At 69.6% G+C, this 57,671-nt stretch carries 51 protein-coding genes (1 of these 51 running past the window's edge); 23 read left to right on the forward strand and 28 right to left on the reverse strand.

All coding sequences use genetic code 11. The features are described 5' to 3' along the window. Window positions 1–406 (forward strand): GFA family protein (locus R3F55_24395; protein ID MEZ5670516.1); only part of this gene is annotated, 406 nt, incomplete at its 5' end. Window positions 407–413: 7 nt separating this feature from the next. Here R3F55_24395 and R3F55_24400 read toward each other — a convergent pair. From R3F55_24400 to R3F55_24410, 3 genes are all read right to left on the reverse strand, one after another. After that, complete coding sequence (locus R3F55_24400) at window positions 414–914, reverse strand: TspO/MBR family protein (protein MEZ5670517.1); 501 nt, start codon at window positions 912–914, stop codon at window positions 414–416. Window positions 915–1,089: 175 nt separating this feature from the next. Beyond that, window positions 1,090–2,772: a calcium-binding protein gene (locus R3F55_24405; GenBank protein MEZ5670518.1), complete on the reverse strand. Its 1,683-nt coding sequence runs from the start codon at window positions 2,770–2,772 to the stop codon at window positions 1,090–1,092. 196 nt (window positions 2,773–2,968) lie between these two features. Then, entirely contained in the window at window positions 2,969–3,988 is a 1,020-nt protein-coding gene (locus tag R3F55_24410; protein MEZ5670519.1) for a succinylglutamate desuccinylase/aspartoacylase family protein, read from the reverse strand. A 231-nt stretch (window positions 3,989–4,219) separates the two neighbouring features. On the opposite strand from R3F55_24410, the gene R3F55_24415 reads away from it, so the two are divergent. Further along, a complete protein-coding gene (locus tag R3F55_24415) occupies window positions 4,220–4,639 on the forward strand; it encodes a hypothetical protein (GenBank protein ID MEZ5670520.1) in 420 nt (139 codons plus the stop codon). A gap of 222 nt (window positions 4,640–4,861) precedes the next feature. Next, a complete protein-coding gene (locus R3F55_24420) occupies window positions 4,862–5,179 on the forward strand; it encodes a hypothetical protein (GenBank protein ID MEZ5670521.1) in 318 nt (105 codons plus the stop codon). Between the two features lie 14 nt (window positions 5,180–5,193). Here the strand turns inward: R3F55_24420 and R3F55_24425 are convergent, their stop codons facing one another. From R3F55_24425 to R3F55_24450, 6 genes are all read right to left on the reverse strand, one after another. After that, window positions 5,194–6,063 (reverse strand): carbohydrate ABC transporter permease, encoded by an 870-nt coding sequence (locus R3F55_24425; GenBank protein ID MEZ5670522.1) that lies wholly within the window; start codon window positions 6,061–6,063, stop codon window positions 5,194–5,196. A gap of 223 nt (window positions 6,064–6,286) precedes the next feature. Next, the gene (locus R3F55_24430; GenBank protein MEZ5670523.1) at window positions 6,287–7,402 is read right to left on the reverse strand and encodes a sugar ABC transporter permease; all 1,116 of its coding nucleotides are present in this window, start codon (window positions 7,400–7,402) and stop codon (window positions 6,287–6,289) included. Window positions 7,403–7,508: 106 nt separating this feature from the next. After that, the gene (locus tag R3F55_24435) at window positions 7,509–9,176 is read right to left on the reverse strand and encodes a sugar ABC transporter substrate-binding protein (protein ID MEZ5670524.1); all 1,668 of its coding nucleotides are present in this window, start codon (window positions 9,174–9,176) and stop codon (window positions 7,509–7,511) included. 244 nt (window positions 9,177–9,420) lie between these two features. After that, a complete protein-coding gene (locus R3F55_24440) occupies window positions 9,421–11,190 on the reverse strand; it encodes a hypothetical protein (protein MEZ5670525.1) in 1,770 nt (589 codons plus the stop codon). Between the two features lie 289 nt (window positions 11,191–11,479). Continuing rightward, window positions 11,480–12,931: a DASS family sodium-coupled anion symporter gene (locus R3F55_24445; protein ID MEZ5670526.1), complete on the reverse strand. Its 1,452-nt coding sequence runs from the start codon at window positions 12,929–12,931 to the stop codon at window positions 11,480–11,482. Window positions 12,932–12,951: 20 nt separating this feature from the next. Continuing rightward, on the reverse strand, window positions 12,952–13,305 hold the full coding sequence (locus R3F55_24450) for a DMT family protein (protein MEZ5670527.1): 354 nt from the start codon (window positions 13,303–13,305) through the stop codon (window positions 12,952–12,954). Between the two features lie 164 nt (window positions 13,306–13,469). Between R3F55_24450 and R3F55_24455 the strand changes: the two genes are divergently transcribed. From R3F55_24455 to R3F55_24465, 3 genes are all read left to right on the forward strand, one after another. Further along, complete coding sequence (locus R3F55_24455; GenBank protein ID MEZ5670528.1) at window positions 13,470–14,402, forward strand: aldo/keto reductase; 933 nt, start codon at window positions 13,470–13,472, stop codon at window positions 14,400–14,402. Window positions 14,403–14,552: 150 nt separating this feature from the next. Further along, a complete protein-coding gene (locus tag R3F55_24460) occupies window positions 14,553–14,891 on the forward strand; it encodes a hypothetical protein (GenBank protein ID MEZ5670529.1) in 339 nt (112 codons plus the stop codon). Window positions 14,892–15,047: 156 nt separating this feature from the next. Next, window positions 15,048–15,449 carry a hypothetical protein gene (locus tag R3F55_24465; GenBank protein ID MEZ5670530.1) on the forward strand — a complete coding sequence of 134 codons (402 nt, stop codon included), beginning with the start codon at window positions 15,048–15,050 and terminating at the stop codon, window positions 15,447–15,449. Between the two features lie 3 nt (window positions 15,450–15,452). Here R3F55_24465 and R3F55_24470 read toward each other — a convergent pair whose 3' ends face one another. From R3F55_24470 to R3F55_24480, 3 genes are read right to left on the reverse strand one after another with little or no spacing between them, the layout of a single operon-like run. After that, window positions 15,453–15,836: a VOC family protein gene (locus R3F55_24470; GenBank protein ID MEZ5670531.1), complete on the reverse strand. Its 384-nt coding sequence runs from the start codon at window positions 15,834–15,836 to the stop codon at window positions 15,453–15,455. A gap of 13 nt (window positions 15,837–15,849) precedes the next feature. Further along, window positions 15,850–16,920: a Gfo/Idh/MocA family oxidoreductase gene (locus R3F55_24475; GenBank protein MEZ5670532.1), complete on the reverse strand. Its 1,071-nt coding sequence runs from the start codon at window positions 16,918–16,920 to the stop codon at window positions 15,850–15,852. Next, window positions 16,917–17,702 carry a ThuA domain-containing protein gene (locus R3F55_24480; GenBank protein ID MEZ5670533.1) on the reverse strand — a complete coding sequence of 262 codons (786 nt, stop codon included), beginning with the start codon at window positions 17,700–17,702 and terminating at the stop codon, window positions 16,917–16,919. The genes R3F55_24475 and R3F55_24480 overlap by 4 nt, the downstream gene beginning before the upstream one ends. Before the next feature lie 198 nt (window positions 17,703–17,900). Here R3F55_24480 and R3F55_24485 point away from each other — a divergent pair, with 198 nt between their 5' ends. Beyond that, window positions 17,901–19,265, forward strand: coding sequence for a hypothetical protein (locus tag R3F55_24485; GenBank protein ID MEZ5670534.1), 1,365 nt, complete (start codon window positions 17,901–17,903; stop codon window positions 19,263–19,265). Between the two features lie 161 nt (window positions 19,266–19,426). On the opposite strand, the gene R3F55_24490 is transcribed toward R3F55_24485, so the two are convergent. The 5 genes from R3F55_24490 to R3F55_24510 all read right to left on the reverse strand — a co-directional run bounded on the left by R3F55_24490 (window position 19,427) and on the right by R3F55_24510 (window position 27,453). Then, window positions 19,427–19,690: a hypothetical protein gene (locus R3F55_24490; protein MEZ5670535.1), complete on the reverse strand. Its 264-nt coding sequence runs from the start codon at window positions 19,688–19,690 to the stop codon at window positions 19,427–19,429. Window positions 19,691–19,975: 285 nt separating this feature from the next. Next, window positions 19,976–20,449, reverse strand: coding sequence for a Gfo/Idh/MocA family oxidoreductase (locus R3F55_24495; GenBank protein ID MEZ5670536.1), 474 nt, complete (start codon window positions 20,447–20,449; stop codon window positions 19,976–19,978). Continuing rightward, window positions 20,446–21,690, reverse strand: coding sequence for an MFS transporter (locus R3F55_24500; GenBank protein MEZ5670537.1), 1,245 nt, complete (start codon window positions 21,688–21,690; stop codon window positions 20,446–20,448). Before R3F55_24500 ends, R3F55_24495 begins: the two co-directional genes overlap by 4 nt. A 282-nt stretch (window positions 21,691–21,972) precedes the next feature. Continuing rightward, the gene (locus R3F55_24505) at window positions 21,973–23,649 is read right to left on the reverse strand and encodes a methyl-accepting chemotaxis protein (GenBank protein ID MEZ5670538.1); all 1,677 of its coding nucleotides are present in this window, start codon (window positions 23,647–23,649) and stop codon (window positions 21,973–21,975) included. A gap of 315 nt (window positions 23,650–23,964) precedes the next feature. After that, entirely contained in the window at window positions 23,965–27,453 is a 3,489-nt protein-coding gene (locus R3F55_24510; protein MEZ5670539.1) for a hypothetical protein, read from the reverse strand. A gap of 350 nt (window positions 27,454–27,803) precedes the next feature. Between R3F55_24510 and R3F55_24515 the strand changes: the two genes are divergently transcribed. The 4 genes from R3F55_24515 to R3F55_24530 all read left to right on the forward strand — a co-directional run bounded on the left by R3F55_24515 (window position 27,804) and on the right by R3F55_24530 (window position 30,125). Continuing rightward, on the forward strand, window positions 27,804–28,082 hold the full coding sequence (locus R3F55_24515; protein MEZ5670540.1) for an aminotransferase class I/II-fold pyridoxal phosphate-dependent enzyme: 279 nt from the start codon (window positions 27,804–27,806) through the stop codon (window positions 28,080–28,082). Between the two features lie 109 nt (window positions 28,083–28,191). Beyond that, on the forward strand, window positions 28,192–28,605 hold the full coding sequence (locus R3F55_24520; protein MEZ5670541.1) for a DegT/DnrJ/EryC1/StrS family aminotransferase: 414 nt from the start codon (window positions 28,192–28,194) through the stop codon (window positions 28,603–28,605). Between the two features lie 277 nt (window positions 28,606–28,882). Then, window positions 28,883–29,044: a hypothetical protein gene (locus tag R3F55_24525; protein ID MEZ5670542.1), complete on the forward strand. Its 162-nt coding sequence runs from the start codon at window positions 28,883–28,885 to the stop codon at window positions 29,042–29,044. Between the two features lie 844 nt (window positions 29,045–29,888). After that, the gene (locus R3F55_24530) at window positions 29,889–30,125 is read left to right on the forward strand and encodes a hypothetical protein (GenBank protein MEZ5670543.1); all 237 of its coding nucleotides are present in this window, start codon (window positions 29,889–29,891) and stop codon (window positions 30,123–30,125) included. A gap of 19 nt (window positions 30,126–30,144) precedes the next feature. On the opposite strand, the gene msrA is transcribed toward R3F55_24530, so the two are convergent. Together msrA and R3F55_24540 are read right to left on the reverse strand one after the other, a co-directional pair. Next, on the reverse strand, window positions 30,145–30,663 hold the full coding sequence (msrA, locus tag R3F55_24535; GenBank protein ID MEZ5670544.1) for a peptide-methionine (S)-S-oxide reductase MsrA: 519 nt from the start codon (window positions 30,661–30,663) through the stop codon (window positions 30,145–30,147). A gap of 161 nt (window positions 30,664–30,824) precedes the next feature. After that, a complete protein-coding gene (locus R3F55_24540) occupies window positions 30,825–31,592 on the reverse strand; it encodes a DUF1223 domain-containing protein (protein MEZ5670545.1) in 768 nt (255 codons plus the stop codon). Between the two features lie 180 nt (window positions 31,593–31,772). Between R3F55_24540 and R3F55_24545 the strand changes: the two genes are divergently transcribed. After that, window positions 31,773–33,053 carry a putative glycoside hydrolase gene (locus tag R3F55_24545; GenBank protein ID MEZ5670546.1) on the forward strand — a complete coding sequence of 427 codons (1,281 nt, stop codon included), beginning with the start codon at window positions 31,773–31,775 and terminating at the stop codon, window positions 33,051–33,053. Window positions 33,054–33,060: 7 nt separating this feature from the next. On the opposite strand, the gene R3F55_24550 is transcribed toward R3F55_24545, so the two are convergent. From R3F55_24550 to R3F55_24575, 6 genes are all read right to left on the reverse strand, one after another. Beyond that, window positions 33,061–33,951, reverse strand: coding sequence for a branched-chain amino acid ABC transporter permease (locus R3F55_24550; GenBank protein ID MEZ5670547.1), 891 nt, complete (start codon window positions 33,949–33,951; stop codon window positions 33,061–33,063). A gap of 9 nt (window positions 33,952–33,960) precedes the next feature. Next, window positions 33,961–34,689 carry an ABC transporter ATP-binding protein gene (locus R3F55_24555; GenBank protein MEZ5670548.1) on the reverse strand — a complete coding sequence of 243 codons (729 nt, stop codon included), beginning with the start codon at window positions 34,687–34,689 and terminating at the stop codon, window positions 33,961–33,963. Continuing rightward, on the reverse strand, window positions 34,686–35,558 hold the full coding sequence (locus tag R3F55_24560) for an ABC transporter ATP-binding protein (GenBank protein ID MEZ5670549.1): 873 nt from the start codon (window positions 35,556–35,558) through the stop codon (window positions 34,686–34,688). Before R3F55_24560 ends, R3F55_24555 begins: the two co-directional genes overlap by 4 nt. A 13-nt stretch (window positions 35,559–35,571) precedes the next feature. Continuing rightward, window positions 35,572–36,090: a polymorphic toxin-type HINT domain-containing protein gene (locus R3F55_24565; protein ID MEZ5670550.1), complete on the reverse strand. Its 519-nt coding sequence runs from the start codon at window positions 36,088–36,090 to the stop codon at window positions 35,572–35,574. Between the two features lie 181 nt (window positions 36,091–36,271). After that, window positions 36,272–38,272 (reverse strand): peptidoglycan-binding domain-containing protein, encoded by a 2,001-nt coding sequence (locus R3F55_24570; GenBank protein ID MEZ5670551.1) that lies wholly within the window; start codon window positions 38,270–38,272, stop codon window positions 36,272–36,274. Window positions 38,273–38,441: 169 nt separating this feature from the next. Further along, window positions 38,442–40,496 (reverse strand): peptidoglycan-binding domain-containing protein, encoded by a 2,055-nt coding sequence (locus R3F55_24575; GenBank protein ID MEZ5670552.1) that lies wholly within the window; start codon window positions 40,494–40,496, stop codon window positions 38,442–38,444. A 390-nt stretch (window positions 40,497–40,886) separates the two neighbouring features. On the opposite strand from R3F55_24575, the gene R3F55_24580 reads away from it, so the two are divergent. Beyond that, entirely contained in the window at window positions 40,887–41,618 is a 732-nt protein-coding gene (locus R3F55_24580) for a hypothetical protein (GenBank protein ID MEZ5670553.1), read from the forward strand. 31 nt (window positions 41,619–41,649) lie between these two features. Next, entirely contained in the window at window positions 41,650–43,287 is a 1,638-nt protein-coding gene (locus R3F55_24585) for an ATP-binding protein (protein MEZ5670554.1), read from the forward strand. A gap of 46 nt (window positions 43,288–43,333) precedes the next feature. Here the strand turns inward: R3F55_24585 and R3F55_24590 are convergent, their stop codons facing one another. Together R3F55_24590 and ggt are read right to left on the reverse strand one after the other, a co-directional pair. After that, entirely contained in the window at window positions 43,334–43,765 is a 432-nt protein-coding gene (locus R3F55_24590; GenBank protein MEZ5670555.1) for a hypothetical protein, read from the reverse strand. Window positions 43,766–43,823: 58 nt separating this feature from the next. Further along, the gene (ggt, locus tag R3F55_24595) at window positions 43,824–45,560 is read right to left on the reverse strand and encodes a gamma-glutamyltransferase (protein ID MEZ5670556.1); all 1,737 of its coding nucleotides are present in this window, start codon (window positions 45,558–45,560) and stop codon (window positions 43,824–43,826) included. A gap of 129 nt (window positions 45,561–45,689) precedes the next feature. Here ggt and R3F55_24600 point away from each other — a divergent pair, with 129 nt between their 5' ends. The 7 genes from R3F55_24600 (at window position 45,690) to R3F55_24630 (ending at window position 56,203) form a co-directional block, all read left to right on the forward strand. After that, window positions 45,690–50,906, forward strand: coding sequence for an alpha-2-macroglobulin (locus tag R3F55_24600; protein ID MEZ5670557.1), 5,217 nt, complete (start codon window positions 45,690–45,692; stop codon window positions 50,904–50,906). A 3-nt stretch (window positions 50,907–50,909) separates the two neighbouring features. Beyond that, window positions 50,910–53,033: a penicillin-binding protein 1C gene (gene pbpC / locus R3F55_24605; protein ID MEZ5670558.1), complete on the forward strand. Its 2,124-nt coding sequence runs from the start codon at window positions 50,910–50,912 to the stop codon at window positions 53,031–53,033. Next, window positions 53,011–54,003: a M23 family metallopeptidase gene (locus tag R3F55_24610; protein ID MEZ5670559.1), complete on the forward strand. Its 993-nt coding sequence runs from the start codon at window positions 53,011–53,013 to the stop codon at window positions 54,001–54,003. The genes pbpC and R3F55_24610 overlap by 23 nt, the downstream gene beginning before the upstream one ends. A 211-nt stretch (window positions 54,004–54,214) precedes the next feature. Then, window positions 54,215–54,595, forward strand: a complete 381-nt coding sequence (locus R3F55_24615; protein MEZ5670560.1) for a filamentous hemagglutinin N-terminal domain-containing protein — start codon at window positions 54,215–54,217, stop codon at window positions 54,593–54,595. A 268-nt stretch (window positions 54,596–54,863) separates the two neighbouring features. Further along, window positions 54,864–55,031, forward strand: coding sequence for a hypothetical protein (locus R3F55_24620; protein MEZ5670561.1), 168 nt, complete (start codon window positions 54,864–54,866; stop codon window positions 55,029–55,031). Further along, complete coding sequence (locus R3F55_24625) at window positions 55,028–55,681, forward strand: hypothetical protein (GenBank protein ID MEZ5670562.1); 654 nt, start codon at window positions 55,028–55,030, stop codon at window positions 55,679–55,681. Before R3F55_24620 ends, R3F55_24625 begins: the two co-directional genes overlap by 4 nt. A gap of 45 nt (window positions 55,682–55,726) precedes the next feature. Next, window positions 55,727–56,203, forward strand: a complete 477-nt coding sequence (locus R3F55_24630) for a hypothetical protein (GenBank protein ID MEZ5670563.1) — start codon at window positions 55,727–55,729, stop codon at window positions 56,201–56,203. Here R3F55_24630 and R3F55_24635 read toward each other — a convergent pair. Beyond that, window positions 56,174–56,674 (reverse strand): hypothetical protein, encoded by a 501-nt coding sequence (locus R3F55_24635; GenBank protein ID MEZ5670564.1) that lies wholly within the window; start codon window positions 56,672–56,674, stop codon window positions 56,174–56,176. The two genes, R3F55_24630 and R3F55_24635, sit on opposite strands and share 30 nt — an antisense overlap. A 329-nt stretch (window positions 56,675–57,003) precedes the next feature. On the opposite strand from R3F55_24635, the gene R3F55_24640 reads away from it, so the two are divergent. Both R3F55_24640 and R3F55_24645 read left to right on the forward strand, forming a co-directional pair. Continuing rightward, window positions 57,004–57,405 carry a hypothetical protein gene (locus tag R3F55_24640; GenBank protein MEZ5670565.1) on the forward strand — a complete coding sequence of 134 codons (402 nt, stop codon included), beginning with the start codon at window positions 57,004–57,006 and terminating at the stop codon, window positions 57,403–57,405. Beyond that, on the forward strand, window positions 57,311–57,671 hold part of the coding region annotated (locus R3F55_24645) for a hypothetical protein (GenBank protein MEZ5670566.1) (this coding region is incomplete at its 3' end). 4,281 nt of the annotated region lie beyond the right edge of the window; 361 of 4,642 annotated nt are visible. The genes R3F55_24640 and R3F55_24645, both read left to right, overlap by 95 nt.

Genomic DNA, 57,671 nt, shown 5'->3' on the forward strand with positions numbered 1-57,671 from the left:
GCCGATGTTCGTGCACTGCTGCCATTGCCACGAGTGCCAGCGCCACACCGGCAGCGCCTTCGTCATCAATGCGCTGACCGAAGCCGACCGGCTGACGCTGCGGTCAGGCGCGACGGAGGCGGTGCCGGTGCCGACCACCAGCGGGCGTCCGCACGACATCCACCGCTGCCCCGCGTGCCGCACCGCGCTGTGGAGCGACTACGGCCGGCGAAAGGTGCTGCTGTTCCTGCGCGTCGGCACGCTCGACGATCCGGCGGCGCTGCCGCCGGACGTCCACATCTACACCGCATCGAAGCTGCCGTGGGTCGCGCTGCCGCCGGGTGTCCCGGCCTTCGACGCCTACTACGACGTTGCGGCGCTGTGGCCGGCGGCGAGCCTGGAACGGCGCGCGCGGCTGAAGGTCTGACCGCGGCTCAGTTGAGCCAGACGATGGCCGCGTTCAGCACGCCGGCGAAGGCGACCCAGGCGGCGTAGGGGGCAAGCAGCAGCGCCGCGACGCGGTCGTGCCGGAAGAAGGCCAGGGCGGTGACGGCAATGGCCGCGAACAGGACGACCAGCTCGGCCAGTGCCCAGGCCGGCCGCTGCGCGCCGAAGAACAGCAGGGTCCAGCCCAGGTTGAGCGCGAGCTGCGCCCCGTAGAGGCCGAGTGCGGCGCGGCCGTTGCGCCAGCCGGCGCGGCGCCAGACGCGCCAGGCGGCCACCGCCATCATCACATACAACAGGGTCCAGACCGGACCGAACAGCCAGTCCGGCGGGTTGAATGCCGGCTTCTCGAGCGTTCGGTACCATCCCTCGACACTGTCGGCCGTGACCAGTCCGCCGACCACCGAGACGACCAGCACCAGCGCCAGCGAAACGCCGAGCCCCACCCAGTCCCTGCGTGTGCGTGGTGCGGCGCCGTCGGCGCTGTCCATCCCATCCTCCCCGTCGCTGCCGGCAGCCATGCAAACGCGCCGCCGCGCAGGGATCTAGCGCGGCGGCGCGGGACGGCCAGCCGGGGCGTATGGCAGAAGGGCTGCGGGAGCCGGCCAGGGCACCGGCCCCCGCGCTGCCGGCCGCCCCCCAGAAGCGGCCGGCGCATCGCCACGGTCAGGGAATCAGGGTGTAGTCGGCGGCGTCGATCAGGCCGGCCGCGTTGTTCAGCACGACGGTGTCGAGGATGCTGCCAGCGGCGTCGTACATCGTGATCTGCGCATTGGCGCCGACATCGTTGACCAGCACCGAATCCACGCCGAAGAACTGCAGCAGGTCGATCCCGTCCTCGAAATCGTCGACCACATCGTCGCCGAAGCCGTCGCCGGTGTCGGAGAAGACGAAGGTGTCGGCACCGGTCCCGCCGATCAGCGTATCCAGGCCCGAGCCGCCGATCAGCGTATCCGCGCCGTCCATGCCGACCAGGATGTCGCCGCCGGCGCGCCCCTCCAGCACGTTGTCGCCATTGTCGCCGGTCAGGTTGTCGTCGGCACTGCCGCCGACGACCGCCTCGACAGCGGATATCGTATGGAACCGGTCGACGCCATCGGTGGCGATGCCGGTGAACAGGTTGACGTCGAGATGCACTGCCGCAGCGGAATAGTCGACGGTGTCGAAGCCGCTGCCGCCACGCAGCGTGTCGTTGCCGGTGCCGGCGTCAAGAATGTCGTTGCCCGACCCGCCGAACAGCGTATCGTCGCCAAGCCCGCCGAACAGCGTGTCGGCACCGGCGTTGCCGTACAGCAGGTCGTCGCCGTCGCGGCCGTCGAGCGTGTCGAACCCGCCGCCGCCTTCGAGGCGATTGCCATTGGCATCACCGGAAATCAGGTCGGCGCCGGCACCGCCGATCACGTTCTCGATGCCGATCAGCGTGTCGACTCCGGTGCTGCCGCCGGCGGTCGCCTGCGGGCCTGCCCGCTCGAGGTCGATGTCGAGCAGGTCGCGGGTGTTGCCGTAGTCGGCGGTATCAATGCCCTCGCCGCCATCGAGGATGTCGTCGCCGTTGCCGCCGCGCAGCGTGTCGTCGCCGGCTTCGCCCGACAGGGTGTCGTCGCCGTTGCGGCCGAACAGCGTGTCGCCGCCGTCCGATCCGAAGAACGCGTCGGCGTCGGAGGAACCGAGCATGGTGGCGCTGTCGGTCTGCGCATAATAGCGCTCGAAGTTGGCGACGCTTCCCTGGTGGACGCCGCCGATGTCGAACTGGCTGCCGGCTGCGTTGAGGTCGAGCACCAGCGCACCGGTGCCGGCGAAATGCACCTCGTCGACGCCGGTGCCGCCGTCGAGCGCATGCACGCCAGGCCCGGTCAGCGACCCGCCGACATAGGCGACGTCGTCGCCGCCACCGGCGGAAAAGGTGACGTTGCCCGATGCGGTCAGGAAGAAGAACAAGGCGTCGGCCTCCTCGCTGCCGATGACGATATCGTTGCCGCCCATGAATGTGACGTTGAGGCCGTTGCCGCTGGCGCCGGACGCGTCGACCACGTCGTCGCCGCCGCTGGTGCGGACGTTGAGACGACCGTCGTCGGCCGCGATCCCGCCCTGGGCGATCAGCGCGCTGTCGATGAACAGGGTCGAGGCCCCGTCGAGCCAGATGGTGTCGATGCCGCTGACGCCGCCGAAGTCCGCGGCCAGGTAGGTCCCGGCGCCGAGATGCATTACGTCGCCCATTGTGCCGGTGTTGGCGCCGCCGACGACGATGTCGGTACCAGCGAGCGTGGTCGGATCGAAGTAGAAAATGTCCTGGACGAAGTCGGTGCCGACGAAAGAGTCGACGCCGGCGGTGCCGGTGAAGGTGGCCATGGCTGAACACTCCAAGCGCCGCTTGGCCGGGCGCACCCGGTCTGGGGCAAGCGGCATCGGTTGACGGCGCTGCACAAGGCAGCGCCCGTGCTACCGAAGGCCGGGTCGGATTCCTGCGATCGTGGCGGCGATTTCCCCGAAAACGCCGCAGTGTGTCGGGCCTGCGGCGGAATTCGCCGGCGGGTGCGTACCGCCGCTAGCCGTTCCAGTCGGCCGCGACGATGGCGACCGGATCGCCGGGCTCCGTCCGGCCGGCGCCGCGGGTGCACCACAGCATGCCGCTGGCGCCGTAGCTGACCACATGCGGTTCCGCCGTCGGCGCCTCGATCAGGTGGATCGCGCCGGCCGGCATCCCCTTCTCCACCGCGGTGCCGAGCGCATGATAGGGCTCGAAAATGCCGGCACAGGGCGCGAAGGTGAAGGCGCCCAGGTCCGGCGTCTCGACCAGACGGGTCGGTGCCGGCGGCGCGATCGGGTCGGCCTGCAGCACGCCGAGATGGACCAGGAAGTTGTGCACCGCGCGCTCGGCCGCCTGCAGCGCCGGCAGCTGCACGATGCCGCCGCCGCCGAACTCCGACGAGATCGACAGGATGCCGCGCCGTTCCGCCGCCGACGGCAGCGTGCGGTTCTCGTCGACACTCTTCAGGAACATGTGGGTCGGCGCGCCGCAGGCCCGCGCCAGCGCCTCCAGCCGCGCCATCATGGCCGGGTCGGCGCTGTGGTGGGCGCAGGTCGACGGGGCGATGTTCAGGCCGCGTCCGCCGGAATGCACGTCGAACAGCGCGTCGACGCGCGGCACGATCACATGCGCGACATAGTGGGCCAGCACCTGGGCAAAGCTGCCATAGGGGTCGCCGGGGAAGCAGCGGTTGATGTCGCGGCCGTCGATCGGCGACATCCGGCTGCCGGCCATCGCGGCCGGAAAGTGCAGCGCCGGAATAACGACGACGCGGCCGCGGATCGAAGCCGGCTCCAGCGTGCGCAACAGCTTCACCAGGGTGATCTGGCCCTCGTACTCGTCGCCGTGCACGCCGCCGGTCAGCAGCACGGTCGGCCCGTCGCCGTTGGCCACGACCCCGATCGGCACGCCGACGGTGCCCCAGCCGCTGAGGTTGTTGGAATTGGGCACGCGCAGCACCGAGACCTGCCGGCCCTGCCGGTCATAGTCGATATCGGTGAACACCTTGGTTTCGACCGGCTCCGGCGTGTTCGGCATCGCTCCCCTCCCCCGATTCCGCGCCGGGCCATGATAGACTGAGGCCGGCATTGGGGTTAGCGGGACCGCAACACAGAGCCGGCGATTTGCGCCGCATCAATTGCCAGGCGCCCCATCGGCTGCAAACCTTTCGGTGCGTCACCCGGCCGAAGTCAGCCGGGGCATCGTTGCGCCGTGCCATGGTCGTTTGGCCGGCGCAGTCGAGAGAGCAACCAAGAGTGGAGGTCCCCGATGAGTATCCACATCACCGCCCCTCTGGGCATGATCATGGCCCTGGCACTGGTCGCCTGCCAGTCGGGCGCGCCGCAACAGGGCTCGGCGCCAGCGGCGACGGCCGAGACCGACGCGCTGGTTGCGGGAACCAACTATCACGCGACCGGCGACATCGAATGCACCATCGGTGCAGATGCGGCGACCGGCATGTGTCCGTTCGGCGTCATTCGCGAGGGCAACGGTTCGGGCAGCGTGATAGTGACGAAACCCGACGGCCGCACCCGGGCCATCTTTTTCGCGGACGGCGCCGCCACGGGCTATGACGTGAGTGAGGCCGACCCCGGCGAATTCTCCGCGACCCGGGACGGCGACGACACCATCGTATTCATCGGCGCCGAGCGCTACGTGGTCCCCGACGCGGTCATCTTCGGCGGCTGAGCCGCAACCCGAAGCGCATTCGGCGCCGGCCGGACCGCAAGAAGTCGGACTCGACCGTGCCCGGCGCCGCTGAGCGCTGTTGCTGTGCGCGCGATCACATCACGCGTTGAACGCCGGACCGCGACCGATGCGTCCTACGGAGCTCAGCCGGAGCATTCCGCTCCGTGCGCGATCCGGAGCGACAGCATGACCATTCGGATTGTACTAGGATGTGCCGCCATCATGACCATCGCCGGCATGGCACCGGCAACGGCGCTGGACAATGGCGGTGCCGATGCCACCAGCTGCAGCTGCCTGTGTGATCTCGGCGCAAATGGTGGGGCAATCGTGCCGAACCTGATCTACAACGCGGGCGGCTTCGGCTGCGCCGCCCTGGAAGGGCGAACCTGCAACGTCGAAGACCCGCGACAACCGGGACTGATCCGTTCCGGCCGTGTCCAGCTCTGCCAACCGATGATCGAGCTCAGCCAGACGGTCGCCACCCCGGTCCACCCGCTAGACGGCACGGAGCTGTTCGAAGGCGTGCTGCAGCCGCAGTAGGATCGCGACCGGCGTCACTTCACGGCGCCGGTCGACAACCCCTTGATGATGTAGCGCTCGAGGATGATGCCGACGATGGCCAGAGGAGCGATCGCAGCCGTCGACAGCGCGGCCATCGACCACCAGTTGATCCCCTGGCTGCCGGTCTGGCTGGCCACCATAACCGGCAGCGTCTTGGCATCGGTGCTGGTCAGCAGGGCGGCGAAGAAATACTCGTTCCAGCACAGCACCAGGCTGAGGATGAAGGCGGCGACCATGCCGGGCAGCGAGATCGGCAGGACGATGCGGAAGAAGGCGCCCCAGGGGCCCAGCCCGTCGACCAGTGCCGCTTCCTCCAGCTCGGCCGGAATGGTCTGGAACTGGTCGCGCATGATCCAGACCACGATCGGCAGAACCATCAGCGCATAGAGCAGGATCAGCCCGACGGAGGTGTCGAGCATCGCCACCTCCTTGTAGAGCACGAGGAACGGCAGGGCGAGCACCACCGGCGGCAGGATCAGCTGCGACAGGAAGAAGAACGAGATGTCCTTGTTGCGGAACGGGCCGAACTTGTACTGGAACCGGCACAGGCCATAGGCGGCGAGCGCGCCGATCACGATGGCCAGCAGCGACGCGCCGACCGAGGCGATGATCGAATTGACGAACCGGGCGAGGAACTCCTCGCGCACGGTCGAGGTCTCGAAGATGGTGTCGGGCGACAGGCCCAGCGACTTCCAGCCGATCCAGGCCGGTTCGTAGTCCAGGAACGGCACCAGCGCGCCGCGCTGCACATCGCGCGCCGTCTTGAACGACGTGGTCAGGGTCCAATAGATCGGGAACAGGCTGACGAAGGCCCACAGGCACAGCGCGCCGTAGATGCAGGTGCGCGAGACGATGCGCAGCACACGGGTGGAGTCGTGGTGCGCGCCACGGGTGCGCGCGGCGGGCTGGGCTATCGTTGCCACTGGCACGCCTCCCGGAAACGGAACACGTCGTCCCCGGGCTCGATCCGGGGACGTTCAGCGGAAAGGGCTCCGACACCCGTCGCCGCCAGCGCACGCGCGGCATGAGCTGCCCGGGTCGACCCCGGGGATGATGCGTTGGTCTTGCCAGCGCTGGTCATAGCGCTCATCCCAGCCGCCGCATCCAGCGGCCGACGAATTTCAGCAGCGAAAGCATGAAGATGATGATCAGCACCAGATAGAACTCGGCCAGCATGGTGCCGTAGCCGACGTTGGAGCGGTCGCGGTATTCGCGGAAGATGAAACTGGTGACGCTGTCGGTCGCCCCGCCGGGCCCGCCCGAGGTGACGTTGATGATGATGTCGGCCAGCTTCAGCTTGAAGATGATCCGCAGCACGATGGCGGTGACGCTGACCGGCAGCATCAACGGAAACACGATGCGCCAGAACGATTGCCAGGGGCTGGCGCCGTCGACCTTGGCCGCCTCGGTCACGTCCTTGGGCAGGGCCTGCAGGCCGGCCAGCAGCAGGATCATCATGAACGGGATGAACATCCAGGCATCCATCAGCATGATCGACAGCTTGGCGACGATGGGGTCGGAGAAGAAGGCGGGGCTGTCCCAGCCGAGGAACCGCGCGAAGTTGGCCAGCGGCCCGAAGCGGATCTCCATCATCGACTTGCCGATCATCCAGCTGACCGCGACCGGGCTGAGCATGAACGGCAGCAGGAACACCACGCGGAAGAACTTGCGGGCGCGGATCTGGGCGTTGAGCAGCAGGGCGAGGCCGAAGGCGATGCAGTATTCAACCAGCACCGACAGCACGTACCAGACCATGTTCAGCAGCGCATTGCCGTAGAACGGGTCGGCGAACAGGGCATCGAGGTTGTCGAGGCCGTTGAACTGACGCCCCTCGAACGAGCTGAGGTTCCAGTCGGTGAAGGCGATGTAGAGGCCGAAGAAAGTCGGGAAGATCACCATCGAGATGGTGAACAGCACCGCCGGCAGCACGAACAGGGCCTTCCAGCCCATGTCGCCGCGGATCATCACCTGGCCGACGCCGACCGCCACCGCCCAGACCAGATAGGCATAGAGCAGCGGCCGCCAGCTCTCGAAGCCAAGGTCGACGGTCCCGTTGGCGTTCAGAATCTGGACGACCAGCATGGCGACCAGCAGCAGCGAGGCGAACACGATCAGCGCCCTGCCGGCGGCCTTGCGGCCCGGCGGGACGATGTCGTAGCCGCCCGCGCCGGGGCGGTTGGCGGTCGATATGGCCTGGCTCATCGGCTGCGTTCGGTATCCAGCGGCGCCCCGTCCTGGGCGGCCGGCAAAAGCGGTGGCCGGCGGCGCTGTGCACCGCCGGCCACGACGTTCACTCCGTCAGGCGCCGCTACAGGCCGAGCGAGGCCTTGTACAGCGCGATCTGCCGGTCACGGCCGATCTGGTCGGTGATCTTCTCCCAGGCCTCGGCGATGGCGTCGGCGCCGGTCTGGGCGTCCATCTGGCCGGCGTAGATCTTGGCCAGCTCGTCCTCGGCCACGCTGTAGTACTGGAAGATGCCCGGGATGCGGGGTTCGATCGCCGCATTCGGATGGTTGTAGCTGTCGGCCTCGGAGGCGAGGTAGTCGCTGATGAAGCCCTCCTCGTAGCCCGCCTCGGTCCACTCCGGAATGATGAAGTGGGAGTTGCGGTACGGCTGGAAGCCGGACGGATAGGCCGCGCACCACAGCGAGATGTCCTTGCCGCCGATATGCGCCGCCGCGCTCCAGGCCGCCTTCTGCTTCTTGGAGTCGCTGTCGACCCGCGCCATCACGTACACGCCCCAGCCGATATAGGCCATGTTCGGCGCGAAGTTCGGGCCGCCCGCCAGGGTGTCCCACTGGCCGGTCGCCGCATTGTAGACGTCGTCCGAGCCGGGCAGGATCGAGAAGCCGACCACGTCGCCGACCACCGAGCTGTCGGAGGTCTGCGCGTTCGAGCCGATGTCGCCCCACCACGACAGCATCGAGCCGGTGCCGGCCAGGAACTGCTGGAAGCCGGTGGTGCCGGGGTCGGCATTGATCTGGTCCGGCGGCTGGGCGTCCATCACGTCGAGCACGTCCTGGATCGCGCGCACCCAGGCCGGGTTGTTGATCCGCGGCTTCATGGTGTCGACGTCGAACAGCCAGGCCGGGTCGTCGGGATGCTTGGCATAGGCGGTAGCGCGGCTGCCGAGGAAGTAGAAGCCGAAGCCGCCCCAGCCCTTCAACGGGTCGAGATAGCCGTAAGCCTCCAGCCCGAACGGATCGGTCTTGCCCTTCAGGAAGCTGGTGACCTCCTGCACCTTCTGCCAGGTGGTCGGCACTTCCCACGCGCCCTGGTGACCCTCGGCCTCCCAGGCGGCGGCGAGCTCGTCGTTGTCGAAATAGTCGGTGCGGTAGTTGAAGGTGTGGCAGTCGCCGTCGATCGAGATGCGATAGGTCTTGCCGTCCCAGGTGCCGACCGGCGCCTGCAGGTAGCCGACGTAATCGTCCATGTCGATCAGGCCCTTGACCCAATCCGGCATCTCCGAGGCCAGGCCCTTGCCGCAGACGTCGCCCTCGACCGGCGCGCCCATCTCGATGATGTCGAAATCGACGGTGCCGGTGGCGATGGCCTGTTGCAGGCGCGGGTTGTAGTCGGCCTGGGCCAGGTCGATCCAGGTGATCTTGGCGCCGGTGTAGTCCTCCCACGGCCGCAGGAAGCCGCGGAACAGCAGGTTGTGCAGGTTCTGGTTGTTGAGGCCCATGAAGGTCAGCTCGACCCCGGCGAACTCGCCTTCCTGCACCACCTCCTTGGTCGGGCCGAGGCACAGCTCGCCGACCTTCTGCCAGTCCGCGTCCGTCGGCGAGCCCATGCCGACGCCCGGGATCTTCAGGATCTCGGCGCGCAGGTCGGACTGGGCAAAGGCCGGCTTCGACGCCGTGCGCAGCGCCGCGACGCCGCCGACGGCCAGCGCGCCCGCGCCCGCCGCACCCTTCAGCACCCGGCGCCGGCTGGACTGCATCGCCATCAACCGGTTGTAGACTTCGACTTTCACCTGCTTTCCCTCCCCATGATTCGCAGTGCCGTACCGCACGGCGGTGCGCCGGCGGCGGATTTCACGCGAGCCGTATCGCGCCGCCCGCCCCGTCGCAGGAACCGCAACGCAGCGGCAGGTGGCGTGCACGGTCGATTGGCTGCCGCTCGGCAACGGTATGGACCGCCCTCGACGGGTGTCAATAGCTTGCGGGCAGCGCGAAGGGCGGCGCGGGCCGCCCCGCGCCGCCGCCGGCCCGTGCCGGTCACGGTCCGGGCGGCACCAGATCCGGCGCCGCCTCGACGCAGATCTCGCGGATCCACGTCTCCGCCCCGCCGGTCAGCGTCCACTCGGTGATGCCGGCAAAGATCGCGACGATCTCGAAGTCGCCGCGGCGCATGCCGGCCGCCGTGTTACCCACCGGCGTGATGCCGGCGGCATGCGTCACCGTCGCCAGTTCGGCCTGCGACATGGTGTCGTGGCGGGTGTAGCGGACCACCAGCCGGCTGGCCGGCTTGCCGGGCGGCATCCGGAACCGCAGCGTGGCGTGGCGCAGTTGCAGGATGTCGCCGAAGATCTGCGGCCCCTGGTAGATGCCCGGCTGCAACACCGTCACCGGGATGACCCCGGCCAGGTGGCTCGGCGCGATCGGCGCCGCCTGCGCGTTGAAAAAACGCAGGCAGTGCATCACCGGGCACTGGCAGTCGACCGGCACGGCGATCGAGGTGAACGGGAACGCGACGGTCGCGAACGAGACCGCGCCGCTGCCGTGCTGGGTGCAGTGCACGTCGAACACCGCCGGCGTGACCGCCTGCGCCGGCAGCACCAGCGGATTGCCGCCGCCGGTCACCGGCACGATCGCCACGCCCTGCCGCTCGTTGCCGCAGGCGTCGAAGGCGCGGATCGTCACCTGCTGCGGCACGTTGCAGTTTCCGGCCACTGCGGCAGGCGTCGCCGTCAGGGTCTGTCCCGCGACGTGATCGACGGCGACCGCGTCGGTCGGGCTGTGGCCGACCTGGATCGGCGCGCCGATCACCGCCGGCGGGTTCGGGGCTGGATCGATCTCGACCAGGTCGTTCTGGTCGCCGCGCGGCACGAAAACGCGGGTGCCGTCCGGCGTCGGCGCCGGCTGGCCCAGCCAGGTGCCCTGCACGTCGACGATGCGCGGCGTCAACGAGCCGCTGGGCAGATCGACGACAAAGACCTGCCCGGGAACGGGATTCGGGTTCGGATTCGGGTTGGCGACCGTATGCGGCCGCTGGGCCGAGGTGGCGATGATGCGGTCCTGCGCGTCGACAGCGAGGTAGATCGCCGAGTTCGACAGACCCTGCGGCAGGCTGACCGTTCCGCCGAACGCCACCTGCGGGCCGGCGATGTCGAGCGCGGTGATGGTGCCGGACAGCCGTTGGCCGACATAGAGGATGAACCCGCTGCGGCTGAGCGCGAGCCCGGTCGGCTGGTTGGGAATCGGCGTTTCCTCGCGGATCGTGCCCGCAAGCGGATCGATCGAGAACAGGATGTTGGCGCCGCGATGGGTGGTGTAGAGCCGGGCGCGCTGGGCCGACCAGACCAGATGCAGGGTCCCGTACGGGTTCGGCCCGGCGGCCGGCTCGACCAGGAACGCGCCGGGCAGCAGTGTCGGGTCGGCCGGGTTGGCGATGTTGACCGCGACGATCCGGTTGGAGCCGCCATAGGGCCCGGTGTCCGAGGCGATCGTGCCCGACGCCTGTGAAATCGCCACATAGGCGCGGGTGCCGCCGACTGCACCGGGCACCGCGGCCTGGCCGCCGTAGCCCGGGCCGAGATCCAGTTCCTTGGTCACCGCGCCCGCGCAGGTGTCAAAGGCGGCGAACCAGGCATGCTGTTCCTTGCCGACCAGCTTGGTGCCGGTGACATAGACGAAGCGCTGGTCGGGCATCACCACCAGCCGCGAGCAGCTGAAACCCAGCGGCTGGATCGTGGCCAGCGCGCCGGTGGCGGGATCGCCGTAACGAAGGTCCTGCGTCGCGGCGTTGACGGAGAATACGAGATCCATGGCACAACTCCCTCGCCGGCCCCACACCGGCCGTGAAAAAGGATTTCGCGCACGGCCTGCGCCGCGCACGGCAAACTCAGCCCTCGGAACGGTGCAGCCGGAACTTATTCAATACCAATTCGAAATCTGTAGTGCGGGCGTGTCCGGCTCACGCAATGCATATTACTGCCGGAGAATTAAGTCAGAAATCGGACCGATGTCTGCAATATTATGAATGAACCACTCATTTCTATATCATGTCTCTAACGTGACGTGGCATTCAGGTCGGGCGCCCCGACCGGCACGACACTCAGCCCGGCAGCACCCAGCCGCCGAGTCCAAGCACAAGGGCGGTCACCACCAGGATGCCGACCAGGTCGAGGACGGCGCCGGCACGCAGCATGTGGCGCATCTCCACCGAGCCGCTGCCGAACACGACCGCGTTCGGCGGCGTCGCCACGGGCAGCATGAAACCGAGGGTGGCGAACAGCGCCACCGGCAGCGCCAGCGTCGCCGCCGGGGCGCCCATGCCCAGCGCGGTGGCGCCGGCGACCGGCAGGAACACGGCGGCCATCGCGGTGTTGCTGGCCAACTCGCCGACCAGCACGATCAGCGCGCCGACGGCGAGCAGCAGCACCACGGTCGGCATCGCGCCGAGCCCGGCCAGCCGCCCGCCGAGCCAGTCGGCGAGGTCGGTGGCGCCGATCGCCTCGGCGAGCGCCAGCCCGCCGCCGAACAGGATCAGCACGTCCCAGCGGATCGTCGCCGCCTCGCGCCAGGACAGCAGGAAGCGGCCGGTGCGCAGGTTCGCCGGCAGCAGGAACAGCAGCAGCGCGCCGGAGATCGCGATGCCGGCGTCCGACAGCAGCCCCAGCGCCGGCAGCCACGCCTCCAGCAATGGCCGCGCCAGCCACGCGAGGGCGGCCAGCGCCATCACCGCCGCCACCATCCAGCCGCCCCGGCCGACCGGCTCGAGCGCGGCATGGCGGTCGCGGATCGCGGCCGCGATGCGGGCGGAGTGACCGGCAGGCACGCGGAACGCCAGTCGGGTCAGCAGCAGCCAGGTCAGCGGCAGCAGCGCCAGCATCACCGGCACACCGACCAGCATCCAGCGCAGGAAGCCGACCTCGATGCCATATTCCTCGGCCATGAAGGCGGCGAACAGGGCGTTGGGCGGCGTGCCGATCAGCGTGCCCATGCCGCCGATGGTCGCCGCATAGGCGATGCCGAGCAGCAGCGCCGGCGCCGCGGCATCGTGCTCCGCGCCCTCCTCGCCGAACGCCGCGGCCACCGACAGCCCGATCGGCAGCATCACCATCGCAGTGGCGGTGTTGCTGACCCACATGCTGAGAAAGGCCGTCACCGCCATCAGGCCGGCGATGACGCCACGCGGGCTGGCCCCGGCGGCGCGCAGCACGGCGAGCGCGAGTCGCCGGTCCAGGCCCCAGACGTTCATCGCACGGGCCAGCAGAAAGCCGCCCAGGAACAGGAAGACCAGCGGATGGGCGTAGGGCGCCGCCATCTGCGCAACGCCCGCCTGGCCGAGCAGCGGCAGCGCCACCAGCGGCACCAGCGCGGTGGCGGCCAGCGGCAGCGCCTCGGTCATCCACCAGATGGCCATCAGCACGCCCACCGCCGCGGTGCGCCAGCCGGCGTCGCTCAGGTCCTGCGGCGGCGGCAGCGCCAGCATGGCGGCAAATGCCGCGGGCCCGGCCGGCAGGCCGACCAGCCGATGCAGCGCCATGCCGGGCGATTCGGACATGGCGACAGCCTAGCGCCGCCTCAACCGAACGGATTGCGGAAGATCAAGAATGCCCCGAGCGCGATGCAGCCGAAGCCGAGCAGGTGACCGAGGTTCAGCCGCTCGCCGAGATAGGCGACCGAAAACACCGCGAACACCGCAAGCGTGATCACCTCCTGCATCGTCTTCAGCTCGGCGGCGGAATAGACCCGGTGGCCGAGCCGGTTGGCCGGCACCGCCAGCCAGTATTCGACCAGGGCGATGCCCCAGCTCGCGAACACGACGAGCCAGAGCGGCCGGTCGGCGAACTTGAGATGGCCGTACCAGGCGAAGGTCATGAACACGTTGGAGGCGATCAGCAGCAGGACGGGCGCGACATGGGCAAATGACAAGATGGCGACTCGCAATGCAGCCGGACCTGGGCAACAGCACGCGACCACCCGCGACCGGTTGGCAAGCGCCGCGCGGGCCGTGGCGGGCGGGCAGTGGCGGACGGTGGCTCATCCGTGCTTCACTCCCGGCACACGGGCCGCGCACAGCGGCCCGGCGGGAGGACAGGATGCGCCAACACCGCCTCGACGGCCTGGCCCGACCGCTTTCGGCGCTGGTCATGGGCTGCGACAACAAGACCGACGCCGACGACGGTGCGGCCCTGTGGTCCGCCTTCATCGCGGCCGGGGGCAACGTCTTCGACACGGCCCACATCTACGGCAAGGGCGCGTGCGAGCGCGCCTTGGGCGACTGGCTGGCGCGCGAGCGGCTGACCGGTGCGGTGACGGTGATCGTCAAGGGCGCCCACACACCCTGGTGCGACCCGGCGAACCTGTCGCTGCAGCTGGGCGAATCGCTCGACCGGCTTCGGCTGGATCGGGCCGACATCTATCTGCTGCATCGCGACAACCCCGACATTCAGGTCGGCGAATTCGTCGACGCGCTGGATGCCGAGGCGGCGGCCGGGCGGATCGGGCTGTTCGGGGCGTCGAACTGGACGGTGGCACGGTTTCGCGAGGCCAACGCGCACGCCGACCGCCATGGCAGGCGGCGCTTCGCCGCGCTCAGCAACAACCTGTCGCTGGCGCGGATGCAGCGGCCGGTCTGGCCCGGCAGCGTCGCCGCGTCAGACGACGCGACGCTGCGCTTTCTCGCCGAGACCCGCACCGCCCATTTCGCCTGGTCGTCGCAGGCGCGCGGCTATTTCCACCGGCCCGGCAGCGCCGCCCCGCTTGCCGCGGGCACGCGCCCGGAGGACTGCTTCGACAGCCCTGAAAACCGCGAGCGGCGAAGGCGGGCCGAGCGGCTCGGCGCGCGACGCGGCCTCGCGGCCGCACAGATCGCGACCGCTTACGTGCTGAACCAGCCCTTTCCGTCCTTCGCCCTGATCGGCCCGCGCACCGAGGCGGAACTGGCGGACAGCCTGCCTGGCGCCGAGGTCGCGCTGTCGGCGGAGGAGCTGGCCTGGCTGGACCTGCACCGCGACGACGATCCGGGCTGAGCCCGGCGGCGCACTTCTGGGCGGCAATGTGGCGATTCTGCGATCAATCACGGCGGCGTGAGCCGGGTCACAGCAGCCCGATCGCCGCGGGCCCATCTGCCCGTCATCGCGAGGCATGGGGGCTTCGCGACGAGACGGGGAAACAAGATCATGCTTCAGACCATTCGCACCGCAGCCGCCATTGTCACCGCCACCGCCGCGCTCGGCTTCGCCGCGTCGGCGGCCCAGGCCGGTCAGACCGATTTCACGCTGTACAACCAGACCGACGCCGACATCTACTACCTGTTCGTCTCGCCCGACACCTCCGACGACTGGGGCTATGACGTGCTGGGCGAGGCGATCCTGCCCGCCGGCGGCAGCGTCCAGGTCGGGATGGACGGCTACGGCTCGCACTGCACCTTCGATATCCAGGTGGAATACCACGACGGCCAGACCTTCGAGATGTGGGGGGTCGACCTGTGCACCTATGCCGAAGTGGTCGTCGAGTAGGCGATACCGTCGCCACCGCACGGCCGACCGCGGGGCGCCTCCGGCAGCGAGGCGCCCCGCGCGCATCTGCCCGTCGTGCAGGCGAACCGCAATTCCACCGCAATCCGGCGCCTAACTGGCGCCCCCAGCACCACCATTGGACGGAGTTGACCCATCATGCGTCGCGCATCCGCGGCCCTGGTCCTCGCAACCCTCGCCACCGCCGGCGCCCTGCCGCCGGCCCAGGCGGCCGACCTCGCGCACCTGCGCGCGATGGCCGGCCAGTACACCGACGTCGTCATGGCCGACGCCGCGCTCGAATCGGAGTTGCGCGGCCTGCTCGGCGACGGCTATGCGAGCTTCGCCGAGGACATGCAGGTGGTGTTCCCGAGCGAGCTCGTGGACGGTCACGTGCTGGTTGCGACCGGCTGCCGCGCGCACGACTGCGGCGCCCACGGCGGAATGATCCTGGTCGATGTCGACACCGGCACGGTCCAGGTCCTGCAGATGGCCCGCGGCATCTCCGGCATCGCCCTCACCCCCGGGGTGCAGGGCGCGCTCGCGACCTGGATGCAATAGCGGTCAGGGCGTCGCGTCCCAGGCGGTCAGCGACAGCACGTTGCCGTCCGGGTCCCTGAACCAGGCGACCGCGGTGCCTGGCGCCGGGCGCCAGATGCCGCGCGAGTCCTGGCCGAGACCGTCAAAGCGCTCGGTCCGCAGGCCCTTCTCCGCCAACCCATCGACGGCGGCTGCGATATCGTCGACCCGCCAGCCGAGCACCGTATGGCCCTGCGGCCGATGCGCCGCCAGCTTCTGCAGGCGCAGCATCGTGCCGCCGGCGTCGAACACCAGGGCATAGGGGCTGTCCTCGACCAGCCGTAGGCCGAGCACCTCGCCGTAGAACGCCTTCGCCGCCGCCGGCATGGCCGTCGCGGCGAAGGCGATCACAGGCATGTCGGCCAGCAAGGCGAACGCTCCGCTATATCTCGTGGGTCATGCCGTCGGCGTCGCTGACGAAGCAAAGGTCGAGCACCCGCTGCAGGTCGGCGGCATGGCGGAAGCTCGGCTCGCCGTTGACGCCGGTCTTCACCGCGGTGACGAAGTCGTCGTAGGTCAGCGGTACCGGCGGGCATTCCACCGGCCGCCAGGTCTGGGTGTGGATGTCGTCGCCGGTGCACGCGCGCAGCGACGAGACCTCGCTCTCGAAGCCGATCTCCAGCCCGCCGGTGGTGCCGTAGACCCCGACCTGCTTGGCGTTGGCATAGCCGGTGGCGAAGCGGCTGGCGTGGATCGCCGCCAGCGCGCCGCCCTCCAGCTGCAGCGACATCACGAAGCTGTCGTTGATGTCGAGTTCGTAGTCGCCGATGCGGTTGCCTTCCGCCTTGTCGAAGGTGTGCAGCCGGCAGTGCACCGAGGTCGGCTTCAGTCCGGACACGAAGGTGGCGGTGTCGAGGATATGGATGCCGATGTCGCCGAGCACGCCCTTGCTGCCGTGACGGCTGGACAGGCGCCACAGCCAGCGCGGCTCGGTGCGCCAGTCGCCCCACTGGTTGCCGACCAGCCAGCTTTGCAGATAGGCCGCCTGCACGTGGCGGACCTGGCCGATCGCGCCCTCGGCGACCATCTTCGCGGCCTGCGCGATCTCCGGCACCGCGCGATAGCGCAGGTTGACCATGTTGATCAGCCCGCGGGTTTCCATCGCGTGGGTCATCTCCAGCGCGTCGGCGTAGTTCTCCGCCAGCGGCTTCTCGCAGAACACCGGGAGGCCGGCCGCCGCCAGCCGCAGGGTGGTCGCCTTGTGCACCGGGTCGGGCGTCACGTTGGCGACCGCGTCGAACTGGCCCCAGGCGATCGCCGGCTCCAGGTCGTTGAAGCCCTGGCCCAGGCCGTTGTGCTCGCAGAAGCCGGCCAGGCGGTTCGGATCGCGGTCGATGCCGGCGACCACCACGCTGTCCGGGTTGGCCGAGAAGAACTCGAAATGGCGCTGGGCCATGGCGCCGGTGCCGAGGATCAGGATCCTGACCGGATCCGCGTTCTTGCGTGCGCTCATCGATAGCCCTTCTCGCCGGCCTTGTGCAGCTTCAGCCCCTTCTCCTCCAGCGGCTCCAGCGACCGCTCCACCGGCACGTTGGGCGCCGCCTCGATGTCGGCCCAGGCCGGCGCCGGGTTGTAGGCCCAGCGCACCGCGTTGCGCAGCACGGTCTGCACCTCGGCGTTGTGGAAGATCGGATAGGTCTCGTGGCCGGGACTGAAATAGAACACCCGGCCAGCGCCGCGCTGGTAGGTCAGGCCGGAGCGGAACACCTCGCCGCCCTCGTACCAGCTGATGAACACCGTCTCCATCGGCTCGGGCACGTTGAACGGCTCGCCGTACATTTCCGTGTTGGGCAACTCGATGCGCTCGCCCAGCCCCTGTGCGATCGGGTGGTTGCGGTTGATCACCCAGACCCGCTCGCGCTCGCCCGCCTCGCGCCACTTCAGCGAGCAGGGGGTGCCCATCAGTGCCTTGAAGATCTTCGAGAAATGGCCCGAGTGCAGCACGATCAGGCCCATGCCCTGCCAGACCCTGCGGCGCACCCGTTCCACCACCGCGTCCTGGACATGGCCATGGGCGCGATGCCCCCACCACAACAGCACGTCGGTCTCGGCCAGCCGCGCCTCGGGCAACCCGTGCTCCGGCTGCTCCAGCGTCGCCGTCTCCGCGCTGATGCCGCCGGCGCCGTTCAGCGCGTCGGCGATGCAGCCATGGATGCCCTTGGGATAGAGCGCGGCCACCGCCGGGTTCTCGCGCTCGTGCACATTCTCGTTCCAGACCAGCGCGCGGATCGTCATCGTGATGTCCTTCCCAGATTGCGCGGCGCCGTGCGCCATTAAGCGGCCGGTATCCCGACAGGCTTAGCGTCGAAAGCTAACATGCGGCGTTGTCGCGAACGCCCGCGCGAGTCGCACGGAGAAAGCGGACGTGCCGATTCTTTTTGTTGTGCCGGAGCGGAAGCCGGATCGGGTGAAGCGGTTCAGGAGCGGCCGGCGGTGACTCATAGCCTCAAAACCCGCTTCGTCAAGGGGCTGGGCGGGCAGGCGCTGGTCCAGCCGATCAACATCCTGATCCAGCTGGCGACAGTGCCGCTGCTGCTGCACTTCTGGGGCGTCGAACTGATGGGCGAGTGGCTGGTGCTGACCGCCATCCCCGCCTATCTGATGCTGTCCGACCTGGGCATCATCTCCGCCACCATCAACGAGATGACGATGGAAGTGGCGCGCGAGGACCGGCCGCGCGCGCTGGGTACCTTCCAGTCCAGCCTGCTGATGCTGGGCGGGATGAGCCTGGTGCTGGTGCTGGTGGCCGGCCTGTTCGCCTGGGCCGCGCCGATGGCGCAGTGGTTCGGCTTCGTGCACCTCGGCAACGGCGAGGCCGGGCTGATCATCGCGCTGCAGATCGCGCTGGTCGTGCTCGGCATCCAGGTCGGCCTGGTCAACGCCGGCTTCGTCTGCGAGGGCGCCTACGGCCTCGGGACAATGCTGATGGCCGGTATCAGCTTCACCAACTTCTGCCTGCTGGCCCTCGCCGCGGCGACGGGCCTGGGCCCGGTCGGCGCCGCCGCACTGATGGTCGGCGGCGAGGCGGCCGGGCTCGCCGTGATGCGGCTGCGGCTGCGCCGCGTCGCGCCATGGATCGCCTACGGCCGCCGGCATGTCACCGCGGCGCGGGTGCGCGAGCTGCTCAGGCCCGCGCTCGGCTTCGTCGTCTACACGCTCGGCCAGGCGCTCAACATCCAGGGCATCCTGCTGGTGGTGGGCGCCGTGCTGGGCCCGGCCGCGGTGACCGCGTTCAACGCCATGCGGATGATGACCCGCTTCGTCAACACGCTGCTCAGCGCCTACTATTCGACCGTACGGCCGGAGATCGCGATGGCCTATGGCAAGGGCGACACCGCGCTGATCCGCCGGCTGCACGAGGGAGCGTGCCAGGTGGCGCTATGGCTGGCGCTGTGCGCCACCGCCGGCTTCGCGCTGCTCGGTGCCTGGTTCATCGACCTGTGGACCCACGGCAAGGTGGCGCTCGACCCCTGGCTGTTCGCCGGGCTGCTGGCCGCGATGCTGTGCTACGCGCTGTGGTTCGCCAGTTCGATGGTGTTCTACGGCACCAACCGCCACCATGGGATGGCCCGGGCGCTGGTGGTTGCCAACGCCGTCTCGGTGGCGATCGCCGCGGTGCTGATGCTGCTGATCGGCCTGCCCGGCGCCGGCATCGCCGCCGCCGCGGCGGAGGCGGCGATGCTGGCCTATGTGCTCAGCCGGACGCTCAAGGTGCTGGACGAGCCGTTCGCCCGCTGGATCGGCGCGGTCGCCCGCCCGCCGATCGGTCTCGTCCGTCAGTTGATCGGCCGCGCCTGACCGGGCCGCGCAGCCCGGATAGGGCGAAGCGACATCCGGGGGGCTCACCGACACGCCGCCCACCTGATTGCGCTGCGCTTCATCCGCTGAGGCCGCGCCGAAGCCCGCAGCCCGAGAGGGCGAAGCGACATCCGGGGCCTGCGGTCTCGGCTGCGACGGTCTCAGGTCTTCTGGATGTGGGCCCAGACCGTGTCGAGATAGTCCTGGGTCTGCGCGGTGGCCTTGGCATGGGCTGCGGCGGCGCGGTTCGCATCCGGCTTCGCCACCAATGCGGCGAAGTCATCGACCATCAGGATCTCCTGGCCGGCCTGTGGAGCGATCTCGACGAAGCGGCTGGTGCCGCGCCCGCCGGTGCCGGCGATCTTCTGGTAGCCCAGCTTCGCCGAAGGGTCCTTGAAGGCGAAGCTGTTGTTCCAGTCGAGCACGAAACGTCCATGCGGACCACGCCCCTGGTGCCGTAGAGCTCGAAGTCCATCACCGCGGCGCCGACCGCATAGCCGGAGCTGAAGGCGGCGGTCTGGCCGCCTTGAAGCCGACCAGGCGCGGTCAGCAGCACCAGCGCGCCGGTGCCGGGGTCGCGCTCGGTGGGTCGCCACGGTGGCAATCGGGCCCTCCGGCAGCAGATACTCCACCGCCGCGCAGCGAATACCACGACAGGTCGCCCAGCGTGCCGGTCGGCTCCAGGCTCGGGTCGACCCGGATGTTGCCGCTCATGTCGTCGAACGGAAGTAGAAGGCCGTGGCCAGCGACAGCGGCTTGCCGACCTCGTCCGCCATCGCCTTCTTGATCGCGATGGTGCGCGGGTTGTGCACGAAGTGGGTAGCATCCATGAACAGCAGACCGGCGGCGGCGGCGGCCTCGCTCATCCGTCTGACCGAGGCGGCACTCATGAACGGCTTGTCGACCAGGATGTGCTTGCCGGCGGCCACCGCGCCCAGCGCGATCGCCTCCTTCGCCACCGTCGGCGTGGCGACATAGACAGCGTCGACGTCATCGCGCGCGACCAGCGCCTGCCAGCCCTCGACCCCGGCGGTGCCGGGCCGCGACGCGACGAAGGCGTCGGCGGTCGCCTGCCTGCGGCTGGACACGGCGGCGAGCGTGCAGGACTGCGACCTGGCGATGGCGTCGGCGATGGCGCCGGCGATGAAGCCGGTGCCGACAATTCCGAATCTGAGCTTGCTCATGGGTCCGTTCCCCTCGACCTATTGGTGTTTCCCGGCCCCTTCATAGCAGAAGCCGCGCCGCCGCCAACGGCCTCGCGCGCCGGCTTTTGCGCAAGCGAGCGGCGCGCCAGCAGCATGGCCAGCAGCGGCAGCGGCATCACCGCGACGAAGCTGGTCTGGATGCCGTGGTCGGTGGCGATCAGCCCGAACAGCGGCGGATAGGCGAAGCCGATCGCCGTCTGCACGGTCGACATCGCGGCCACGTTCTCCGACGCCGGCCGGTCGCCCAGCCGCGCGGCGGCGGAGAAGGCCTGCGGATAGACCGTGCTGATGCCCAGCCCGATCAGGAAGAAGCCGGCCAGCGCCACGGCGACCGACAGGCCGCTGGCGACGGCGACCAGCCCGACCAGCGAGACCGCCGCCATCGCGACGGCGACGCGCACCGGGCCGTGCCGGTCGACCCAGCGGTCGGCGAGAAAACGGCCCAGCGTCTGGGCGGCGATGAACGACGGCAGCGCCAGCGCCGCCACCCAGTCGGCGGCGTCGAACACGTCGCGCACGAAGATCACCGACCAGTTGCGCGCGCTGCCTTCCAGCAGCATCCCCGACAGCGCGAAGGCGATGATCAGCAGCACCGCCGCCGTCGGCAGGGCGAGGCGCCGGGCCGGCCCGGACCGCATGTGCGCCCGCGGCGGGCTCGGCGCATAGGACCGGGCCAGCGCGCATGCCGCCGTCGACCACAGCAGCAGCATCGCGACGAGATGCATGAGCGGGCTCAGCCCCAGCGCAATCGCGCCGGTGCCGATCAGGCTGGCGGTGAGGAAGCCCAGGCTCCACATGCCGTGGCAGCGATTGATCAGCCGGCCGCCCGTCGCCGCCTCCACCCGATCCGACTCCACATTCATCGCGATGCTGGTGACCGTCAGGCCGATCCCGAACAGGAACAGCGCACCGAACAGGGTGGCCACGTCGACCGCGAGCGCCGCCAGCACCGGCCCCAGCGCATAGAATGGCAGGCCGACCAGCAGCATCGGCCGGATGCCGCGACGCTCGATCACCGGGCTGATCAGCAGCGAGCCCAGCAGCACGCCCGCCGGGATGCCGACGATGGAGATGCCGAGCGCGGATTCGGTCAGCCCGACCCCGCGCTGGATCTCCGCCAGCCGGGAGAACAGGCCGGCCTGGATCAGGCCGTGAATCGCGAAGATCAGCGCAATGGCGAGGCGGCGCGGAACGCGAGGGCGCAGAATGGCGAGGTACAAGACGAGCGAATCCGGACCGCGAGCCGAGCCGACTCAGCCGCACTCGGTGATACGGGGCGCGGCATTCATGCCGGGACGACCTCAGCAACTGCAACCGATATTGTCCGCCCGGATGTCGGTCACCAACATGGCGTGTTCGGTGCCGGCGGGTATCGTCAGCCGCATCCCGGCAACTCAGGCGATGCCCAGACAACCGCACCGGCGCGAAGCCGTGTGTCCATCCGCCAGCACGCAAAGCGGCGCACTGACGAGATCGGCACGAATCGTCGATGGTTGTTCCGGCTACGCGGCGCGAACGCTGGTCAGGAACTGTGCAACCTCTGTCGTAAGCGCATCCGCATGCCTCGCCAATATGCCGCTGGTCTTGAGAACATTCTCGGCGGAGCGCCCCACGTTCTCAGACTTTTCGGACACGCTGCCGATGTTGTCGGATACTTCCAGTGTCCCTTGCGCAGCGTTGTTGATGCTGTGGGCGATTTCCAGGGTTGCGGAACCCTGCTTCTCAACCGCGGCCGAAATCTCGGATGCGATGCTGCCTACCTCGGCGATGATGGCGGAAATGCGCTCGATCGCGCTGACGCTGTCGCCCGTGATCTTCTGCATGTCGGCAATCTGCGTGCCGATCTCCTCGGTCGCTTTCGCGGTCTGGGTGGCAAGGCTCTTCACCTCCGACGCCACAACAGCGAAACCCTTGCCCGCCTCACCGGCCCGAGCCGCTTCGATCGTGGCATTGAGCGCCAGCAGATTGGTCTGTTCGGCAATAGCGCTGATCAGGCTGACTACATCTCCGATCCTTTGCGCAGCCATCGCCATGCCCTGCACCGTTTCACTGGTCCGGCTGGCCTCGTCGACGGCCTTGCCGGTGATCTGGCTCGACTTCTCCACTCGGCGCACGATCTCATTGACCGATGCCGTGAGTTCCTCCGCGGCGGCTGCAACACTCTTCACACTGTCGGCGGCCTGGTCGGACGCGCCGGCCACGTCCTGAAGGCGGCGCGCAGCATCCATCGAATCGGACGACATCATGTTGGCTGCATCGCGCATCTCTTTGGCAGAGGCTCCGACCGAGGACAGGGCCTCCTGCGAACTCTTCTCAAACGCGCCGCACAGTGCGACGAGTTTCTTCGACTGCTCGTCCCTGCGCTCCTGATCTTCGGCATTCGCCCGCTCGAGCCTGCGCTTTTCAAGCGCCGCGTCCTTGAGCACCTGCACCGACGATGCCATCTGCCCGATCTCCGTCGCGGCGCCCACCCATGGAATCTCAACATTGAGATCGCCGCCGGCCAGACGCTTCATTGTCGACGACAAACTTGTCAAGGCCGCGACGACACTACGCGTGACAAAAAACATCAAAGGTAATAGCAGAGCCAACGCAATGACTAAAGCCGCAATCGTTGCATGCGTCGCGGTCGAAATTGCGCCGTTGGCAGCATCAAGTTCCGCATGGAGTTGCGCCTCGCCGGCGTCGGCCACGAATGCCAATGTTTCCGCAACACGCTCGCCGGCTCCATCAATTACATCGTCCAGCCGTGCGAATTCCTCGTCCCCAGCATTGGTCTCAATCAGCCGCGGGAGATCGACCTCCATCGCTGCACCGACCTCGTCAAGATCTTCCGTAAACGTTGCCAATGTATCGGTAAAACCGACCGCCTCTGCAACAGAGCGCAGCGCAGGATAGTTTATGCGAATGAATGCTATGTTATTGTGAATTATCTCGGCGCGCTCAGGCTGAATCGCACCTTCCGCCTTATCGATGATGCTGTCCATCGCGGCTAGCACCATCTCGACATTGGCCAGCCGCATCTCAGCCACACGAGCGATCTCAGTGCTCAGCACGTTGGCGGATTCAGCGCGTTGCTGGACGATCGTGCCAGCGATCAGCTGAATGCCGCCCAGCATCGTCAAGCCCGCGGCCGCAGAGACGGCCATCAGAATCATCCGCTTCCTGATCGTCCACATCGTATGCGCTCCATGCGTTCGCCGAGACGGATAAATCTTCGACACGGAGCACTAATTTCGGGTAAAAACTAAATAGAATGCCGAGTTCTCGACAGCCACGGCTTGGTGAAAGCCGTGGTCAATTGGTTTCCGAATTTCTTGAGGCATCGTGACAGCATGTGCGGGCGCGCAAGACCTCGATGCGGGAAATCGATATGCTTGCTGCCGATCCACGGTATGTGACACCCGCGCCACTGGGCAGAACCTGGTCGACGCCGGTCCATGCGGCGCTGCCGGCGGCCCGCCACACGACCGGGACGGTGAGCTGCGACGACCTCAGCCGCCGCAGCCGATGTCCTCAACATGGATGTCCGTCAATAGCATCGCGTATTCTGCGCCGGCAGGTGTCATCATCTTGATCTCGGCGACACCGGCGTTGCCCGGACGACCGTACCACAGCGAAGCGATGCGCCCGTCCGCCAGGACGCAAGGCGCTGCGTCGCCCTGGAACTGTGGGCTGATCGGTACCGGCGGCGTATCGGGTGCCAACCGCCAGATGCCGTCCGTCCAGCGCGACTCGAAGACGATGCTGCCGTCGGGCGCATAGTCTGGATGGTGCAGCGCACCGCCGGGCGCATAGCCGGGCGGCGCGTCGGCCGGCGTCAGCACCACCCGGAAGGCGGAGCCGTCGGTCGCCGCCTCGCACAGCGCCGTGCCCTCGACGCCGTAGGGCTGGTCGCCGCAGTCGAACACCACCCGCGCGCCGTCGGCCGAGATCGCTGCGGTGTGGTTGTAGGCATAGGGCGAGTCCCCGGTCAGCAGCACCGGCTCGCTCCAGCGCCCGCCCGGCCCGTCGGCCACGCGCGCGACCGCCCACAGGTCGGTCGGGTGCGGCCCGGCCGCCGGATACACCACCAGCCCGCCGCCCGCCGCGATCGCGCCGAAGCCCTCGGGATGGACCACGCCCGCCGGCGTGCGCACCGCTTCGCCGGCCGAGAGGTCGGCCGCGGCCACGGCCAAGCACGGCCAGCCGGCGCACTCGGGATCGAAGCGCTGGGTGCCGAGCAGCAGCCATTCGCCGTCGGGCGCGATCCCGATCCAGTCGTCCGGCGCCTGTCCGCCCGCGGCGTCGAGCGCCAGCGTCACGTCCGCGGCGGTCGCGCCCGCCGCCGCGTCCTGCCGCCACAGCCGTCGCGAGCCCAGCGCCTCGTCATATGTCTCGAAGACGATCGTGCCCGCGCCGGACGCCGCCGCGCTGCTGCCGGCGGTCGCCGCCGGCACCCCGAACAGCCCGCCCGGCCGCGGCGCGTCCGGCGCCGCCGACGTCACGTTCGCCGGCACCGCTGCGGAGGCGCTATCGGGTGCTGCACCGGGGCCGGGGGCCGCACCAACGGCGCCGTCGCTGAACGCCAGCGGCGGGGCATCGATCAGCGCCGGCAGACTGCCGACCAGCAGCACGCCGCCGGCATCCGCCTGCAGCGCCGTGCCCGGCGCGACGATCACCGAAACACCGCCGTCTCCCTTCTCGACCGCCACGTCGTAGCCGCCGCCCGGCGCCAACCCGGCGACCAGGTGCGTCGTCGTGCCCGCCGGCGCGGTGTAGCGCAACCGCTCCGGCGGCGCCCCGAGCGCGACCGGAAACAGCACCGCGACGCCGCCGACGGCCGCCCCCGCGAATGCGCCGTCGTCGCTTTCCAGCGCCACCGGCATCGACACGGCCGCGCCGCCGTCCGCTCCCTGCAGCACGTGCAGGAAGCGCGTCTCGCTTGGATCCCCCGGCGCTTCGACCATCAGCTTGAACCGCATCGGCTCGCCCAGCGCCATCGTGTCGACCGGCGCATCCACCGGCGCGACCACCGGTTCCGCCCCGGCCGGCAGCAGCGTGTCGACCACCAGCCGCTGTCCGTCGGCGGTGGTCATGACGGTACGCGAGCCGTCGACCGCGGCGTCGGCGGGGAAGTTGAGCCAGAACCGCTTGAACCGCCCAGCGGTGCGCGAGGCGGCGCGGTCGTAGACCACGATCGTGTCCGGTGCCAGCCAGGCGATCGACCGGCTGGCATGGGCGATGTCCATCGCACCCTCGTCAGCCGAGTTGTACAGGTTGGTCGCGTCGCCGGTGACGTATGCGAAGCCCGGCGCCACGCTCAGCGCCAGGATCGTCGGATCGCCGGCCGCGACATACTCCCATTGCGAGCCGCGCAGGTAGAGCTGGCTGCGATAGTCGCCGGGTACGTTGGAGTACGGTTCGTCGTTCTGCAGCGCCAGCGTGTTCTGCTGGTCGGAACTGGGGTAGTAGAAGTCGTCGCTCGGGTCGTCGTCGCCGTACTCGCCGCCATAGCCGACCAGCCCCTTGGTCAGCCATTCGCCGTCGCGGTAGAAGCCGAAGCCGTTGCCGTCGCCGAACTGGTGGTCGATCGAGATCCAGCCGAGCCCGTAGGTGAACCAGCTCGCGTCCTCGTCCCAGCCGGTGCGCACCGACAGCCGCCCGATGCCGGGCGCGAAGTGCATCGTCGGCAGCGCCGGCCGCGGGTCCGCCGCCGCCGGCGCCTCCGGGTCGAACAGCATGAAGTAGAGGATGGCGGTCAGCAGCGACGAGCCACTGGCGTAGAACACCCGGTCGACCGCCAGCATCTCCTCCCCGCCCATCGGCGTGTGGGTCTCGATCCAGCGGATCGCCTCCAGCCGCGCCTCGTTCCCGCCCGCCTGGTCGTACAGCGCCAGCGGCCCGAGCAGCGCGATCATGTCGGGCGCCCAGTAGAGCTCGCCGTCGCCGAACCAGAACGGCTCGTACACCGGGCCCCAATATTCGTAGCCCTCCAAGAGCGTGGTGCGCGGGCTGAGGGCGTTCAGATGGGCGGGGATCACCGCGTCCCAGAACGGGTTGTCGTCCAGCAGCACTTGCGGGCCGAGGCGCGCCGGGTCCTCGACCCCGGCGGTCCTGAGCGCGAGGTGGAACTGCGCCACATAGGCCAGCGCCTGCGGGCTGTACTCGAACCCCTCCGGCGCCATGCCGCCGGCGGCATCTGTACGCAAGAGCCGGTCGGTCATGTAGAGATGCGCCCCGGCCGCGACCCCGGCATAGGCGCCGAGTTCCCCGCCCGGGTCGTCGGCCGGGTCGAGCGCGAGCGCCATCAGCCCGAGGTTGCGCATGTGCGAGGTGAAGTAGTTGTTCCCCGCCCAGCGCAGCGCCAGGCGATCGGCGACCAGCGCCGGGTCGTTAATCAGCCCGACCGGCGTCGGGTGGTTGTAGCCCTCGGTGACGATCTCGTCGGCCCAGCGCAGGAACACCCGGCGGATCGTCGCCTTGTCGTCGGCGGACAGCGACGGGTAGATCCAGTCGACGGTCAGCGGCCAGGCCTCGCCCCACCAGCGCGCACGGTCGCTGAACGGCGCCATGAATTCGGGATCGCGGTAGGGTTCGCCGGCCGCCGGCCCCTTCGCCGCTTCGCGGATCATGTCCATCAGCAGGGTCCGTGCCCGCGCGGCATAGTCCGCCCGCGCCGCCGGGTCCGGATCGACCAGCGACAGGAAGGCGAACAGCTCGGCATAGCTTTCGGTCGGATAGGCCTCCCAGTAGCGCTGGCCGGTGTCCTCGCCGGGCACCCGGCCCTCGTCCATGTCCGCCTTCATCCGCTCCGCGAGCGGCGCCAGCCCGTCCCGCCAGATCGGATTGTCGGCGGTCGCCCAGGACCGCAGCCGCGGCAGGTCGTCGGCCGTCAGCCAGAGGCGGGGATGGTCGGCGCGCGGCGCGACCGGGTCGTCCGGTTGCGCCTTGGTTGCGGCGATGCCGGAAAGCGCCGCGACCAGCGCGACGAGCAGCAGCATCCATAGGCGACATCGGCCGGCATCCGGCTCACGTGACGGCATCGCGCAGGACATCGGACCAGCCCTCTTTGGCACACGGTTTCCTGCCCGTGCCCGCCACCCGGAAAGCTTGCCACAGCGGCAGGGCGGCCACAATCGCCCGCCGCAGAGGCCGCGGCGCCACGTCAGCCGACGCACGTCCCGCAGCGCGCCATCGCTTGCCCGATCCCCCGCCGCCATGGCACGCTGCGCCGCACGTGGAACCCGGTTGGCGCCGCCCGAAGCCGCGGCGGCGCCCAAGCAAAGGCCTCAGCCGGAAGCCCGTTCCGCGTCGCCAGGAAATTCCGCGCATCTTCGGGGAGGATTCGGCCATGTACATCGTGGGCGAGGAAGAGGTCGAGGCGCTCGCGCAGGTGGTGCGGTCGGGCGCCCTGTTCCGCTACGGGGTCGGCGGCGAGTGCGACCGGTTCGAGAAGCGCTATGCCGAATGGCTGGGCACGAAGCACGTGGCCCTGACCTCCAGCGGCACCTTCGCGCTGACCGCCTCGCTGATCGCGCTGGGCATCGGGCCGGGCGACGAGGTGCTGGTGCCGGCCCATACCTATATGGCGACGGCGACCTCGGTGCTGGCCGCCGGCGCAGTCCGGTGATCGTCGACGTCGACGAGGTCGATCACCATCGACCCGGTGGCGGTCGAGGCCGCGATCGGCCCGCGCACTCGGGCAGTGATCGGTGCACATGGGGGGCACGGCCTGCGACATGGACGCGATCATGGCCGTGGCCGGCCGACACGGCCTGCACGTGCTGGAGGACACATGCCAGGGCGTCGGCGGAGGCTACAAGGGCCGCAAGCTCGGCACCATCGGCCACATCGGCGCGTTCAGCTTCAACTTCTACAAGAACATGACCGCCGGCGAGGGCGGCGGCGTGTGCACCGCCGACGACGCGCTGGCGGAGCGGGCGCTGCTGCGCCATCGACCCGTGCCATTTCTACTGGACCGGCCGCGAGAAGGACCAGAAGCCGTTCGCCCACAACGGCGGGCGGGCGTCAAGGCTGGTCGGCGCGATGCTGAACGTGCAGCTCGACCGCCTGCCCGGCATGATCGCCGCGATGCAGGCGGAGCGGCGGACGATCCTGGACGGCGCAACCTTCCCCAGGCAACCTCGGGCTGAAGGTGGCGAATGAATGCGCCCGACGACGACTGCGCCGCCCACGTGTTCCAGCTGCCCACGGCGGAGGCGGCCAGGACCTTCGTCTCGGTGTTCCCCAATGTCATCGCCGGCAAGACCGGCCGCCACACCTACACCGAGTGGGACCAGGTGTTGATGGGCGAAGGCGCCGGCCACCCGGCGATGAACCCATACAACATGGACGCCAACCGCGACTGTCGCCGCGCCTATGCGAAGGACATGTGCGCCGCTCGCTCGACATCCTCAACCGCACACGGTGATGGTGCCGACCCACCCGAAGCACGGCCCGGCCGAGATCGAGGCCATCGTCCACAACATCGACGTCGCCGCCGGGTGGCTGGGCGTTATGGCCCGCGCAAACGCCGCTGCACCAAAAGCCGACCCGCTCGACGCGCAGAAGTTCGACATGACGGTGGACTAGCGGGGCATCTGGTTTGTGAACGGTACGAAGACGATGAGCCGGCCGCGGGCGGATCGTGTAAGGTCCGCCCGTCAATGCCGCGTTACTGGTGGGTCAATCACAAGCAGACGCACCGTCAGGAGATTGACGGGCGATATCTGTGGTCGCCCTAAGCGCCTAAGCAACGGCAGGCGCAATCAGTTCTACGTCCCAGCATGCGCCGGGCGGCGCCAGGTGACTTCGTGTTGTCATATGCGGGCGGCACGATCGCCTATGTTGGGCGTGTCACCGAGTTTGCGTTTACCGCACCGAAGCCAGAGGAGTTTGGCACCACCGGCGGCTGTTGGAGCGACGAGGGCTGGCTGCTGCCGGTTTATTGGACGCCTCTCACTACGCCCGGTTCGCCCGAAGGCGACTGTTCGAAACGCTTCGCCCTCTGCTGCCTTGATACGCGCCAATCAACGCCTCAACCGGCGACGGCTTACAGAATGCCTATCTGGCCGAGATCCCCGAAGAGATGTTCGCTGCAGATGACGGCTATGCCGCACTACAGCCCCGAATTGCTGGCACGCGGTGGGGCGAATAGTCTCGGCTTTGACATAGTCAAAGGAACGCCTGGAAGACGCAGTCGAAGCCGCCCTTCGGGTGGGACTCAGGCCTGAGCGAGACGCAACGTGAAAGCATCATCCAGGCACGTCGCGGGCAAGGCCGGTTTCGGCGCGAAGTCGCTGCTGTGGAGCCAACTTGCCGACTGACAGACATTACAAATCAAACCTGTTGATTGCCAGTCACATCAAGCCTTGGCGTCTGTGCCAGACCGCCGACGAGAGATTAGACGGCATGAATGGCCTGATGCTGACGCCGGATGCCGATCATCTATTCGACCGCGGCTATATCAGCTTCGAAGATGGCGGCCGCGTGCTGGTTTCAGATCCGGGTCGATCGTGAGGACCTACGCAGGCTGGGTTTCGAGCAACTGGCATGGCAGCGCTTTGGCTTTGCAGAAGCACCGGCCGTGTGGAATACGGGCAAGTTCACCGACCAGCAGTCCAGATATCTCGCGTATCATCGAGAAGCGGTGTTTGTGAGCGCGCCGATTTGACCCGTCCGTCTGCTCGGCCCTACTCCGCCGCTGCGCGCTTCGGCAGTTTCCAGTTCGGCCGGGGGAAGTGGCAAGTGTAGCCCCAGGGCTGGCGTAGCAGGTAGTCCTGGTGCTCCGGCTCGGCCTGCCAGAACGGGCCGAGCGGCGCCAGTTCGGTGACCACCTTGCCGGGCCACAGGCCGGAGGCCTCGACGTCGGCGATGGTGTCCTCGGCCACCCGGCGCTGGTCCTCGTCGGCATAGAAGATTGCCGAGCGGTAGCTCATGCCGATGTCGTTGCCCTGGCGGTTGGGCGTGGTCGGGTCGTGGATCTGGAAGAAGAATTCCAGGATGTCGCGAAAGCTGGTCTGGGTCGGGTCGAACAGGATCTCGATCGCCTCGGCGTGGGTGCCGTGGTTGCGATAGGTCGCATTCGCCACATCGCCGCCGGAATAGCCGACGCGGGTCTTCGCCACGCCGGGCAGGCGCCGGATCAGGTCCTGCATGCCCCAGAAGCAGCCGCCGGCCAGAACGGCCTTCTCCAGCCTGGTCTCGGACATCGCGATCTCCTCCTGCACATGGCGGGGCCAAGGCGCCCGCGGCGACAAACATGGGGCGCGCGTGCAGGATTGTCGAGATCGCGCGCCGGCCGCACGCGCGACGGCGACGGGGAGCGCCGGCTTGCCGTCAGCCACTGCGGTCGGCCGCGCAGCGTCGACCCTCAGCTTGCCGGCATCGCGGGACACGCTGCCGCCGCCAGCACGGGCGCCAGGCCGGCCGGCTGCACCAGCACGGCGCAGCCCTCATCTGCCGCCGGCCGGTCGGCGGTGAAGCGTGCCGTGCCGCCGGACCACCCGCCCAAGCGCTCGAGCCCGGTCACCACATGGTGGTTGGTCAGGTCCTTGCCATGGTTCTCGCCGCGCTCGACGGCGGTGGTGCGCCGAACGAGATAGCGGACCAGCCACACGTCCGCCGGCGTGGCCGCGGCGCCGTCGAGCGCGACCGCGATCCCGCCGGCCTCGGCCGTGACCGCAAGGCTCGCCCGCGCTTCGCCCGCCGCGGCCGCGATCGCCGCCTCGACATCGTCGCGCGCGCTGCCCACCGCCTCGGCACGGCCGCCGATCACCATCTGCGGGGTATAGACGCCGCCGGTGCCGCGCAGGGCCTGGTTGTAGGCCACCTGGCGCGCGGTATGGGCGGCAGCCGAGAACGGGTCGCGCCACTGGCCGGCGCTGCCGTAGACCAGGTTGTCCCAGTAGTCGACGTGCCATTCCAGCGCGACGATGCCGGGCCGGCCCGCCAGCTCGCCCAGGTAGGCCTCGGCCGGCGGACAGCTGTAGCAGGACTGCGAGGTGAACAGCTCGACCACCACCGGCCGGGCCGGGTCGGGTGCCGCCGGCTCGGACCAGGCCGCGTTGCGATGGGCGAGGCCGGCCAGCGCGACCAGCGCGCCGGCGGTCAGGAACAGGCACAGGCGTGTCCGCAGCATCCGCGTGAACCTCCATCGGCGGGACCGTCGCCAGCCAACCATGGGCGGCAGGGCGGCGGAAGTCGCGGTCGCGCGGTTGTGTGAACGATTGACCGCCGCCGGCGGTCATGCGCCAGATCAAGGCCGCCGGGCGGCGCACCGGGCATCGTGGCCGCGATGCCCACAGCCGGACGACACGCCATGCCACGCCCGATCCGCACGTCCCGCCCCGCCGCGCTGCCGGCGCTCGCCCTCGCCGCCTTCGTCGCAATCGCCTGTGCGTCCGGCGCCGGCGCGACCGACCCGCGCTGGCCGGCGACCCGCACCGGGATCATGCCGTTCAGCGACCAGTTCGGCCAGGTCACCGACGCGCAGCTGCGCTTCGCCGCCACGCACTTCGCCGGCGTGCAGAAGATGACGGCGTCGCAGACCGCGGTGCTGAAGGCCGCCAACCCGGCCTTCATCGTGCTGAACTACCGGCTCGGCAACGGCATCGGCATCGACACGCTGATCGTCGAAGGCGACCGCTGGGTGCCGGAATATCCGGGCGACGCGGCGCTGCAGGAGCAGTGGTTCTGGCACGACCCCGCCACCGGGCGGCGCGTGGTCAACACCGACTGGGGCTGGTACCTGATGAACGTCGGCGACGCCGGCTGGCGCGCCTGGTACCACGACACCGTGCTGGCGCAGCTGCGCATGAACGGCAACGACGGCGTGTTCCTGGATTCGATCAACGTGCCGAACTTCCTCGGCGCGGCCGAGGCCTGGGAGCCGGACCTGCCGGCCTACGACCCGCCGTTCGAGGCGATGTGGACCGAGATGATCCGCGGCCATATCGCCTATCTCGCAGGCCACGAGCTCGGCCGATACCTGCTGGTGCCCAACGTCGGCGGCTGGATCAACGGCCGCGAGGACATGAGCTATTTCGACGAGGCCGACGGGGTCTGGGTCGAAGGCTTCGCGCTGTGGGGCGACGACGCGCCGCTGCCCGAGGGCGACTGGCAGCTGCAGCTCAACCGCGTGCTGCGCGCGACGCGCAACGGTCAGGCGGTCATAACCCAGAGCTATGTCGACGGCGACCGGGCGCGCACCTTCGCCACCGGCAGCTTCCTGCTGGCCAAGGGCGACCACAGCTACATCATCCTGCAGGGCGGCGCGGCGATGGACTGGCCGGCCCAGTACGAGATCCCGATCGGCGCGCCGGTCGACCGGCCGGCGGGCGACATCCGCACCTACGACCCGGACGGCGACGGCGTCTATGTGCGGCAGTTCGACAACGCCACCGTCTACGTCAACGCGCGCGGGCCGGACGACGGCGGGCGCCGGGTGTCGATCCAGACCGCCGGCTGGCTGGCGCTCGCCGAGGGGTCCGGCCGGGTCGAGGTCGACGGCAGCGAGGCCAGTGCCGTCGGCTACCGGCAGGTCGACCGCATCGAGCTCGACCCGATAAGCGCCGCCATCGTTTTCCGCGCGCGGCCGTGAGACGCGCTCAGAACACCCGGCCGCGGAACAGGCCGCTGGGGCGCACGATCAGCATCACCACCATGATCGCGAAGGCAACGCCGGTCTTGTAGCTGGGCGACAACAGCGGCTCGGTGCCGAACCAGGGATAGGCGCTGAGCTCTTCTGCCAGCCCGATGATCATCCCGCCGGCGATGGCGCCGTAGGGCCGGCCGATGCCGCCCAGGATCGCGGCGGCGAACATCGGCAGCAGCAGGTCCCAGCCCATGTAGCTGTCCAGGTCGGTGTCCATCGCCAGGAACACGCCGCCGGCCGCCGCCAGCCCGGCGCCGATGATCCAGGTCCACATCACCACCCGTTCGGTGTCGATGCCCGATACGCGGGCCAGCGCGGCATCGTCGCTCATCGCGCGCATCGCCTTGCCGATCCGGGTGCGGGTCAGGAACAGGTGCATCGCCACCACCAACAGCGCGGCGATGCCGACGATGTAGATGTGGCGCTCGAGGATGCGCAGTTCGCCCAGCCCCGACAGCGGGCGCTGGATGCCGCGGGCATAGGACTCGACCTCGACGCCCCAGATCAGCTGGATCGCCGAGCGCAGCATCAGCGCGACGCCGAACGAGGCGATGACCACGACGATGGTCGGCCGTTCGCGGAACGGCCGGTAGAACGCCCGGTCGATGCCGACCGCCGCCACCGCGGTACCGAGCATGGCGACGGGCAGCACGACGATGGCCGGCAGACCGGTCAGTGCGACCAGGGTCAGCGCCAGATAGGCGCCGAGGGTCATCATGTCGCCATGGGCGAAATGGGCGAAGCGCAGGATGCCGAACAGCAGCGACACCCCGATCGCGCCCAGCGTGTAGATGCTGCCCAGCACCACCGCCGGGATCAGGTAGAAGTTGATGAACTCCATCATGCCGCGGGCCTAGCCACCGAGAAACGCCTCCGCGACCTCGCGATTGGCGAGCAGGGCGGCGCCGGTGTCGGTGAAGCGGTTGCGGCCGGTGGCGAGCACATAGCCGCGGTGCGCGATGCCCAGCGACTGGCGGGCGTTCTGCTCCACCATCAGCACGCCGACCCCGGCCCGGTTGATGGCGACGATGCGCTCGAAGATCTCGTCCATCACCTTCGGGCTGAGCCCGGCGGTGGGCTCGTCCAGCAGCAGCAGCTTCGGCTCGACCATCAGCGCGCGGCCGATGGCGACCATCTGGCGCTGGCCGCCGCTGAGTTCGCCGGCCGGCTGGCGCCGTTTCGCGACCAGGTCCGGAAACAGGCCGTAGACCCGGTCCAGCGACGCGCCGATCGGGTCGCTGCGGACATAGGCGCCCATCTCCAGGTTCTCGTGCACCGACAGGTTCGGGAACACGTTGCGATCCTGCGGCACGAAGGCCATGCCGCGCCGCACCAGCGCCGGCGGCGCCATGTTGGTGATGTCGCGGTCGAGGAAGACGACCTTGCCCTCGCGCAGGTTCAGCAGGCCGAACACTGCCTTCATCGCGGTCGACTTGCCGGCGCCGTTGGGCCCGATGATGACGGTGATCTCACCGGGCCGCACCTCCAGGTCGACACCGTGCAGGATGTCCATGCCGCCATAGCCGCCGACCATGCCGGTCGCGGCCAGGATCGGCGCCGCGTCGGCCGAGGCCGCGGTCATGCCGGCACCCAGGCGCCCTCCTCGCCGGCTGCCGGTTGCGCCCGCGCCGGTTCGGGCGCAGCCGCCTTGCGGACGCTGCCGCCGAGATAGGCCTCGATCACCCGCGGGTCGGCGCGGATCTGGTCCATGTTGCCCTGGGTCAGCACCGAGCCCTGCGCCATCACGATCACCGGGTCGCAGAGGCGCGCGATCATGTCCATGTCGTGCTCGATCACGCAGAAGGTGTAGCCGCGTTCGCGGTTCAGCCGCTCGATCAGCCCGGCCAGTTCCGACAGCAGCGTGCGGTTGACCCCCGCACCGATCTCGTCGAGCAGCACGACCTTGCAGTCGGACATCATCACCCGGCCGAGTTCGAGCAGCTTCTTCTGCCCGCCCGACAGGCTGCCGGCCGGCTCGCCGGCGAGGTGGTCGAGCTTGAGGAACTGCAGCACCTCCACCGCCCGCTGGCCCAGGGCGCGTTCCTGGGCGCGGATCGCGCCCCAGCGCAGCAGCGCCCACCACAGCCGTTCGCCGATCTGCTCGGCCGGCGGCACCAGCAGGTTCTCCAGCACGGTCAGCCCGGCGAACTCGTGGGCGATCTGGAAGGTCCGCGCCAGGCCCAGGCGGTAGAGCTCGTGCGGCCGGCGGCCGCCGACCGGGCGCCCGTTCAGCAGGATCCGGCCGCGGTCCGGTCGGTACAGCCCGGCGACGATGTTGAACAGGGTCGACTTGCCGGCGCCGTTCGGACCGATCAGCCCGGTGATCGAGCCGCGGCGGACCGACAGCGAACAGTTTTCCACCGCATGGATGCCGCCGAACGCCTTGCTGACGCCCTCGACGCGGATCGCATCACCGGCGGCCTGCGCCTCGGGGATCGGCTGGTCGGACAAGGCGTGGCGCGGCTCAGTGCGCCAGCAGGCGCAGATCCGACACGTAGAAGGTGCCGGTGATCTCGACCTCGAAGTTGTAGACCGTGAAGCTGCCGGTGCGCACGCGACAGGTGTCGATGCGGTACTGCGCGCCGTCCAGTCCGATGATGGTGTCGCCGATCGACGTCTCGATCGTTCGGCGCCAGCCGTCGGTAGTCAGGAACGGGTGGTCGCGGGTGAGCTGGATCACCTGGCCGCCGATGCCCATCTCGTAGATCGCGTTCTCGGTTCGGCTGGTCACGTCGCGGACCAGGCTGGTGACGGTGCGCTGCGCGTCGATGTCGAACGAGATCACCCGGTCGCCGGCGACGATGTCCTCGATGTTCTTGAAGCCGGATTCGGTCAGGATCTTCGTGCCCGCGACGAAGGAATTTTCCCGTACCGCGATCGCCGCGTCGTCGAACGGCGGCACCGGCGCCATCTCGGCACGCGCCGGCGCCACTGCTGCAAATCCCAGCAACGCCAGGGCCAGAGCGATCCGTCCCGCCAGCATGTCCGTCTCCCTTCAATCCGCAACCCGGAGGACAGACCTAGCACATCCGCCGCGACGGTCCATCATCCTCGCCGTGCGGCCCGGCGCGCCATAGCGTCGACCGCACGGGAAACCAAAGGGCCCGCCGGTCCATTCGACCGACGGGCCCCGTGAAGAGTCGCGGTTTCGCGACGGCGCCGGGCTACATGGCGTAGCGGGCGCGCAGCGCGGCAGCGACCTCGGCGTCGTCGGCCGTCCGGCCGGCGGCGGCGTGCAGGTCGGCCATACGGTCGATCGCCATGGCGCCGACACCGTCGGCGCCGCCTTCCTCGGCGGCGGACCGTGCCTCGACGAGCAGGGTCTTGATCGCCTCGACGTCAGCCCCGGTCGGCTTTTCGCTGCCGGCCACCACCTGGGCCAGCCGTGCCGAGGCGAGCCGCTCGAGGATCGCGGCCAGTTCCGCCGGACGGTCGCGGTCGAGGCCGGTCCAGGTCTCGCGCGCCATCTCCAGATGGACCTGCGCATCGCCGTAGAGGCCCATCGAGGCATAGGCCGCCGCGATCAGCTGGTGGGCGTCGACCATTTCCGGCGAATCCGCGCCGTGATCGAAGTAGACGGCGCCCATCAGCGCCTGGCGGTCCTCGATCACCGGCGTCGCGTCGCCGTTCGCCAGGCCGTCGCTCAGTCGCCACCACATCACGCCGGACCCGCCGTCGCCGCGGTCGATCCCGGACAGCGGCCGATCGACGACCGGCCGGGCGAACGCCTCGACGATATGGGCCCGGACTGCCGGAAGCACGTCCCCCGCCGGCAGCGCCGCCGGCGTGGGCTCGCTGTCGCTCTCGGCAACCGGCGTCACCGCCGGGCGGACCGCCTCGCCGCGCAGGTCGGCGATCTGCTCGCCGGTCAGATAGCCGGTCTGGCTTGCGCCGATCGCCGCCTGGTAGGACCGGATGGCGTTGCGCGTGCCCGGCCCGAACAAGGCGTCGATGCCGCCCGAATAGTGCCCCAGCGCCTGCAGGCCCTGCTGCACCTCGACCATCTCTTCGCGAGACATGGCCGGCTCGCCCGATGCGACCAGGGCGTCGTAGTCGCGCGAGATCTGCTCGGCGCGCTGCTGGACCGACCGGAGCGAATCGACCTGGTTGCCGAGCGACGCCAGCGCCACGTCGTACTCGTCGCCGCACAGGCCGGCGACCTGCTCCGCCTGGTCATGGAACACGTCGAGCTGGTCGAGATAGCTGTCGATGCCGCCGGCGATCCGGCTGCCCTCGGCTGCGTCGAAGGCCGGAATGCGCGGCCCGCGCAGCATGGTCCGCAGGTCGCCGACACGCGGATTGAGCTCCTCGCGATAGTCGCGGGTACGGTCGACCGCGCTGCTCAACTGCGCCACGTTGGCGGCGCAGATCGCACGGGCCTCGTCGCTGACCGGCTCGACCGGGGCGGGCTGGCCCTCGGTGGTCGGCGCCGGCGGCAGGCCGACGACGTCGACCGTCTGCTGCGGCTGGCCGGTCTCGGCGGCAGCCATCAGTTCCTGGAGCTGGCCGGCGGTCAGATAGCCGGTTGCGGGATAGCCGCGGGCTGCCTGGTAGGAGCGGATCGCCGCCCTGGTGCCCGAGCCGAACCGGCCGTCGACCGGCTGCTGGTAGAAGCCGGTGGCAGCCAGCCCGCGCTGAACCGCCTCCATGTCGGCCTGGGTCAGCGGCGGCTCGCCGGAATCGAGCAGCGCCTGATGGTCGGCGAGCAGCTGCTCCGCCCGCGCCTGCTGGGCGCGGAACCGGTCGATGGTGGCGTGCAGCGTCTGCACGTCGGCGTTGAACCCGGCCCCGCAGGCATCGGCAAGCGGGGCGACCTGCCGGCCGAAATCGTCGAGCGCGGCGGTGAATTCGTTGGACCGGTCGCGGGCAGCGACGGCCTGGGTTGCATCGATGGCCTCGCTGCGCGGGGCGATCAGCTGACCGCCGAAGCCATTGAGCGCCTGGTCGATCCGGTCGAGCGCGGTCTGCGAATCGACGATCGCCTGCGTCAGCTGCACCTGGCTCTGGTCGCAGGTCTGCGCCCGGGCCGCCAGCGGGACCGCGCCGGCCAGACAGGTGCCGAGGCACAGCAGCGCCGCCAGGCGGCCGCGGCGGACGTGGTCGGCGACGTTGACGGAAATCGCACGGGCGCCGGACTCCGGCCGCATGCTGTTTGAGACGGACATGGATCACTCCCCACGCTGCGTCCCGCGGTGGCAGCGGCGGCGACGGGTGTTCCCGCCGCGCCGCCGGCGCCGATCCCCGACCGGCACCGGCCACCGGGACAGTGGGTCGTGAACGGCTCAGGGCGCGATCGGTTCCCCGTGCCGGGGCGATCCGATTCCGGCAGCCGTCTCAGCCGGCATAGCGGGCCCGGATCGTGGCGGCGACGCCGGCGTCCTCCGGCTCGCGGTTGGCGGCCGCATAGAGGTCGGCCAGCCGGTCGGCGATGTCCTGGCGCAGGCGCTGGTTGCCGTCGTCGCCGCTGCCGGCCGCGGCCCGCGCCTCGGTCAGCATGCCGAGCAGGTCGTCGAAGGTGGCATCGCCGACCGTGCCGTTGACGGTGGCCTGGGCCAGCCGCGCGGCGGCGAGGCGCTCCAGCAGGATCGCCCGCTCCTCGGGCTCGTCGCGGTCCAGGCCCGACCAGATGTCCCAGGCCCGCTGCAGGTGGAAGGCGGCGTCGCCGAACAGGCCGAGGCGTGCGAACGCGTCGCCGACCACCAGATGGGCATCGACCATCGACAGCGACTCCGCGCCCCGGTCCAGATAGGCGGCACCAAACAGCGTCAGGCGCTGGTCGACCGTCTGCTGCTGCTGGCCGCGGGCCAGGTCGTCGCGGGCGCGCCACCACAGGTCGCCGTAGCGGCCGTCGCCGGGGCGCACACCGCTGACCGGCAGCGGCGGCTGGCGCCCGGCCAGATCCTCGGACAGCAGGCGACGCACGTCGGCGATCCGCGGCCGGTCGCCGCCGTCCTGGACGCCGGTGCCGGGCGGCGGCGGTGGCGGCTGCGGCGTCGCGACCTCCGGCCCCGGGATGTTCGGCGTCGGCGGCGTCGGCACGTTGGGCGTCGGCGGCGTCGGGGTGGGCGGGGTCGGCGCCGGCGGCGTCGGCTGGACCGCCGCCTGCTCCAGCGCGGCGATCTGCGTGGCGTTCAGGAAGCCGGTCTGCTGCGCGCCGATCGAGGCCTGATAGGCGCGGACCGCCGCCCGGGTGCCCGGCCCGAACACCGCATCGATGACACTGTTATAGTGACCGCCGTTCTTCAGGCCGGTCTGCACCCGGCGCATGGTCTCCTCGCTCATCGCCGGTTCGCCGGATTCGATCAGCGCGGCGTAGTCGGCATTGAGCTGGTCGGCCCGGCCGCGCAGCGTCGCCAGGCTGTCGAGCTGGCCCGACAGCGTGGCAAAGCCGTCGTCGAAGGTGGCGCCGCACTGACCGACCACGGCCTGGGCCTGGTCGTGGAACGCCTGCAGCGCGCTCAGATAGGACTGGATGTCGGCGACGATCCGGGCGCCGGCCTCGCCGTCGATCGGCGGCACCCGCGGCCCGCGGATCGCGCGGCGATAGTCGGTGATACGGGTATTGACCTGGTCGCGGAACTCGCCGGTACGCTGCACCGCGTTGTTCACCTCGGCGATGTTCTGGTTGCAGATCTGCTGCGCCTCGACGCTGGCCGGGCCCTGCGGCTGTGCGGAGCCGACCTGCGGCGCCGGCGGCAGGCCCGACGGCGGCGGCGTCGGGGTCGGCGTCGGCGTCGGGGCGGCAGGCGTGCCCTGTGCAACGCCGCCCGGCTGGGTCAGCGTGGTCAGCTGCTCCGGCGTCAGATAGCCGGTCGGCGCCATGCCGCCGGCCTGCTGGAACGCGGCGATGGCGGTGCGGGTGCCGGGGCCGAACCGGCCGTCGACGCCGCCCTGGTAATGGCCGCGGTCGGCCAGCGCGCGCTGCACCGATTCCATCTGGGCCTGGCTCAGCGGCGGCTCGCCCGACTCGCTCAGCGTCGCGTGGTCGGCCAGCAGCTGGTCCGCCCGCGCCCGCTCCGCCTCGAAGCGGTCGACCAGCTGGGACAGGCGCTGGGCGTCGGCCGCGAACTGCGGGCCGCAGGACTGGCCGACCTGGTCGACCTGCGTGCTGAAACCGGTCAGCGCATTGATGAAGGCGTCGAGATTCGCCCGCGCCGCCACGATATTGGTGGCATCGACCGGGCCGGTGCGCGGGCTGATCAGGGCGCGGCCGAACTGGTCGAGGCTGCCCGAGACGCGGTCCAGCGCGGACTGCGAGTCACCGATCGCCTGGGTGAGCTGTGACTGATTCGACTCACATAGTTGCGCCTGTGCAACAGTGGGTCCGGCGACGACCGCGAAAGCGGCCGCGACGGCGACGCCGGCCGCCGTCAGCGCCCGTCGCAGCAACCGGCCCGGCGATCCGGTGTTGCCCGTAACACGTGGGAAATGAAAGGATTCTGCCATTGCGCAGATGTGGCTCACCGCCCTCTCCCTCTTCCTCGCCGCCGACTCCGCTCCCGCCCATGTTACCATCGGCAGGCCGGCCGGGGCGGCCGAATCCCCGTCCCGAATTAAGCCTTCATTTACCGTTCAATGATCCGTTAACGACACTGGCCTCCGCCAGGCAAACCTTCGACTTGACACTGCGTGGAGCGAGGAGTTCCATGCGAAGATCGCTGAGGCATCTTTGTGCTGAAATTGAGGCAAGGCGCCTTTCGATACCGACCGAGTTCGCGCAGGAACCGTGCGGCGCCGGTTTGGCCCGTTCACCGCTGAGCAAGACCGAACAACACACCTATGGTTCAGGACGTCTTAGCAAGGTTGCGCCACGGCTTCGTCGCCGCGATCACCGCCGTGGTGGTCTTGCCGGCAACGGCACCGGCGCAGGACTCGAACCAGCTCATCGTTCTGTCGCCGGATCGTGCCGGGGCGCTGCAGATCGCGTCGCAGAGCAACATGGTGCCGGCGGACGTCGTCAAGTTGCTGGATTGCATCTTCCTGGAGATGGGCCTGACCTATCAGATGGCGCCGATGCCGCCGCGGCGGGCCGAACTGATGTTCGCCAACGGCGTCGCCAGCGCCATCCTGGACAATTTCCAGGGCCAGCTTCCCGACCTGCCGAGCTATGCGGCGCCGATCATGCCGCAGGAATGGGCCTGGTTCTTCCCGGCGGCGAGCGCGCTGCGCCACGACGACATGTCGTTCCAGGACCAGGCCTCGATTGCGGTGCCCGGTCAGTACGGGCTGAAGCAGCATATGTCGGAACTCGGCTTCCGTTCGGTTGCCGAGGCGACGAGCGAGGCCCAGCTCGTACAGCTGCTGCAGTACGGCCGCGTCGATGCCGTGCTGGCGCCGGCGGCGACGTTCCGCCAGGCGATGTCGGTGCTTGGCATTGCGGATACCATGTTCCGCAGCGAAGTGCAGGCGACGTGGCATCTGGTCGTGCGGTTCCGCGACGAGTATGCCGTGGCGAACCCCGACGTCGTCGCGGAATTCGCCCAGGCCAGGGTGGCGTGTGCCGGCCGATAAGTGCTTGCCCGGCGGCAGGGGGGGCCGCTGAATGAGCATGGACAATCGGTTCGGGCAGTCGCCCCAGCGTGACAGGAATCTGCGTCCCATCAGCTTCTTCCAGCGCATCGCCGCGCGGCAGGCCGGCTATGTGGTGGCCGCCGTGTGCGTGGTCGGCCTGCTGCTGACCATCGCGCAGATCGTCGAGGACTATTTCGATCATCGGGCCGAGATCGGCCATTCCGCGCAGCAGCTGCTGGCCACGGTGCGCCAGCCGGCCGCGCAGGCGGCGTTTATGGTCGACAAGTCGCTGGCCCGCGAGGTGGCCTCGGGCCTGTTCGCGCACGAGGCCGTGGTCGAGGTGGTGATCACCACCGATTTCGGCGAGCCGCTGGCCGCGATCCAGCGCCCGCCGCGCGAATCGTCCTGGCTGGCCGAGCTTCTGTTCAGCGAGAAGCAGGCGATCACGCTGCCGCTGACGGTCAACCCGGAGTCGCCGTCGGAGGTCGGCAACGTCGCGATCACGCTCGACCCGCTGATCAGCGGCGAGGCCTTCCTGGTCCGGGCCAAGCGCGCCATCGTCTACGGTATCGTCCGCGCGGCCGTGCTGTCGGTGATCATCGCGGCGATCTTCTACCAGACGCTGACCAAGCCGTTGCTGACCCTGGTGCGCGCCTTCGGCGCGATCAACCCGCGCCGGCCGGACGCGGTGGCGATCGAGCCGCCCAGAGGCCACGAGCGCGACGAGATCGGCCATCTGGTCGACGCCGCCAATTCGCTGCTGGCCAACGTCGAGAAGAACCGGCAGCGGCTGCAGCTGTCGCGCAGCGAGGCGGATCGGCTGCGCCGCCGCGCCGAGGCGGCGAGTCAGGCGAAGACCCGCTTCCTGGCGACGATGAGCCACGAGTTGCGCACCCCGCTCAACGCGATCCTCGGCTTCTCCGAGATGATCCGCGACGAGATCATCGGCAAGGTCGGCAACCCGAAGTACCGCGACTATGCCCGCGACATCCACGCCAGCGGCCGTCACCTGCTGCACCTGATCGGCGAGATCCTCGACATCTCCAAGATCGAGGCCGGCAAGATGGAGCTGGCGCCGCGCGTGCTTTCGCTGCAGCGGCTGCTGCACGGCATGGTCCGGGTGATCGAGATGCGGGCGATCGACAACCAGCTGCGGCTGGTCACCGAGATTCCCGACGAGCTGCCCGCGATCTGGGCCGACGAGCAGGCGATCAAGCAGGTGGTGCTCAACCTGCTGTCGAATGCGGTCAAGTTCACCCCGGCCGGCGGCACCATCACCGTATCGGCGGAGGCGCAGGACGGCTTCGCCGTGGTCCGCGTCGCCGACACTGGCATCGGCATGTCGGAGGCCGACCTCGAACGGGTGTTCCAACCGTTCGAGCAGGCCGACAACCGCTACCAGCTCTCGGACGAGACCCGCGGCACCGGCCTCGGCCTGGCGCTGGCCCAGCGCCTGGTCGCGATGCACAACGGCCGGGTGACCATTCAGAGCGCGCCGAAGCAGGGCACCACGGTGTCGTTCGAGCTGCCGCTCGCCGACCACCAGGACGAGGACCACCCGCCGACCGAAGCGCCGGCGGCGCCGCGGCAGACCGCGATGATGCTGGCGGCCCCGGATGGCCTCGGCGAGAAGCCGGGCCGCACCGCGGCGGAGCAGGAAGCGGCCTAACGCCCCTGCCCCGTCCCGCCGCCGCCCGCGACGCCGGACGCCGGCCTCACGGCACCTGCGAGCAACGGTAAGTGAACTCCATCTTGCCTTCGCAGCCGGGGTCGTAGTTCCACAGGCAGGTCGCCTCGGCCGACTGGCCCTGCACCAGCACCGACTGCCCGACCGTGGTGCCCGGCTGCCAGCCCCAGCTCACCTGCATCGGATATTCGCACTGGTTGGTCAGCACCCAGGTCAGCTGGGTGGCATAGCCCTGGTCGGTCTGCGCCGGGTGCATCGGCAGCTGCTCCATGGTGACGCACGCGGCGCCGTCGGTCCGGTACAGCCGGCACACCGGCCGGTCGTTCTGTGGCTGGAACTGGCCGCCGCCGGCCGACTGGCCACCGCCCCCCGGGGCTTGGCCGCCCGTGTTGCACGATCCGAGAACCGCTGCCGCCCCTGCCAGCAGCACCGGGCCGAGCGCCCGGACAAATCGAGACATCTGGTCTTTTCTCCCTCGTTGACGCCGCCGCCGGACGGAGCCGGCCGGCGTCGACCCGTCAATCGCCGCGGGCGATCCCCTCGCGCCGCGGATCGGCACCGCCAAGCAGCCCGTCGCCGTCGATCTTGATCATGTGCAGGCCGCTGTTCAACGGCATCACGCGCACGTCGTGCCCCATTGCCTCCAGCGCGTCCGCCAGGTCGGCGGCAGCGGTGCCCTCCTCCAGGTCGGTGCTGCCGTTGCGGTTGCCGAGATGTGGCAGCGCGACCGCGGCTTGCGGATCGAGCCCCCAGTCGAGCGCCGCGATGATCGCCTGCGCGACATAGCCGATGATGCGGCTGCCGCCCGGCGAGCCCACCACCAGCACCAGCCGCCCGTCCGCATCGAACACCATGGTCGGTGCCATCGAGCTCCGCGGCCGCTTGCCAGGCTCGACCCGGTTGGCGACCGGCCCCGCCGCATCCTCCGGCCGGAACGAGAAATCGGTCAGCTGGTTGTTGAGCAGCACCCCGTGCACCATCACCCGTGACCCGAATGCGCTCTCGATCGAGGTGGTCATGGCGACGGCATTGCCGTCGGCGTCCACGATCGAGATGTGGCTGGTCGACGGCAGTTCCAACGAGACCCCGGGCTCGAAGTTCCAACCCTGCTGCCGGTCCGGCGTGCCGGCGGCGGCTTCGCCCATGTCCTTGTCGGGATCGATCAGGCGCGAGCGTTCGGCCAGGTAGGCCGGGTCGAGCAGCCCTTCGACCGGCACGTCGACGAAGCCGGGGTCGGCGATGTAGAGGTTGCGGTCGGCGAAGGCCAGCCGCCCGGCCTCCGCGAACAGATGGGCGAACTCGGCCGAGCCCGGATCGAGCGCGGCGATGTCGAAGCGCTCCAGCAGGCCCATGATCTCGAGAAGCGTGACCCCGCCCGAGGTCGGCGGCGGCATGCCGCAGATGCGCCAGACCCGGTAGGGCGCGCACACCGGATCGCGGCGGATGGCGGCATAGCGCGTCATGTCGTCGAGGTTGAGCAGGCCGGGATTGTCGGGCGCGTTGCGCACCGCGGTGACGATATCGAAGGCGATCGAGCCGCTGTAGAAGGCATCGGCGCCCTCCGTCGCGATCGTGCGCAACAGGTCGGCATAGCGCGGGTTGCGCAGGACGTGGCCGACCGGCAGCGGCTCGCCGCGATCGTTGTAGAAATAGCTGCGCGCCGTCTCGTAGCGCGCCAGATGCTCGTCCTCGGTGATCAATGCGTTGAGGCGCGGCGAGACGATGAAGCCCTGCTCGGCCAGCTCGATCGCCGGTTCGAACAGTTCGGCCCAGGGCAGCCGGCCATGGTCACTGTGTGCGCGCTCCAGCAGCCGCAGCAGTCCGGGGGTGCCGACCGAGCGGCCGCCGACGACCGCGTCCCAGAAGCCCATCGGCTCGCCGTCGTCGCCCATGAACAGCGACTCGCCGGCCTCGGCCGGTGCGGTCTCGCGCCCGTCATAAGCGTCCAGCACGCCGGTGCCGGCATCCCAGGCCAGCATGAAGGCGCCGCCGCCCAGCCCCGACGACTGCGGCTCGACCAGGTTGAGGACCAGTTGCACCGCAATGGCGGCGTCGACCGCGCTGCCGCCGGCGCGCAGAATCGACACCCCGGTCTCGGTGGCGTAGGGGTTGGCGGCGACGACCATGAACGATTCGGTCCGCACGACCTCGCCATGGGCGAGGCCGGTCGCCCCTTCCGGCGGCGGCTGTTCGGCGCCCAGCGGCGCCGAGAGGAGCAGGGCCGCGATTGCGGCGAGGGGCGTCAAGATTCGCATGGCACCGGTCCTGATGTTTGCAGGATATCCTACAGGCAACAGGGCCGCGAACCAACGGATACGGACCATGATTTCGTCGCATTCCAAATGCTAGGGTCGAAGCAAGGGATCGAATTGGCGGAGGTGTTCATGTCTGTCGTGCGAATGTGCGCAAGATTGCTGCTGGTTGCCGGCCTGACCATTGCCGGCGCGGCCCAGGCATTCGAGGCGCCGCGTTTCGCGGCCCAGGCCGACGACTACCGCGACCGGTTGATGGCTCACATCGACGAAACCGGGCGGGACACCTATGGCGCGGCCGACCAGTGGCTGCCGCGCGGCCAACGCCAGCTGGCCGAGGACCAGGTCTCCGCCGCGATCGACAGCCTGGAAATCGCCGCCGGCCTCGGCGACGACAGCTATGCCCTGTGGCGCGACCTCGCCGACGCGTGGCGCAACTACAGCCCGAACGCGCCCGAGGCGATTGCGGCAACCTACAACGCCTGGCGCACCGCCGACACCGACCGGCGCCGCGCCGACGCCCTGGTCGACCTGGGCGACCTGCTCGAATTTCTTGACGAGTACACCCTGGCCGCCGACGCCTTCGACGCCGCCAATGCCATCCGCTTCGATCCCGACGTCGACGAGCATGCCGCCTTCCTGCGCCGCGAATACGGGTTCCGCGCCGCCTATGTCGACACCTATTCCGACCGCGACGACCCGCGCGCCTGCGTGCAATTCACCCAGCCGCTGCCCCAGCCGCGCACCGCGGACCTGTCCCCCTACATCCGTCTGGAGCCGGCCGAACCGTTCGAAATGTCGGTCGAGGGCTACAGCCTGTGCCTGAACGGCCTGCGCCACGGCGAGACCTACAACATCACGGTGTTGGCCGGGCTGCCCTCGGGCGCCACCAGCGAGCGCACCTTCGAGGACTTCACCTACGCGCTGTCGGTCGAAAACCGCACGCCGGCCGCCAGCTTCCGCGGCTCGGCCTACGTGCTGCCGCGCGGCGGCGAGGGCACGCTGCCGCTGGCCACGGTCAACGTCGACCTGGTCGAGGTCGAGGTGCTGCGCATCAACGACCGCAATCTGATCGACCAGGTGGTGCGCGAGCGCGTCGGCGACGCGCTGGACGGCTGGGACGTCGACGACGTCCGCGACAACGCCGGCGAGCTGGTCTGGCACGGCGAGATGCCGATCGAGCGGGTCGAGAACCGCGAGGTCACAACCGGGCTGCCGATCGACGAGGTGCTGACCGACCCCGAGCCCGGCGTCTATCTGGTCGTCGCCGCGATCAAGACCGACAACGAGGACGAGTATTACTACTACGACGACCGCGCGACGCAGTGGGTCATCATCTCCGACATCGGCCTGACCAGCTTCACCGGCGCCGACGGGCTGCACGTTGCCGTGCGCTCGCTGCAGACCGGCGGACCGCTGGCCGGCGTCACCATCGACCTGATCGCCCGCAACAACGAGGTGCTGGGCAGCGGCGTCAGCGACGACAACGGCCTGGTCGCCTTCGGTGCCGGGCTGGTCGCCGGCGAGGGCGGCCGCCGCCCTGGCATGGTGCAGGCGCGCGAGGGCGAGGCCGACTTCGCCTTCCTGTCGTTGGTCGGCTCCGCCTTCGACCTGTCCGACCGCGGCGTCGCCGGCCGGGCCACGCCCGGACCGATCGACGGCTATCTCTATACCGAGCGCGGGGTCTACCGGCCCGGCGAGACGGTGCACGTGACCGGGCTGCTGCGCGACGCGCATGCGCGCGCAATGACCGACATGCCGCTGACCGTGCTGCTGCTGCGCCCCGACGGCATCGAGGCCGAGCGCCAGATCCTGCATGACCAGGGTTTGGGCAGCTACCGCTACGACTACGACCTGTCGGCGTCGGCCTACTCCGGCACGTGGACGGTGCAGGCCTATGTCGATCCCGAGGGCGACGCCGTCGGCGAGGTCCGGTTCCAGGTCGAAGACTTCGTTCCGGTCCGGATCAGGCTGGACATCACCGCGGACCAGGACGCGGTGCGGCCCGGCAGCGCGACCACCATCGACGTCTCGGCGCAGTATCTGTACGGCGCGCCGGCGGTCGACCTGCCCGGCGAGGCCACCGTGCTGCTGCGCGAGGACTACAGCCCGTGGCCGGAGTTCCCCGACTACAGCTTCGGCATGGCGCAGGAAAGCTTCGAGCCGATCCGCGAGCCGCTCGACTTCGCCAACACCGACGAGGGCGGGCACGGCCGCATCTTCCTGTCGCTGGACGAGCTGCCCGACACGACCCTGCCGCTCGAGGCGGTGATCCGTGCCTCGGTGTTCGATGTCGGCGGCCGCCCGGTCAACGGCAGCATCACGCTACCGGTGCGCAGCGACCGGCCGTCGATCGGCATCGCCCCGCAGTTCGACTATTCGGTCGAGTATGACAGCGACGCCGGCTTCCAGGTCATCCTGCTCGACGGCGACGGCAACCGCATCGCCGGCACCGACCTGCGCTACGAGCTGGTCAAGGAGCAGTACAACTACTACTGGTGGTGGCGCGGCTACTGGGACTACGAGTATAGCGTCTACGATGTCCCGGTGACCGACGGTGCGATCACCGTCGCCGCCGACCAGCCGGCCGCGCTGACGCTGCCGGTCGAGTGGGGCCGCTACCGCCTCTACGTGTTCGACCCGATCAGCGGCGCGGCCAGCAGCGTGCGGTTCAGCGCCGGCTGGTGGGTGGCGCGCGGGCAGAGCGACACGCCCGACCAGCTGGAGATCGCATTCGACAAGGACAGCTATGCGATCGGCGAGACGGCGCGCATCGCCATCGAGGCGCCCTATGCCGGCGAGGCGCTGCTTGCGATCGCCAACGACGGCGTGATCGAGACCCGCAACGTCGCCCTGACCCAGGGCAGCAACGTGGTCGAGTTCAGCGTCGGCGAGGACTGGGGCGTCGGCGCCTATGCGCTGGCGACGCTGTACCGCGCCGGCCAGGACATCGATCCGTCGCGCGGCGTGTTCGGCCCCGGGCGCGCCGTCGGCGTGTCGTGGATGGCCGTCGACATGACCGACCGCACCCTGACGGTCACCATGGAGACCCCCGATGTCGTGCGTCCGCGCGGCACCTTCGATCTCGACATGCAGATCGCCGGCCTCGACCAGGGCGAGCAGGCCTTCCTGACGCTTGCCGCGGTCGACGAGGGCATCCTGCTGCTGACCCGGTTCGAATCGCCCGACGCGGTCGACTACTACTACGGCCAGCGCCGGCTGGGCCTGGAGATGCGCGACCTGTACGGCCAGCTGATCGTCAGCGAGGGCCGGCGCGGCCAGTTGCGTTTCGGCGGCGACGGCGAGGACGAGGCCCTGCTCGACGAGCAGAGCGCGACCCCGCCGGTCCGCACCGTGCGCACGGTGGCGCTGTACAGCGGCATCGTCACCGTCGGCGAGGGCGGCCGGGTCACCCTGCCGCTCGACATCCCCGACTACAATGGCGAGCTGCGCCTGATGGCGGTGGCCTGGAGCGCCGATTCCGTCGGTTCCGCCGACCAGCCGCTGACGGTGCGCGACCCGGTGGTCAGCGAGGTCGCCCTGCCCCGCGTGCTGGCGCCCTCCGACCTGGCCGAGATCACGGTCAGCCTGCACAACGTGGACGGCCCGGCCGGCACCTACCAGGTCGACCTGCGCGTCTACGGCCCGCTGGCGCTGGACGACGCCGGCAGCTTCCAGGTGCAGCTGGGTGAGGACGAGCGGTTCAGCACCGAGATGGTGGTGACCGCGGACAGCATCGGCATCGGCGACGTCACCCTGGCGCTGGCCGGTCCCGACGGCTTCGCCATCGACCGGTCCTGGCAGATCGCGGTGCGGGCGGCGCAGCCCTATGTGACCGACCGCATCTCCGGCCTGCTGCAGCCGGGCCAGACCCTGCTGGTCGACGACGCGCTCTACGACGAGTACCTGCCCGACACGCCGGAGCTGGCCGCCAGCTTCAGCACCCGGCCGAACTTCGACGTGCCCGGGCTGGTGCGTGCGCTCGACCAGTATCCCTATGGCTGTGCCGAGCAGGTGACCAGTCGCGCCATGCCGCTGCTCTACCTGTCCGAGGTGGCCGAGGCCTGGGGCGACGACGACGAGCAGCCGGTCAACGTCGACGACCGGATCCGCCGCGCCATCGGCCGGCTGATGTCCTACCAGGCCTGGTCCGGCGCCTTCTCGCGCTGGAGCCCCTATGGCTCGGAGGATGCCTGGCTCAGCGCCTATGTGATGGACTTCCTGACCCGGGCCCGCGAGCAGGGCTATCCGGTGCCCGACCGTGCCTACCAGCGCGGCCTGGACTGGCTGGCCGACTACGTCACCTGGTACGACAGCCGCAACAGCTGCCGTCCGGCGGCGGCCTATGCGCTGTACACGCTGGCGCGGGCGGGGCAAGCCGACATCGGCGACCTGCGCTACTATGCCGACACCTGCATGACCAGCTTCCAGAGCCCGCTGGCCCGCGGCCAGCTCGGCGTCGCACTGGCCAATTACGGCGACCTCGGCCGCTCGGAATACGCCTTCGACCAGGCGGAGCAGCCGCGGATCACCGGGGTGACCCTGCGCGACTACGGCTCGGAGCTGCGCGACAGCGCCGCCCTGGTGGCGCTGATGGCCGAGGCCGGCATCCGCGACGAGCGCTGGTTCGAGATGGCGGACGAGGCCGCGCTGACCTTCAGCCGGTCGCGCTACACCAGCACCCAGGAGAACGCCTGGCTGCTGCTGGCGGCGCATGCCCTGCTGGAAGGCCAGGAGGCGATGGAGCTGTCGGTCGACGGCGTGCCCCAGGCGCCGACCACCACGCCGCTGGATCTGATCCCCAGCTTCGCCGACCTGGCCGGCGGCATCCGTATCGCCAACATCGGCGACAGCCTGGTGCGCAGCGCGGTCACGGTGCGCGGCGTGCCTTCGGCACCGCGGCCGGCGGAGGCCAACGGCATGACCATCACCCGCAGCTTCATGCGGGTCGACGGCACGCCGTTCGATCCGGCGACCGAGACCCTGAGCCAGAACGACCTGGTCGTCGTGCTGGTCGAGGTGAAGCCGCAGGGCGACTTCACCTACGACATGCTGATCGTCGACCTGGTCCCGGCCGGGTTGGAGATCGAGAACCCGCGCATCGGCGAAAGCCGCGGCCTGGAGGAGCTGAGCCAGGAGCTCGACCTGTCCTATCCGGAGCATGTCGAGATGCGCGACGATCGCTTCGTGGCCGCGATCGAATCGTCCAATACCGTGCGGGTGGCCTATCTGGCCCGCGCGGTGACGCCCGGCGACTTCGTGCTGCCGCCCTCGTTCGTCGAGGACATGTACACGCCGTCGCTGAACGCGCGCACCGAGATGGGCCGCCTGGTGATCGAGGCGCGCTGAACCATGGCCCTGCGACGCTGGCTGCGCCGACTCGGCATCGGCGCAGCCGGCCTCTGCCTCGTCGCGCTGGGGACCGGGGCGATCCTCGACCGGCTCTATCCGCCGGTGCTGGACCGCTACCAGGATCGTTCGGCGGTGGTGCGCGATGCCGACGGCACGGTGCTGCGCGCCTTCACCAGCTCCGACGAGATGTGGCGCCTGCCCGCCACCGTCGACGACGTCACGCCATTCTACCTGCAGATGCTGGTCGCCTATGAGGACCGGCGTTTCTGGTCGCACCCCGGTGTCGACCCGCTGGCCCTGGCCCGCGCCTTCGGCCAGATGGTGGCAAGCGGCGAGGCGGTCTCCGGCGGCTCCACGCTGACCATGCAGGTGGTGCGCCTGCTGGAGCCGCGGCCGCGCACGCTCGGCTCCAAGCTGATCGAGATCGCGCGGGCGATCCAGCTGGAGCTGCACTACAGCAAGGAAGAGATCCTTGCGATGTACCTGACGCTGGCGCCCTATGGCGGCAACCTGGAGGGCATCCAGGCCGCCTCCTATGCCTATTTCGGCAAGCCGGCCGACGCGCTGACGCCGGGCGAGGCGGCGATGCTGGTGGTGCTGCCGCAGTCGCCCACCCGCTGGCGGCCGGACCGCGACATGACCGCGGCGCTGGCTGCGCGCGAGAAGGTGCTGCGCCGGGCGTTCGACTATGGCGTGATCGACGCGCGCCAGCTTGCCGAGGCGCTGGAGGAGCCCCTGCCGACCGGCCGGACCGCGATGCCGTTCGACGCGCCGCAGCTGGCCCAGCGGCTGGTGACGCAGGCGACGGCCGGTGGCGGACCGGCGCCGGTGATCGACACCACCATCGACGGCCGCCTGCAGCGCGCCATGCAGGACCTCGCCCAGCGGGCACTGACCGACCTCGACCCGCAGGCCAACGTCGCCATCCTGGTGGTCGACAACGCCACCGGCGCCGTGCGCGCCTATGTCGGCTCCGGCGACTTCTTCGCGGAAGCGCGCGAGGGACAGGTCGACCTGGTGCAGGCGGTGCGTTCGCCAGGCTCGACCTTGAAGCCGTTCATCTACGGCATGGCATTCGAGGACCTGCTGCTGCACCCGCAGACCTATATCGACGACACGCCGATGCGTTTCGGCGACTACGACCCGACCAATTTCGACGGCGGCTATCACGGCCGGCTGACCGTGCGCGAGGCGCTGCAGCGCTCGCTGAACGTGCCGGCGGTGGCGGTGCTCGACCGGCTCGGGCCGACGCGGCTGGCCACCCGGCTGCGCCAGTGCGGCATGACGCTGAACTTCCCCGGCCTCGACCCCACCGCGGCGCTGCCGCTGGCGCTGGGCGGTGTCGGGGTGACGCTGTGGGACCTGACCCAGGCCTACGCCGCGCTGGCCAACGGCGGCGCGGTTCGCCCGCTGCATGTCGCCGCCGACGTGGCGCCGACGATGCCCGAGCGCGATGCGATCGTCAGCCCGGCCGCCGCCTGGTACCTGACCGACATCCTTGCCGGCACCTCGCGCCCCGACGACGTCCTCGACCCCGCCTTCCGCCTGGACGGCGCGCGCATCGCATACAAGACCGGCACGTCCTACGGCTATCGCGACGCCTGGGCGATCGGCTACGACGCGCGCACCACCATCGGCGTCTGGGTCGGCCGGCCCGACGGCAACTCCAGCCCGCAGCGGACCGGCCACGCGACGGCGGCGCCGATCCTGTTCCAGGCCTTCGGGCTGATTCCGGACCCCGGCCGCGGCGTGGTCGGCCCGGCGCCGGACGGCGTGATCGACCAGCTGACCGCCGACCTGCCGTCGCGCCTGCTGTCGTTCGACGCGCGGCCTGGCCCGGCCGTGCCGCTGGGCACCATCAGCGTCAGCCAGGATCTGCGCATCGATTTCCCGGTCGACGGCAGCACCGTGGCGCTGCCGTCCGGCCCGTCCGGCCAGGCGCCGTTGCCGCTGGTCGCGGCCGGCGGCGCGCGGCCGTTCGTCTGGATGGTCAACGGGGCGCCGATCCCGGCATCCGCGATCAGCCGGCAGACGGCGTGGCGGCCCGACGGACCGGGCCAGGCCAGGATCACCGTCATCGACGCCAACGGCGAGAGTGCCAGTGCCGAGATCTGGGTCCAGTAGCGCCGCATTCCTGTGCGCCGCGCTGGTCTGCGGCCCGTCGTCTGCGTTCGAGTTCCTGACGCTGCCGGTCGCCTGTACCCCCGGCACCGACTGCGCCATCGCCAGCTATTTCGACGCCGAGCCATCGGCCGCGGCCGGCGACTACACCTGCGGGCCGATGACCTATGACGGCCATACCGGCGTCGACTTCGCGGTCACCGACTATGCGGCCATGGACGCCGGCGTCGCGGTGCTGGCAGCGGCGCCGGGGCGGGTGATCGCCACCCGCGACGGCCAGCCCGACCGCCGCGGCACGGTGGACAGCCGGACGGTCAGCGGGCTGGAGTGCGGCAACGGCGTGGTCATCGACCACGGCAACGGCGAGGTCACCCAGTACTGCCACATGCGGCAGGGATCGATCCGGGTCCGCAACGGCCAGGACGTCCGCGCCGGCGAGCCGATCGGCCTGGTCGGCCAGTCGGGCAACTCCGAGTTCCCGCATCTGCACTTCGAGGTGCAGCTGAACGGTCGGCCGATCGACCCGTTCAGCGGTCGGCGCGCCGACGGCTGCGGCCTTGCCGGCATCATGAGCTGGTCGCCGGAGACCGCTGGCGCCCTGCCCTATTTCGCCGGGCTGCCGTTCCACCTGGGCTTCGCGGCCGCGGCGCCCGATGCCGCGGCGATGCGGGCCGGCGACTACGACGGCGCGACCCTGTCGACCGAAAGCCCGCAACTGGTGTTCTGGGCCGAGATGTGGGGCGTGGTGTCGAGCGACAGCATCCGCATGACGGTGACGGCGCCGGACGGGACGATCCTGGCGGACAACCGCACCACCATCGACACCACCCAGACCCGCAGCTACCGCTTCATCGGCATACCAACGCAGGACGACTGGCCCTCAGGCACCTATTCCGGCGAGGTGGTCTACGACCGGGCAGCCGACGGCCACAGCTGGACCCGCACGGTCACCGTCGAATTGCGGGCGCCCTAGGTCGGCGGCACCCTCGTCGGTTGGCGCAAGTCATTCGGAATTAATGTAAATTCGAGAATTCGTTAAGGTCTCGTTTACAATTCCAAGGGCGACATTGTGGTGAATTTTCCGTAAAGTGTTACGGAATGGGCCTGCGTCGCGTGGGGGAATCTGCGATCTGGCCTGCGTTTAGGCACGCCCGGCCGAGTCGGGCGGCACAGGGGTGATCGCAATGTCCCTTCGGCGAAGCGGCAAGGATGCCGCCACCCACGCACATTACGCCCGGATTGCCGGGGTGACAGACTGCGCCCATCGGCGGCTCGCCTACCGCGCGACTTCCGCACTGACCGCGCTGTCGATCGTCGGCGCCAGCATCCTGCCAGTCCCCGCCCTCGCGCTGCCGCAGGACGGCAACGTGATCGAGGGCGATGCGACGATCACCTACGGCGAGAACTCGATCGTCATCCAGCAGAACTCGGACCGGGTGATCATCGAGTGGCAGTCGTTCGACGTGGGTGCGAACGAGAGCGTGAACTTCATCCAGCCGTCGGAGCTGGCGGCGGCGCTGAATCGGGTGCTGTCGGGCGAGGCCTCGGTGATCCTGGCTCGCTGACGGCGAACGGCGATCACGCTGGTCAATCCGGCCGGCATCGCGTTCGGGGCTTCGGCGAACATCGACGTGGCGGCGATCACGGCGACGACGCTGGACATCATCAACACCAACTTCATGGCCGGCGACCTGGTGTTCGACCAGTATGACGACCGTTTGCCGACGCCAGCGTGACCAACGACGGCACGATCACGGTGGGCGACCGGTCTGGCCGCGCTGGTGGCGCCGGGGTGGCGAACAACGGCATCATCCAGGCGCGCACGCCGGTGCGGTGGTGCTGGCGTCGGGCACGGCGGCGACGATCGACTTCTACGGCGACGGGCTGATCAACTTCGCGCTGACGGCGCCGACGCAGGCCCCGCCCCGGTGGACGCGAAGGGCAACCGCGCTGGATGCGCTGGTCAGCAATCGGGCAGATCTGCCGACGGCGGCACGGTGATCCTGACCGCGGAGGCGGTGGGCGGGATCGTCGACAACGCGATCAACATGGACGGCGTGATCCAGGCGGTCGATCCAGGGCCGCGACGGACAGATCGCGCTGGTCGGCGGCGACGGCGCCGGTGCGGTGCAGGTGGCGGGCACGCTGGACGCCTCGGGTGCCGAGGCCGGGCACCGCCGGCGGCACGGTCATGTGCTGGGCGACGAAGTGGCGCTGAACGCGGGCGTGGACATCAACGTCGCCGGCCCGGCTGGCGGCGGCACCGCGCTGGATCCGGCGGCTCGCTGCAGGGCGGCGCCAACGTCGGCAGCGGCATCCAGTATGCGCGCCAGGATTCCGTCACCACCATCATCGCCGACGCGGGCTTCGACGCCGGCGGCTATGTCCCGACCAGTGCCATCGCCTATGTCGATGTGGCCTCGGAGATCGACGCCAGTGCCACCGACAGCGGCAACGGCGGCACCGTGATCGTCTGGGGCAACGGCCGGACCACCTTCCATGGCACCATCGCGGCCGCCGGCGGCGCCAACGGCGGCGATGGCGGCTTCGTCGAGACCTCCGGACGGGAGATCGCGATCGCTGGAACGGTCGACACCGGCGCTGCGCATGGCGGCACCGGCCTGTGGCTGATCGATCCGGACCGGATCTGACGGTGGACGCGGCGCTCGCGGCAAGCATCAACGCGTCGGCCACGAATGTCCAGCCTCGTTGCCGACGATACCATCACCTTTGCCAGCGCGGTTTCGATCGTGGCGGCCGGCGTCGGGCTGACCGCAACCGCGGGCGACCTCATCACCGTCAACGCCAGCGTAGCGACCAACAACGGCGACATCACCTTTCCTGGCCGACAATTTCATCATTGGCGCAGATGTGGGCTGGGCTCCGCCACGGTGATGTTCGACAGGGTGACGGCGGGCGCTTTCGGCCTTGGCTTCAACGGCGGTGTGGCGGTAACGTGGCTGAACTCCCGGCCACATCTTCGCCACGAACCTCGTTTTCGGGATCCGACAGCCGCCGCCAACAAGATCACCCAGCTGGATATCCAGGGCACGTTCGACCTCAGCGGCACCATCTCCGGTCTGGTCCAGCTCAACGCCCTGAACAACGCCGGGTCCCTTCATTTCGCCCTCCGGGACCCAGACCTACGGGTCGGTCGAGTTCAATGCCAATGACGGCATCACGTTCATCGGCGCCGAGACGCTGACGACCACCGTCGGCGATGCCGTCTTCAACGTCGACGCGGACGCGACCGGCGTTATCGGTGGTTTCGACGACTTCCGCACCCAGGGTGGCGCGGTCACAATCGCCAGCGCCGCCGATATCGTCGTCAACGCACCCCAGTACAGCGAAATCGCCGGCGGTACGCTGTCCTCACCGCCGCCGGCGCGATCACCTTCCAGCGCAGCATCGCCGGCACCATCGGTGTCGGCGACGGCGCCAGCGGCGACCTGACCTTCAGCGATGCCCAGCTGGCGCGCCTGAGTGCGGCGACCCTCAATTTCGGTGGGCCGACAACGCCGAACAATACGACCGGTATCGACGTCGCCGGCGTCGACCTCACCCACGTCGCCAGCGTTGCCTTCAACACAGCCGGCACGACGACCTTCGGCGGAGCCAACAGTTTCGCCGCAGTCGCCACCCATGGCGGGACGACTTCGGTGGGTAACGGGACCACGGTCGACGCAACCGACACTATCGCCTTCGACACGGTGACCGTGTCCCTGGACGGCGACCTGACCGCGACCAACGGGATCACCGGCACCGCGTCGACGGTCGATGTGCTGGCTCGGCGGCGGCGCGGAACTCCAGGATGCCGTCGACGTCGCCGCCATTGGCGCGTTCGTCAGCGTGTCGGCCGGCACCTACGCGGGCTTCACCATCGACGTCGAGGGCCTGACGATCGACGGCTTCAATGCGCCGACGATCAACGCCGCGAGCCCGGCGATCACCATCGCGGCCCAACGGGGTGACGGTGCAGGACCTGCTGTTGCAGGGCACGGGGCTGGCCGACCAGGTCGGCATCCTGCTCGACGGCACCGCAGCGGCAGGGCTGACCGGCATCACCATCCAGAATGTCCAGTTCGCAAACCTGGACGACGGCATCCGCAGCCAGGGCGACATCGGCATCGGTGCGGCGGCGGACGTGACCATCCGCGGCAACTCCGCCGGCGACAAGAGCGTCGAGGACTTCCTCGACGCTGCCATCGACGTCGGCGACACCGACGGGCGACGCCACTTATGTGATCCAGGACGTGATCGTCCGCGACGGCTCCACCGACTTGGACGCTATCGCCACCGGCGACGACGGCATGCGCTTCGGCAGCATCGGCGGCGCCACGATCCAGCGCGTCGAGATCAGCGACACGACCAATGACGGGATCGCGTTCGGCACGCTGGATGCGGCGGTGATCGCGGTGCTGAACAGCACGATCGCGATCGCCATCACCGGCCGCCATGGCCTGAACTTCGGATCGCTGGACGTCGGCAGCGACGTCAGGATTTCCGGCAGCACGATCACGGCCGGTTCCGACGGCATCAACTTCGGGACAATCACCGATTCCACGGTGCTGGTCGGCGGTGCGACCGCTGCGGAAGGAAACAGCATCGCGGTCGGGGCCACCGGCTCGGCAATCGACTTCA

Source organism: Alphaproteobacteria bacterium (genome assembly GCA_041396705.1).
GTDB lineage: Bacteria > Pseudomonadota > Alphaproteobacteria > CALKHQ01 > CALKHQ01 > CALKHQ01.

What these genes read in the sequence shown, in the direction of transcription:
- R3F55_24415 (MEZ5670520.1), top strand. Translation starts at nt 4,220, where the DNA reads ATGAGTATCCACATCACCGCCCCTCTGGGCATGATCATGGCCCTGGCA.
- R3F55_24555 (MEZ5670548.1), bottom strand. Translation starts at nt 34,689, where the DNA reads ATGACCGCGGCCTCGGCCGACGCGGCGCCGATCCTGGCCGCGACCGGC.
- R3F55_24505 (MEZ5670538.1), bottom strand. Translation starts at nt 23,649, where the DNA reads ATGTGGACGATCAGGAAGCGGATGATTCTGATGGCCGTCTCTGCGGCC.
- ggt (MEZ5670556.1), bottom strand. Translation starts at nt 45,560, where the DNA reads ATGCGAATCTTGACGCCCCTCGCCGCAATCGCGGCCCTGCTCCTCTCG.
- R3F55_24480 (MEZ5670533.1), bottom strand. Translation starts at nt 17,702, where the DNA reads ATGACGATCCGCGCGCTGGTCTGGAACGAGAATGTGCACGAGCGCGAG.
- R3F55_24525 (MEZ5670542.1), top strand. Translation starts at nt 28,883, where the DNA reads ATGGTGCCGACCCACCCGAAGCACGGCCCGGCCGAGATCGAGGCCATC.
- R3F55_24540 (MEZ5670545.1), bottom strand. Translation starts at nt 31,592, where the DNA reads ATGCTGCGGACACGCCTGTGCCTGTTCCTGACCGCCGGCGCGCTGGTC.
- R3F55_24405 (MEZ5670518.1), bottom strand. Translation starts at nt 2,772, where the DNA reads ATGGCCACCTTCACCGGCACCGCCGGCGTCGACTCTTTCGTCGGCACC.
- R3F55_24590 (MEZ5670555.1), bottom strand. Translation starts at nt 43,765, where the DNA reads ATGTCTCGATTTGTCCGGGCGCTCGGCCCGGTGCTGCTGGCAGGGGCG.
- R3F55_24520 (MEZ5670541.1), top strand. Translation starts at nt 28,192, where the DNA reads ATGGACGCGATCATGGCCGTGGCCGGCCGACACGGCCTGCACGTGCTG.
- R3F55_24495 (MEZ5670536.1), bottom strand. Translation starts at nt 20,449, where the DNA reads ATGAGCAAGCTCAGATTCGGAATTGTCGGCACCGGCTTCATCGCCGGC.
- R3F55_24630 (MEZ5670563.1), top strand. Translation starts at nt 55,727, where the DNA reads ATGTCCAGCCTCGTTGCCGACGATACCATCACCTTTGCCAGCGCGGTT.
- R3F55_24420 (MEZ5670521.1), top strand. Translation starts at nt 4,862, where the DNA reads ATGACCATCGCCGGCATGGCACCGGCAACGGCGCTGGACAATGGCGGT.
- pbpC (MEZ5670558.1), top strand. Translation starts at nt 50,910, where the DNA reads ATGGCCCTGCGACGCTGGCTGCGCCGACTCGGCATCGGCGCAGCCGGC.
- R3F55_24515 (MEZ5670540.1), top strand. Translation starts at nt 27,804, where the DNA reads ATGTACATCGTGGGCGAGGAAGAGGTCGAGGCGCTCGCGCAGGTGGTG.
- msrA (MEZ5670544.1), bottom strand. Translation starts at nt 30,663, where the DNA reads ATGTCCGAGACCAGGCTGGAGAAGGCCGTTCTGGCCGGCGGCTGCTTC.
- R3F55_24460 (MEZ5670529.1), top strand. Translation starts at nt 14,553, where the DNA reads ATGCTTCAGACCATTCGCACCGCAGCCGCCATTGTCACCGCCACCGCC.
- R3F55_24430 (MEZ5670523.1), bottom strand. Translation starts at nt 7,402, where the DNA reads ATGAGCCAGGCCATATCGACCGCCAACCGCCCCGGCGCGGGCGGCTAC.
- R3F55_24580 (MEZ5670553.1), top strand. Translation starts at nt 40,887, where the DNA reads ATGGTTCAGGACGTCTTAGCAAGGTTGCGCCACGGCTTCGTCGCCGCG.
- R3F55_24565 (MEZ5670550.1), bottom strand. Translation starts at nt 36,090, where the DNA reads ATGCTGGCGGGACGGATCGCTCTGGCCCTGGCGTTGCTGGGATTTGCA.
- R3F55_24550 (MEZ5670547.1), bottom strand. Translation starts at nt 33,951, where the DNA reads ATGATGGAGTTCATCAACTTCTACCTGATCCCGGCGGTGGTGCTGGGC.
- R3F55_24600 (MEZ5670557.1), top strand. Translation starts at nt 45,690, where the DNA reads ATGTCTGTCGTGCGAATGTGCGCAAGATTGCTGCTGGTTGCCGGCCTG.
- R3F55_24440 (MEZ5670525.1), bottom strand. Translation starts at nt 11,190, where the DNA reads ATGGATCTCGTATTCTCCGTCAACGCCGCGACGCAGGACCTTCGTTAC.
- R3F55_24465 (MEZ5670530.1), top strand. Translation starts at nt 15,048, where the DNA reads ATGCGTCGCGCATCCGCGGCCCTGGTCCTCGCAACCCTCGCCACCGCC.
- R3F55_24635 (MEZ5670564.1), bottom strand. Translation starts at nt 56,674, where the DNA reads ATGGGTGGCGACTGCGGCGAAACTGTTGGCTCCGCCGAAGGTCGTCGT.
- R3F55_24455 (MEZ5670528.1), top strand. Translation starts at nt 13,470, where the DNA reads ATGCGCCAACACCGCCTCGACGGCCTGGCCCGACCGCTTTCGGCGCTG.
- R3F55_24400 (MEZ5670517.1), bottom strand. Translation starts at nt 914, where the DNA reads ATGGACAGCGCCGACGGCGCCGCACCACGCACACGCAGGGACTGGGTG.
- R3F55_24445 (MEZ5670526.1), bottom strand. Translation starts at nt 12,931, where the DNA reads ATGTCCGAATCGCCCGGCATGGCGCTGCATCGGCTGGTCGGCCTGCCG.
- R3F55_24570 (MEZ5670551.1), bottom strand. Translation starts at nt 38,272, where the DNA reads ATGTCCGTCTCAAACAGCATGCGGCCGGAGTCCGGCGCCCGTGCGATT.
- R3F55_24585 (MEZ5670554.1), top strand. Translation starts at nt 41,650, where the DNA reads ATGAGCATGGACAATCGGTTCGGGCAGTCGCCCCAGCGTGACAGGAAT.
- R3F55_24410 (MEZ5670519.1), bottom strand. Translation starts at nt 3,988, where the DNA reads ATGCCGAACACGCCGGAGCCGGTCGAAACCAAGGTGTTCACCGATATC.
- R3F55_24510 (MEZ5670539.1), bottom strand. Translation starts at nt 27,453, where the DNA reads ATGCTGCTGCTCGTCGCGCTGGTCGCGGCGCTTTCCGGCATCGCCGCA.
- R3F55_24475 (MEZ5670532.1), bottom strand. Translation starts at nt 16,920, where the DNA reads ATGAGCGCACGCAAGAACGCGGATCCGGTCAGGATCCTGATCCTCGGC.
- R3F55_24615 (MEZ5670560.1), top strand. Translation starts at nt 54,215, where the DNA reads ATGTCCCTTCGGCGAAGCGGCAAGGATGCCGCCACCCACGCACATTAC.
- R3F55_24545 (MEZ5670546.1), top strand. Translation starts at nt 31,773, where the DNA reads ATGCCACGCCCGATCCGCACGTCCCGCCCCGCCGCGCTGCCGGCGCTC.
- R3F55_24530 (MEZ5670543.1), top strand. Translation starts at nt 29,889, where the DNA reads ATGCCGATCATCTATTCGACCGCGGCTATATCAGCTTCGAAGATGGCG.